Origin of the sequence: Flavisolibacter nicotianae, from assembly GCF_003628535.1 — a bacterium.
Taxonomy (GTDB): Bacteria; Bacteroidota; Bacteroidia; order Chitinophagales; family Chitinophagaceae; genus Flavisolibacter; species Flavisolibacter nicotianae.
Genome location: NZ_RBCI01000008.1, coordinates 1 through 57671, shown reverse-complemented (window position 1 = coordinate 57671; position 57671 = coordinate 1). Strand labels below are relative to the sequence as shown.

The following is a 57671-nucleotide window of genomic DNA, read 5'->3' as shown; positions in this document are numbered from 1 at the left end:
CCACCCAAAAAGTGGTGGGGCTTTTATCGTACAAGGATATTCTGCAGGCGTACAAACACCAGTTTGCCGAACACGAAGCCAGCACGCATATTTCGCTGCGCAGAAGAACACTCAAGATTCTTTTACACGGCAAACGGCGCCTGACCATGCTGAAAACAGTTGAGGAACAATAAGGCTATTTTACTAATGAATAGATAATGTGTCGGCAGTCAGCAATTGGCGTCGATTAGGACATTCACGGATGGCTGATTGCCGACTGCCTCCTCGTTCTCAACCGGCCCATCCAGTTTAAAACGGCAACCTATTTTACTTCAATTCTTTTTGCAGCGCTTCGATGGCGCAGGCGAGATAAACCATTGGCGCCTGCCAGTTGATAGCAATTTCGTTGGAAGCATAGGAACAAACACTGTCCACATAAGCCAGCTCCGGTTCGGCAGAAGGATATTGACACTTGTCCTGCATGCCCGGGTTGGGCCCGCCGGACAGCAGGCCCGGAACGGGATCATCGATGCCATCCGCTTCCGACGGACGGTGGTGCGGGTGCATCACCCGCTTGCTGCCAATGCCGGTAACGAACGAATAGCCCGTTGCGTTTCTTCCCAGGATGTAATCCAGATTAGTCAGTGCGCCATCCAGGTAGTTTTTGTTTTTGGTGAGCAGGTAAGCCCGGAGCAAGAGAATGCCCTGGTTGGCCGCCACGGAGTTTCCGCCCCAGCTAAAATCTTTTACGTTTTGTCCCATCACGGTGGCAAAGGCATTGGCGCCAACATTCGACAGGTACGTGGTAGCTATTTTGAGCACCGTGTCTTTCATTGCTGCAATCGTTGCTTTTGCTGCCGGAAGGTTATTTTCCATGCGGATCATTGTGTAATAACCCAGCATGGCCACGTTGCCCCAGGAAGGCAACTGCGCCGGGTCTTTCATTCGTTCCTGCACAACCGACAGGTAGATTGTCTCTTTTGTGGTGGCAAACAATTCGGCAGCCGCCCACAGCCATTCGTCCTTAAAATTTCTGTCGCCGTATTCACCGGTGGTGATGTCGGGATCGTATTTCGGATTGATCTCCCGCTGGCTGTAGATTACCGCAGGATTCTTCTCCGCCCACTGCCAGGCCTTCACGGCTGCGGCGCGGCAACTGTCGGCCAGTCCCGGAAACTGTTTTGAAAATTTCTGCAAGATCCGTGCGGCTTGTGCGGTCACGGCCGCAAAGTCAAGCGTGGCCGCCGTGCCTTTTTGCACCACGTAGCGGGGCAGTTTGGTCACTCCCGGCATCACCATACCATCAAAGGCGGCATTTGTCAGTTTGTGATACACACCACCATCAGCCGGGTCCTGCATGGTGAGCATCCAGCGAAGGTTATAAAGCGCTTCATTTAAAATATCGGGGACGTCATTACCGCCTTCCGGGATAACCACATTCAGCTTGCTGAAGTACTGCGGAAAATCTTCGTAAGCCGAAAGCAACGTACCCATCGTGATACCCGAGTTGACGATGTACTTGTTGTAATCCCCGGCATCGTACCAACCACCGGGAGAAGAAAGCACCGTACCGGCGGGACGCTGTTCAGTGGCCGCCGACGGATGCACCAAAACAGCGGTATCGGGATGGCCGGCAGGACGGTTCCATTTGCCCGCAAATTTCTTCTCGAGCGGCATGTCGGAACGGATAAAGTAAAATGCTTTCAACACGGTCTTTGCCGCATTGTCGTGAACGTTGTCGCCGATGGTAAATGCATAGGATGTTGCCACTCCCGGTACCGAAACCACGTATCGGCCTTTTTTGGTGAACGCACTGAAGTCTGCAGTCCGTGTGATGGTGGACGAATACCGCGATGGTTTCTCGTCTGAAAGCTTACCGGTAAACAATTTCACCCGGCCATCAGGCGAGGTTATGAAAAAGGTCTTCGCATCTGTTTTTCCGGTCACAACCGCAATCTTCGGCGCTGCAGGATAAAATCCCACCTGGTTTAATTGAATACGCTCTTGTACGGTCTGTGCATGTCCTGTCACTGAAACAAGCCATGCGCAAAGGGACAGAACGTTTTTAGACAATCGCTTTCCCTTTTTTTCTTTTAACCGGCATGTATTATCTGCTAATCTGCCTGACAACGGAAGCATACCGTTACCTGTTGCCAGCCATCTTACATTCCCAAGAAATATTTTTCTGTCCATTTGTATCTGATAATTGAAAAGATGATTGGTTTTAGACGTCACTGTATATTCGAATTATTTGTCAATGACCATGTACACGACCGAACGGGCGGGAAGGGCAACTTTGATACCGCCGCTGGTTGATGCGGAATAGGGTTTGATGGTCGTGTATTCCGTTGCAGGACCGCCCGATGGTTCACTGGGACCCATATTGTTCACATAAACCTTTCGCGAAAACTCGCCATTGTCGGTGCCGCCGGCCAGGGTGTACCAGTAAAACCGGCTGCCCGGCTTAGCGTTGTCCAATCCTACCTGCACAAGTTTTGCAGTCTTGTCTTTGTTTACCAGGATCACGCCTTTTTCACCCGAAGTAAACGACGACGCATAAGCCAAAAGGCCGGTACCGCCATACAGAAAACTGGAGGAAAGCATCCGGTCGCCCATCATTTTTTGAAAATAATACATGTAATAAAAGGCCGGCCGTGGATTCCATTTGCTTACACCGGGTTCATCGCCGATGTTGAACAGGCCGTGATCATTTCCGTTGGCCCATCCGTTGGCCAGGTCCCAGCGGCTTGTCATGCCGTATTTGTTTTTGATAGCTTCGCCCAATAGGATCGTTGCATGCATGCCGTTGATGAAAGACACCTGTTGCAGCGAACCTTCCGACGTAATATTCCATTCATCCAACGCAACCGGTTTTATCGTTACTCCCGCCGCTGTCATGTTTTGCTTTACATACGTCATCATGGCCGTGGTGTTATCGCTTGCCGTTGCCAGGATCGCGTCGGCCGACGCATTGGTTTTGTACGGCGTATAGTAACTGTGAATGACATAGTAATCCGGCTTGTTGGCAACAGCTCCAAAGACTCCGCTGTTCCAGCCTTTGTCGGCGGACGTTTGCCAGTTTTCGGGCTGCTTCTCTAAAATGTAAGCGCCGATGTAGATGGTTTTGCCAATCTCCTGCGCGGCTTTGCGCATCGAGTCGATAAACACGCCGACGTGCTGTCCATACAAAGCGCCGGTTACCATTTCCGGTTGCCCGTCCCTGTTTGCAACAGTATTGATGCGGTACCCGGCTTCCCAGGTACCGTTGCTCTCATTGCCGATCTCCCAGTATTTGGTGCGGCCATTGTCGTAGCGCACCCAATCTGCCGCCAGGTGCGCCGCCTGCGCAACCGGGTTAGGACCGGTACCATAACGGGCATAACCGTAATTAACAGTGATCAGTCCTTCGCTACCGGTTTGCTGCCGCAAGCGATAATAATTATCGACAGAAAACGTCCACGGGTCCGTGTTTTTTCCATACCAGTAATACGGCGTAAACGGTTTCCCCTCGGCATCCAGCAGGGATGCCGGCACATCTGCCGGCAGTTTGTTGTTTTCCGCATTCCAGAAGAACACATCACTGATGCTTCCGCCCGGAAAGCGAAGAACGGTTGGCTTCAGCGTGCTGAGGTGGTTAGACAGCGCAGGCTCCGTAACAATCTGTGTCATCCAGGTATTGGTATTTTGGCCAAAGGTGAACGAAGACACTTTCGTGATGATTTTCGACGCATCGATTGTCACCAATGCGGCCGGGGATTCCGTCGGAACTGCTGCCTCGGTGTAAGCGGTAGGCACGGTGAAGTTTTTGGGCGTCCATGTATCAAGAAAAAAACCGATGGTGTTTTCAACAGCAGGCTCCGTCGGCGTCACCACAGCGCCGCCGCCTGTGTTGCCGCCGTTCGCGTTGCCGCTGCCACTGTTGCTGGTTTTTTTACATGAAAATGAAAAGACAAGAACCAGCAATACGCTCAAAAAATGCAGCTTTTTCATTCGGTTGGATTATTTCATTTTTATCGTCAATGTCTTTCCGCTATATGTAACGGAATCAACGGCACCGTGCGGCACATCTATGCCCGCCTTGTTGTCTTTGGTAACCCACACAATGTTGAACCGGCGTTGCTGCAGCATGCCGTTGAACGAACCTTTGCGTTCACCGATCGTCAATGTTTTGCCAGCCTCGTTGTATTTCATCGGGATGACGGCAAAGGCACCTTTCTCGTAATTGTAATTCGTGCCTTCGTCTTCATAAAGATTGAACGAGCCATCTGCACCGGAGTACACGTACAGCGTGATTTCCTCAGCCGGCTTTTCCGACGTGTATTGCAGCTCCGGGCCGAACGGCAGGATGGAGCCGGCTTTTACATACACCGGCATGCGTTCGTAGGTCGCATCGGCGTTGATGCGGTTGCCGCCGCTTACAAAGGTTCCGTTGTAGAGATCAAACCACCCGGCGCCTTTTGGCAGGTACACCTCGCGACTCAGTTGCTTATAATTGATCACCGGATTGATCAACAGCGAAGGACCAAACAGGTATTGATCGTTGATGTTGTTCACCGCTGTGTCTTTGGGGAAATCCATCACCAGTCCCCGCATGAGGGTGCCGTCGTTGTGATAAGCGGCACCGGCCAGCGAATAGATGTAGGGCAGCAGGCGGTAACGAAGCTTGTTGTAGTACAACATGCTTTGATAAGCCGGGTGTGTTTCGGGAGCGATGTTAAAAATTTCGCGGTAGGGAAACTGGCCGTGTGCACGGAAAAGCGGTACAAAGGTGCCAAACTGGAACCAGCGGGTGTTCAGTTCCCGCCATTCTTCGAGGTCTTCTTCGTTGGGTCTTTCATATCTTCTTTCCACGGCAAAACCACCGATGTCCATCGTCCAGTAGGGACTCCCCGACATGGAAAAGTTGGTGCCGGCAGCGATCTGGTCTTTCATGTCGTGCCAGCGGGAAGCGATGTCGCCGCTCCACGTGGCAGCTGCGTAGCGCTGCTGCCCTGCAAAGGCCGAACGGGTGAGGATGAACACACGGGTGTTCGGATTGGTCCCCCTTTGTCCTTCGTAAATGCCTTTGGCATTTTGCATCGGGTAGGCATTGAGGTAAGCCGCAGCCGGACCGTTGTACAGTCCCACCATTTGCTCCTTGCGCTTTTGCGGCGACACGTTGGAAAGAATATCCGGCTCGCTGGCATCCATCCACCACGCATCCACGCCTTTGGTGTACAGCTTTTTGTTGAGCAGGTCCCAAAAGCCTTTTTGCGCGGCGGGGTTGAACGGATCATAAAACGTGGAAATATAGCCTTGTGCGATCCAGTCGCGCTGCCTGTCGGCGATGTTGCGCTTGTACAACCAGCCCTTGTTGTTGAAGTCTGTATAATTGGGGATGCCCTCGTAAAACTTGGGCCACACCGAAATCATGAAATGTGCGTGGTACTGGTTGTGCAGGGCCTGGATCATGCTCTCCGCGTTGGGGAAACGCTCTTCGTCAAATTCCTGACTCCCCCACTCGGCCTGTTTCCAGTAGCTCCAGTCTTCCACGATGTTGTCGAGGGGAATTCTGCGCTTGCGGAACTCTTCCACCACATCCATGATTTCCTTTTGCGTTTTGTACCGTTCGCGGCTCTGCCAGAAGCCAAAGGTCCATTTGGGTAACAGTGTTGCCTTGCCCGTTAGTTTGCGGTAACCGGCGATCACGTCATCCATGTTTTGGCCGTAAATAAAATAGTAATCGAGTGCCTTGCCGGCTTCGGAAGCAAAGCTGTAGCTGTTCCGCTCCTCTTCGGTTTGCGGCGGCAGGAATTTCGCGGTGAGGTAAGACTCCCCGCCACTGGGAATCCATTCCAGTTTAAAACTGTGCTTCTCTCCTTTTGCCAGCGCCACTTCCGTTACGACGGAACCGGGGTTCCAGGATTGCCGCCAGCGGTCGAACAGCAGCTTGCCGTCGATCCAAAGCTTTGCATACCCACCGTAGGTAAACCGGAATTTGTGCACACCGTTCCACTCGGAAGCGATGCTTCCTTCCCAGGTCACCACGCCGTTTTCCGGCTTGAAGGCTGCGGGTAAAATGAGTTTGGAATCACCCAGGAATTCCATGTTGATGCCGGATTCGGCTTTTTGCAAAACGGCGTCGGCGGGCTTGCTTTTGTCGTTGCTGTAGGTGGCGGTGAGCCAGCCCTGGTCCCCGTCTTTTGAATAAAGTTTCAGCGCATTCAATTGCTGGTAGGGACGCACATCGCCAAACTGCGTGACGGAAGCATTGTCCCACAAAATGCCGTAGTTCTTTTTAGAGAGCAGGAAGGGCACAGCCACTTCGGTGTTGTTCTGCCACAACAATACCTGGCTCCCCTTGTAGTTCATCACGGCATCCTGGTGCTGGCCCAGGCCATACAGGGCATCATCAGACGACGTTGCGAAATCCTGCCGCACACTGTACAAACGTTTTCCTTCAAAAACCTGCGGCTGCAATTGGCGGCCCACTTCTTTTTCTGCCAGGATCTTTTTTCCCGCTGCATCAAAGAACTGCACGGCGCCGGTTTGCAGGCTGACGACGGCCGTCAGTCTTGCGGTTTTCAGGCTCACCGTTGCTTTTGTGTTGGTTACCGTCCACTTTGCCGCTGGTGTTTGCTTCAGCACAACAAGACTTGTATCAGGCTGCATTTTTTTATCGGCAACAGCGATCACCCGGATGATATTGTCAGCTATCACTTTCAACTGCACGTCTGTAGCCCCGCCGCTAAACGGCGCATCGGGATGCACAATAAGGCCGTCACTTGTCCTGGTAAAATCACCTGCAAAAACAGAAAATGAAAACAGCAGGAAGCCAACAGCCGCACACCCCGCTTTTACCAACGAAGGATGGATACATTTCATGTGAACTTTATTTTTCGAAGAGTAAGTCAGAATTGGATACGAAGGCAAACTGCTTGCTGTTCGGCGACCACGACGGCGTGTTGATGGTGCCCTGTCCGCCGTACAAATACACCAGCACCCTGGGCTCACCGCCACCCACCGGCATGTTGCGGATGTACACATGTTTGTAGAACGGGTGATCGTCGGGTTTGACATCGTTTCCAAAGCTTAAGAAGACCATTGTTTTACCATCCGGCGAAATGTGCGGGAACCAGTTGTTCAACGTATCGTTGGTGAGCTGCGTTTGCTCGCTGCCATCGGGCTTCATGCGCCAGATCTGCATTTTGCCGCTGCGGGTGGAGTTGAAATAAATGTACCTGCCGTCGGGGCTGTACTCCGGACCGTCGTCCAGACCTTTTGCGGTGGTCAGGCGCACTTCATCGCCACCGGCGGAGGGGATTTTATAGATATCAAATTCATTGTCGCGCTGGCCGGTAAATGTGAGCCATTTGCCGTCCGGCGACCAACCGTGCAAATAGGAAAGACCGATGGGGGTGATCTGTTTGGGCGTACCACCGGTAATGGGCACGGTGTACACGACCGAACCATATTTTTTATCCGGGCTGGTCGAACTCAGTCCCAGCATTTTCCCGTCGAAGGAGATCACGTGATCGTTGTTGTTGTTGCGGACCTCGCCGGTATTGAGTTGCGAAACGCTCTTTTGCTTCAGGTAGAACTGGTAAATCAGGCCGTCTTTGTTGTAAAGAAGCGACTTGCCGTCTTTCATCCAGTTGGGCGCCTGCAACGATCCGGGTTCGCTGTAAATGATTTTCCGCTTGCCGCTTGCTATGTCAAACAACTCCATGTTGCTGCCAATGTATTCACGGTAAGGTACCAGGGTTTCTTTTGCTGGAACGGTGATCCGTACATTGTCAAAGCTGCCTTTTTCCACTACGTCTTTGTTGTGGGCACAAACAAACAAACCCACATATACGTCATCACCCAGGTCAATGTCGGAAATGTCCTGCGAGACGAACAGTTCGCCGGAATGCGCCACCGACATGATAAAGCGATTGCCCCTGCGTTCGAGCTGGATCACATCGGGAGCCTTGGTGTCAAACTTTTTTTCTTCCATAGTGCCACCGGCCACTTTCCGGTATTGCAGCGAGGTTAAGCCATCGCCATGCACCGTCGCATTGACAGAAGAAGAACTTGTGTCGAGTGATTTCCGGACCATCCACCCCAGTTTACGGTGCGGATCCACGCCTTTGTCCATCAGCTTTGCTCTTGCCTGTAAAATGAAATTGCCTTTGAGTTTGCGCCAGGCAAAATGGAATTCATCGCTAGCGCCCCAGATGTTGGCACCAGAACCGGTGATCACATAGGTTCCGCCGTTGGCGTCATACGCGACCGTTCCTTTGTGCAGCACAGGCCCGATATCGTTGTGCGATTCAAAAATGCCGGTGTCCTGTGCGCTTGCTTTTGTGCCGAGGAAACCAAGACAGAGAAAAGCAGCAATGACCGAAGGAATGTTTGCTTTCATATAGCGCTTTTGTTGTTGGCTGTTGTTCCGCTTTCCCCTGCTGCCAACGAAAAATCGGGCAGGGCCGAAATGCGGCGAATGATCTCCATACAGGCGCGGCTGTTGTGATAGGGACATTTCCACAAACCGACTTTGTCTTCTCCGGCCATTGGCGAATAATCTTCCTTCACGCCCCACACCCACTCGCCATTCGTGTTGTCCTTTATGTATGCTTTTACAAAATACCAACTGCGAAGCGATCTTTCCAACCAATTTTTCTCCCCGGTGATCTGCCAGGTGTTGAAAAAGCCGACCATCGCTTCGGCCTGCGGCCACCAGTGCTTTTCCCTGAACAGGTGTTGTTCATCCGTGTCATACTCATACCATAATCCGCCGTCTTCATCCTGGCCTTTCGCTGCAGCATCTGCTATCAGTGTCGAACGCCTTTTTACACTATCCAGCAGTGCATCATCATGAATACGTTCCGCTGCTTCCTGAATCAGCCAGGCCGCTTCAATGTCGTGGCCATAGGAAACGATGCTGGATTTACCATTCCATTCATCATCAAAGAATAAAATCAGGTGAGCCGTTTCAGCAGAGATAATGTGTTGCAGAAAAAGTTCAACCAGTTCCCTAATTTTTTCTTTCAAGCCTTCATCGGGCCAGGCGCGGTACAGGTTGGCAAAGCCTTCCAGCACGTGCAAATGCGTGTTCATGGACTTGCGTTCGTTGGCATCCCTGGCGCTCAGGCGCAAATCGCTGCTCTCTTTCCAGTCTCTTGTCAGCGCCTCGATGTAGCCGCCATGTTGCTTGTCATAGCTGTGCGCAACAATGTCCTGATACAACTGGATGGCAACCCCCTTCGCATTTTCGTCTCCCGTGGCCAAGTAGTATTCACTCAGCCCGTAGATGGCAAATGAAAGCGCATAGATCTGTTTTTTGGTGTCGAGCGGCCGGCCTTCGTGGTCAACCGTCCAGTACACACCGCCGTATGTTTTATCGATAAAAAATTCAGTGATGTAATGAAACGCTCTTTCTGCTACCGACCGGTATTTTTTTTTATTTGTAAGGTTGTAGGCAGCGGAAAAGCTCCACAGGATGCGGCTGTTGAGTACCGATCCTTTGGGTGCTTTCGTATGAACCGTTTCGTCATGATCGATCCGGCCGACAAAGCCGCCCTGCACATCGTCCACCGCGTACTTCATCCAGTACGCGAGGATGTTTTCCAGCTCCCTTTCCGTTTCGCTTTTGTATCGTTCCAGTTCTGTTTTCATACGTAAAAAAAAAGAGGGGCGGCTGCGATCAGCCACCCCGTTTTGTGAGAAACTGCTATGCGCTCACATGAGTATTTTTTGCTCCTTCCCGGAGGGCAAGGTTTTCTTTTTCCTTGTTTTTTCGGATGATGGAAATCAGTGCGTCAACTGATGTTGCTGATGTCATCCCATCGGCGGCCGTGTTCAGGCAGTAATCCAGCAAACGATCAATGGTGGACGTGGCCACATGCATGCGTGTGTCGGACGAAGCATAGTAAATGAACACCGTGCCGTCATCATCCAGGATCCAGCCGTTGCTGAAAAGCACATTGGAAACATCGCCGACCCGCTCCTCTCCTTCCGGCGCCATGAAATAACCGGCCGGCTTGCAGATCACTTTTGTCAGGTCGTGCAGATCGGTCATGAACAGGTATAACGTATAGCGCAGACCGGCCGCCGTGTTGCGAACGCCGTGCGCCAGGTGCAGCCAGCCTTTTCCGGTCTTGATGGGCGCAGGACCCAGGCCGTTCTTGGCTTCGTAAATAGTGTGATACGCCTTGGGATCGATCACCACTTCCTCTTCCACCACGGCGCACTCGATGCAGGCACTCAGGCCGAAACCAATGCCACCGCCTTTGCCGGTATTGATAAAGCCATCCTGTGGCCGGGTGTAAAACGCATACTTGCCGCTCACAAATTCCGGGTGCAGCACCACGTTGCGTTGCTGCGGTGATTTTGTTTTCAGATCCGCCAGGCGCTCCCATTGCACCAGGTCTTTGGTGCGGACGATGCCGCACTGCGCTATCGCCGCAGACTCGTCTCCCGCCGGTGCATCGGGATCTTTTCGTTCGGTGCAGAACAGGCCGTAGATCCAGCCGTCTTCGTGCTGCACCAGGCGCATGTCGTACACGTTGGTATCGGGTTCGCCGGTTTGCGGCAGTTGTACGGGATAATCCCAAAAGCGGAAGTTGTCGATGCCGTTGGGACTCTCGGCCACGGCAAAAAACGATTTGCGGTCGGCGCCTTCCACCCTTGCCACGAGGTAATATTTACCGTTCAACTTTATCGCGCCGGCATTGAAGGCAGCGTTGATGCCAAAGCGCTCCATCAGGTACGGATTCGTTTTTTTATCGATATCGTATCGCCAGAAAACCGGCGCATGCTGGGCGGTTAAAACAGGATGCCGGTAGCGGTCATACACACCGTTGCCGGGCATCTCCTTTCCGTTTTGCCGGGTGACCAGTTGTTCATAGGCCGTCTGCAATTCGGTCAGCCGTTTTTCAAATGCTGTATTCATGTTCCTTTTTTTTGTTGCCTTGCGGCTGGTTGGTTAGCATGTCTTCATCCTCGTCCAGTTTGTTCCACCAGGTCTTTTTCAGAACGAGGATAATGACCGTCAGTATAGCAATCGTGATGAGTAACGGAAGTTTCATCCACAGCACCACGTACATGGGCAGGATGGTGAGGCAGCACTGCGCAACGATGCCCAGCACCACGTTGAACAGATCAAGCCGGAAGCGTTTGTTGGGTTGAAAGGAAGGATCGTCCTTTACCACGTCGTTATGCACCGGCTTCCAGAAACCCCAGGGACGGACGGTACTGTAAAATTTCTTCAACACGTCCCGGTCAGTGGGTGGGGCGGAGTATGTGCCCGCAATGCAGCCAACCAGCGAGATCAGGAACAGCAGGGGCCAGTTGTACAGCGGTAGTCCTGTAAACACAAAGGGAAATACAAGTGCCGCCAGGATACCGGCCATCATGCCCCAGAAAAATCCGTTGGCGTTGAAGCGCCACCAGTACCACTTGAGCATGTTTGCTGCAATGTAACCGCCGTACAGGGCGCCGACAATCCATTGCAAAATGCTGTTGACATCCCGGGCAAAAAAGCCCAGCACCACCCCCACGGCCACCACCACGATCCCCACGAGATAATTCATGGAGATGATCCGTTTGTTGGAAGCGTTCGGATTCACATATTTGAGATAGATATCGTTGACGATATAAGCCTGCGCTGCATTGAGTGTACCGGAAAACGTGCCCATGAAGGCACCAAGCAAACCGGTAAGCACAAGACCTAATATACCCGCCGGCAAAAAGTTATTGATGGCGCCGGGAAGAATGCGTTCGAAATCGGTGCCGCCGGCACCATTAGAAAGATCAAGCTGGTTGTAATACAACAGGGCCAGCACGGTCAACCCAATGATCATGGAATACCGGATCGGCAGCAGGATGATAGACACAAAACCCGTCATCTTCGACGCCTCTTTCGGCGACCGGGTCGACAAAATTTTCTGCATGTCGTAATTGGGTGCCGGGCCGGCCAGGCTTGCCAGCGCACCTTTAAACAACATCATCATAAAGAAAAAGCCAAAGGGACTGAAACCATCTTCCGTGATCTTTTGGTTGACATCGGCAATGATGTTTGACCAATCCAGGTTGAGCTGCCAGCCAAAGAAGGGATCGGACCAGTGGTGCGGTGTATGCAAGGTTTGCCCTTGCAGATGCGACCAGGCAATGAAGCCGATGGCCAGGCAGCCAACGGTCATGATCAGGTATTTGATAAAATCACCGATCACGATGCTGTGCATCCCACCAAGGATGGAATAAAACATGGCGAAAAGCGTAAACACGATCCCGTAGAAATGGGCCACGTACTGCGGTGCCACGTGAAAAGGAACATAAGGCGAAACAACACTCCACGGAACAAAGATCTCGATGAATTTTCCCAGTCCTACAAAGCCGTAAGCCAGGAAGCCGAGGCAGCCGATGAGGGCAAAGGCCACCACCACATTGTGCGACGCTTTGACACCTTTTCCCTTCAGGCCAAAGCGGGTGGCCAGCCATTCGGCACCCGTATCTGCATTGGAGCGGCGCAGCCATTTGGAGAGGTACATCATGTTGAACACCTGGTTGAACACAGGCCAGAGCCAGGGTATCCAGATGCTCTTGAAACCGTAGACAAAGCACAGCGCCACCATCCACATCGTGCCGCTGATGTCGAACATGTCGGACGCATCGCTGAGCCCCAGCAGGTACCAGGGCAGTCGCTTGCCGCCCAACAGGTAGCTTTCCTTGTTCTGCCTTGCCTTCTTGCGGTAGTACCACCCGATCATTACCATCATCAAGAGGTAAACAACGATGCAGGCAATGTCTATGAATTGTAATCGCATTTTCTTGAGTAAAAATTCAAAAGGCAAAAGATAAAACGCCGCAGCAAATCAGCCAGATTTTCACTTTTTAGTTTTGCCTTTTGACTTCATAAATATTCTTCAAATCGTTTTCGAACAACGTGTACGGATCATTGTAAAATTTTAAAAAATCCGGCACGCTGCTGTGACCAGGAAAGGGTGCATAGTAGTGTGTCGGGCTGTGCTGATCGTTGCGCCAAACCAACACATACGAAAGACGCATACCTTCCGACTTCATCACTTTCAGCAACACATCATTCCACCAATTCGAATTGGGCAGAGACTCCAGTCCTGTTTCGGTAAACGCCGCGAGCTTGCCTTTCTTCACCGCATAGTCCGAAACGATTTTCAACTTCCGGATCGCGGCATCGAGGTTGTACTTTCCGTCGCGGCCCATGTCGCCGTAGTTGTCGATGCCCACCATATCCACCCACGCGTCGCCGGGATAGCGTTGCAGGTATTCCTCCTCGCTGTTGAAACGGTTGTCGGGGGAAAACGCGTAGATAAAATTGTGCACGCCAACACTGTCTCGTAAATACGAAACGGTAAAGCGCCACAGCGAGACAAATTCTTCTTTGGTGCAATGCGGTGCGCCCCACCAAAACCAGCCACCATCAAATTCATGAAAGGGACGAAAGACCATCGGCACCAGCTTTCCGTCCTTTCCTATTGTGCTCTTGGCCCAGTCGCCAATGCCGCGTAAGATTTCTTTATAGGTGTTGTTGGCCTGTCCGCCGGGAATGATGTATTTCACGGCCGGCAGCGAAACGGAATCTTTCCAGTAAAACCCGCCCGGAGAAACGGGGTTGTTGAAATGCCAGGCAACCGTTGTCACGCCACCGCGGTTGTAGGTTTCTTCTACGGTTTTGCGGACCCGTTCTTTTTCCTTTTGCACAGTCGCCGCCGGCTGGCCGGAAAAGCCACTCAGGTCCACGCCAATCACGGCGGGGTGCGAGCCGGTCACCGACTTTACATCCGAACGATTTTCTTCTCCTGCCCATCCATGCCCGTACTCGGTGGCATGCTGGTGGCCGAAAAGGGTATGTTCTTTGGATAGCGCCAGCAGGTTTTGAAACAGGGCCCTTGTTTCGGGTGTTGCTTTTTCATCAACAAGACTTTCTGCACTCGTCCCTGACGAAGAACCTGTAACCGCCAATTTGTGATTGCATCCAAGGGCTATCGAACCGATTAAAACAAAAAGCGAAATAGGAAAGCGCATGGTTTTCAATAGTTATTTTTATTATGGCTGTTGACGACCGGTCAACAAATTATTTTGCAGAGAGCCAACAGAGGGATTCTTCATTACTCCTTATTGCTCCTTTGCTTTGCGCGAATATCATTTATACATGTTCTCGTTCGTCACTTCATTTTGAAACAAGGTTTTAGGTTCGGCAAAAAACGCTTGAAAATCCGGTGCGCTTTTTTCGCCTTTGTACGGCACGTAAAACTCGGCCCTTCCGTTAGGTTTGAAACCGGCATTTCGCCAAGCCAGTGCAAAGGAGATGCGATGGTTTTGCAAACTCTTCCAGAGCACGCCTGTCCACCAGGTGCTGTCGGGGATGGTGCCGTAGCCAAACTCGGTCAGTGCCGGGAGCTTATTTTTTTCAGCCGCGATGCTTTCGAGGCTGGTCAGCATGGCGTCGATGTCTTTGACAAAATTTGCGTTGGCCTTCTCTCCGTTTTCCCGCTGGTAGATGTCAAAGCCGATCACATCCACCCACTCATCGCCGGGGTAACGTTCCAGGTATTCTTCCCTTGAAGCAAAGCGATCGGTGTTGAATGCATAGAGCAGGTGGTGAATGTTTTTCGTGTCGCGGAGATAGCCAACGGTGAATTGATAAAGCTGTTTCAGTTCGCCCGGTGTACAATGTGCTTTCCCCCACCAAAACCAGTTCCCGTTTAGCTCGTGAAAGGGCCGGAAGATAATGGGAATGGCTTCGCCCTTTTTGCCTTTGAGGCTTTGCAAAAAGGTGGCGATTTTGTCAAGCCATGTTTGGTACAGGGCGTGCTTTTCACCGCCGGGAAGAACAGCGGCAACTGTGCCGGGAGCAGGATCCCAGGCGGTCTTGCCGGTCAGTGGGTTGTTCAGGTGCCAGCTCAGCGTGACGACACCACCGCGATCGTAGGCACTTTGGATAAAGCCACGCATCTTGTCAAAGGGCACGCTGTCCAAATTCACGGGATGATCCACTTCCAGGCGCCCCAGCTCAAAACCATACACGGCCGGGTAATCGCCGGTGACGTCTTTTACATCGCTGCGGCCAGGTTCATACTTCCAGCCCACGCCATAAGCCAGGTCGTCCTGGTGACCGAACAGGATGCCTTTTGCCAACAGGCGTTTTAGATTTTTATAGAGCGCAACCGTTTCATTGGTTGCTTTTTGATCGATCGGCAAATTGGAGGAAGATGATCTTGCACCGATTCGATTGGCATACGACGTGATCACCTTCCAGGTAGACGAATCGCTATCAAATACCGTGTTCAACCCCTGTTCTTCCATCGGCGGATCGCCCATGTAGTCATCGCCTTTCTTCCAGAAAATTTGCCCTTTGTGCGGCCGTGCCGAACCGCCGAAGGCCCAGAATCCGGCACCCCCGATCGCACCACTTGTAGCCGCGCTTTTTTGCAGGTAAGAAAAAATCGTATCGTAAAAACGGTCGCGGTAGGTTGTGGCCGTAGAAGGATCAAACGAATGTCCGTCACGCGGCAGGCCAAATTCCTCGAGCACCATCGGCTTTTGCAGGTTTTGCGCAACGGCAGCGTGTTGTTCGATATAGTCTTTTGTTTTTTCGATCACGTTGCCGAAGCCTTTGGCAATAGCCGTGTCACGAAACCAGCTCCAGTTCTTGGGCCAGATGTGAATGGTGAGGTAGTCAACGTTTTTGTCGGCATGAACCGTTTTAAAAAGGTCCATGTTCTCGGTGCCCATATAGCCTTCGTGACCGATGGTAACAAGGTGGTTCTTGTCCTTTGCTTTAATCATCGCCGCCACGCTGCTGATCCATTTTTGATAGTCTTCATTGGCAGACGGACGCATGGGTCGCGGCTCGTTGGCCAGTTCCCAGGCCATGATGGCGGGATCGCTGCTGTATTTCTTTTTGGTGAGCGAATTTGTCCGATCCAGGAGAAGGGTCACCTGCTTGTTGTAGGCTTCCTTGCACGGTTCGCAGGTGTAAAACTTAGCGACGATGTCACGCTGTTCGTCCCATGTCAGTTTTCGTGTTTTCTGATCGCCGGGTACCTGGTTGTTCCAGATCAGGTATTGTTGAAAGCCACCGCTCCACTCCCAGTTGTTGCTGAGAAACAAAACGGCTTTCATGTTGCGCCGGCCCATTTCGGCCAGCAAAAGATCAAGGCCTTTCAACACCTGTTCGTTAAACCTGCCTTGTTCGGGTTGAAGGGGCGGTCCAATGCGTTCCACGCCGTTGATCAACCCGCTGCCTTCCGCACCCACCACCACGCGGAGGTTTTCCACGCCTTTGCGTTTCAGAAAGTCCAGTTCTTTTTGCAGGCGCAGCTTTCCCCGTTGCGGATCTTTTTCCAGCCCGAGCAAACCACCGTACCAATAGTTTGTACCGATGTAATAGTACGGCTTACCCTTGTACACGAAATGCGAACTTTCAGTTTTTACAAAGCCCTGTTGCGCCGCCAGGCTGTTTGCCAGCAGCGAGCTGCAAAGGATCAAAAGTGTAGCCAGGTATCTCGCTGAACCGGTCATTGATTAAACTGGGTTTGTTGTAAGGAAAGGAACAAGGTAAAAAGAACTGGTTCATTTCAGCGGGTGAAATGAACCAGTTTCCGTTGCGGAAGAGCAGATGAGTAAACAAAACGCTGTCGTTGCTGATCTGCCTCCCGTTTGTGACTTTTTTAATTCAAGCCAACGGCGTCAACAAAAACGGTAAATCCACCGGTTCCGTTCCACTCTTTCAGGATGACATCCGTGATATTCCCCGTAGTTGTCAAACTGGAAAGGGGAATTTCATAGTCGGTCCACTTGCCTTCTACCACGGTAATCGTGTATTTGTCGGCACCATTGATGCCCAGGTTCACTTTTTTACCACCGCTGCCAGCTGCGCCGAAAATGGAAAGCTTGAAGGTGGTATAAGCACCGGTATTTACGTTGGCACCGCCCAGTTGAAAGGGAGAGCCCCAGCCGCCGACATAGTTAATCTTGATCGACTTGGCGCCTTCCCGTACCGGGGCGGTGTTGTTATAGTCTTTGGTGCCGCCCCAACCGTCGCCGACCCAGCCATTCCAATTGGCTGTTACAGCGTCTTTATAAAGGGGCAACGCAATCGTTGGTGGTGGCGCATCGCCGGTAATTTCCAGCGCATCGGCCGATTGAACGGTCAGTGTGGAATTGTGCACACCCAAAACGATTTTCCCTCTCAGCACACCCATCGGAACGGTGACCACTAATTGCGTCTTTGATTGGCTGACAAACGTTTTCACGGCCGGCGCATTGGCAAACATCACTGAGTCAACGAGGTCAAGGTCGGTACCGGTGATGGTGACGTTGGTACCCGGATCAACTGGACTGGGCGAAAATGCCGTGATGGTCGGCAGCAAAACGACCAGGTCGGAAGACGACTGCGTTTGTACACCGGATGCCGCCACCAGGCTGACCTTCCCGCTTTTTGCCCCGGCTGGAACTTTTACCACGAGCTGCGTCGCGGACTTGCTGACAAAATCAGTAACCGGTGCTGTAACGCCGTTGAACAATACCTGCTGGGCCAGATCCAGGTTGGTACCGGTGATAGTCAGATTTTCGGAATTTTTCACTGGTGTTGGAGAAAGGCCCGTTGCCATGGGTAAAGTTACTTTCAGTGTATCGGCTGTTTGAAATTCGGCCGAATCCGTGCCGGTGTAGGCAATCACCAGCGGTCCTGTTTGTGCATCGGCCGGAACCGCCACCACCAGTTGGTTGAGCGACTTGCTCACAAAACTGGTGACCGTTTTGTTCCGGGAAAACGTGATGCTTTTCACCCAGTTGAGGTAATTACCAGTCAGGGTAATGTTTTCGCCGGGACGTGCCTGCGGCGTCATGGAGGCCACGGTGACACTTGTCTTGACGTTCAGGTTGAATTGCGTTTTGGAAACCACATCGCCCTGCGCTGTTTTCAGGGTCACGTAGCCTTTTTCGGCGCCCTGCGGCACCAGCAGCAAGATCAGTTCGGATGATTGTTGCTTAAATGCCACTTGTTTTACCGCGGCATTGGTGCCGGTGAAATCCACTTCTGTGACCTTGTCTAAATTCTGGCCGAAGAAACGCAGGGTATCACCGTGGCGGGCACCTGTAGGCCCAAAGCTGAGCAATTTCACAGTGCCGTCGTTTTCGTTGTCATTCTCTTTTTTGCAGGATGCCAGCACCCCTATCGTCAGGAGAAGGCAAAGCATGGTAAGCAGTCTGGAATTCGTTAGCTGGATCATTAGAATCAGTTATGTCTTAAAGGATAGTTTATTTGTCAACTTTTGGAACGACCCGGAGGTTGTCGAAAGCAATGTCTGCATCCAGCGAGCCCGGGCCATGGAACCACACCTTCACGCCATAGCCTTGCGGACGCAGGCCCCAATTGGTCGTGTAATGCGCCACCACTTCATTGAAGGGAACGGTAACGGTTTGCCATTTGCCTTTTGTATCGAACGGCGGCTCCCAGAAATACGGCTCCGTGTTCCAGTCGGGATCCGGGCCATTGATCTGGCCGATCATGATTTTGATACGATTCCCATTATAGGGCTTCAGCGTGTTGATCTCAAACTTCAGGTTGTACTTGGAAGGATTAATCACCGCATCATCGGGCAGGTTATGACTCGATGCCAGTGCATCTTCCTTGCCGCCGGCAAACTCCGTCCAGGCCCAGGAACCGATGTTTTTTGTAATGCGCAGGAAGTTGCCGCTGATGGCCAGCGGATCGTTGCCGGAAACCACCATGTCCTGTCCCCACCAGCCCGACCAGGGATCGCTGGTGATCAGCAGGTTCCGGTTGTCGCGGAACCAGAAGTCGGATTTGGTTTCGCCGAAATTGGTCTTCACCGTAATGGGTCCGGGCAGTGCGCCGTTTGGCACCTTCACCTGGATCTCCTGGTCTTTCACGGACACCAGTTCTCCGGCTACGCCACCGGTGAAGGTTACTGTAAGCGGTTCGTAAAAAAAATCGCCCCGGATGGTGGCCACATCACCTGCATTGACATATTCCGACACCATTCCGCTCATCACTGGTTTTCCGATTTGAACGGTAAAATTGTACAAAAGGGTATTGCCGTTTTTGAAGACAAGTTTAATCTGGTTAGAAACCGTTTTTGGAATTTGGCTGGGCACGGAAACCAAGAGTGTTGTTTTGGTAATATACGTAGGCGTCAACCGTGCCGGCTGGTCGTTGAACCAGACTTCAACGGCATCCTGCAGGTTATCGCCCATGATGGCAATGAGCTGACCCTGGCCTGCACCGACCAGCAGGGAATCGGAAGCTTCCGGTCTTGTGACCCGTACATAATCGATGCGGGGGGCACCGGTCGATTCTTCTTTTTTGCAGGAAGCCAGCAAGCTTACCGCACCCGCAGCCAGCAGTACGACCAGGATGATTTTATGGAGGAATTTCATTTGTGTTTCAATTTCTTTTGAGAAAATTTTGATTGCGCTTTGTTTATGGATAGTCAACCGGAGCTTTTTGCAGGTTCGGCGCCTGTGCTAATTCTACGTTCGGTATCGGCAGCAGGAAGTTGCCGTCGCTGGCGCTGATGGTCCGTTCGCTGAACCAGGATGTTTTTGTAAACGTCCACTGGGTCGGGTTCGGCATCTGGTCTGGTTTTGTCACAAACAAACCCCTGTCCTGCGAATTGAGAATCGAGAAGGCTTTCGAGGGATTCCAGTAGTGCAGGCTCACCAGGTCGTACCAGGCCATGCCTTCCATTGCAAACTCCTTGAAGCGCTCCGATTGCACCACGTCCAGCGTCAGCGGCCCGTTGGCATTGGCCCCCGAAACCGTCCACGGCGCCAGTCCTGCTCTTGTACGGACGGCGTTGAAATAATTCACCGCCGCCGCATCGGTGGTGGACGTGTTGTTGCCGATCGCTGCTTCGGCGTAGATCAGGTACATCTCGGCCAAACGCATCATGTAGGTGTTGTTCGGGTAGTGTTGCTGTGATGCCTGGCCAGCCAGGTCAATGGGCGAACCGATCACATATTTTTTGATGCTGAGAAAGTTTTGATCAGCACTGGCTGCCGGTGCCGGGAAGACCAGTTTTTGTTTATCCGAAACTTTGGTGATCTCGGGATAGTAGAAACCGGGCAGCATAAAGGTGGCGTGCAGGCGCTGGTCCAGCGTGCGGCCTTTTAAGGAGCCATCCGGTTGTTCGGCAAAACCTTCGTATTGCTTGATCATCCACCAGGTAGCCCCTTTGTCGCCTCCCCAGCCTCCAAAGGAAATATCGGGGTTGTAGGCCAGGTATTCGGGCATGCTGTTTTGTGTGCCCCATACATTGGGCCCAGAGAACACCCACTGTAATTCAAACAGCGATTCGGTGTTGTTGTCGTAAGGAAATTTAAACAGGTTCTCGTAGTTGCTTAACAGCTTTTTGCCGCTGTTCTGGATCACCCGTTGCGCATAGTATTTTGCACTGTCAAGGAACTCCTGCTTGCGGGTGCCCCCGCTTGCCTCCACGCCGGCCCTGGTAAGGTAAAAACGTGCCAGCATCCCTTCGGCCGACCATTTGGTCAAGCGTCCTTCCTGCGAAGCAACTTCCGGCAAATCGGCTGCCGCGGCGCGCATCTCACGGGTGATAAAGCGCCATACGCTGGGCACTGTATTGCGGGTGATGGACGAATCGAAAAGGTGATCAAAATTGTTTTCGATTACCGGTACGGGTCCCCAGTTCATCACCAGGAAGCGGTACGCCAGGGCACGCATAAAACGGGCTTCGGCAATGGCCGTTCTGCGCACGCCTTCTGACACGGCCGGGCCACCGTATTTTTTCATGTTGTAGAGAAAGAGGTTCGACTGGCCTACCACATTGAAGAAAGCACGCCAGGAGGCACCGTTCTCGCCGTTATCGCCGGTCGTATTGAACATCACGTTGCCACGGTCGTTCCAGGCGGAGAAAGCCGTACCGCCACGGAAGTCGCCGAGGTTGTACATGGCTTTGTCGTTGTAGTCGAACCACACTTCGCTGTAGAGCAACGCCGTGGCAGACATCACCTGGTCGTCGGTTTTGTAAAAGTTGGCATCCACCACGGAACTTAATGGTGGTTTTTCCAAAAAGCTTTTTTTACAGCTTGTCAGCGCTGCAAAGGCAAGCAATGCACCCATGAGAGATTTTATGCAGTTCATCGTCTTCATATAAATAGTTTAAAAATTCACACTAATCGTTGCGGTATACATTGGCGTTAACGGGTAGCGACCAAAGTCAATACCGATGGCCTGGTTTTGCGCACTGGCACCCTGGCCGACATAGGCTCCTACTTCCGGATCGTATCCTTTATAGTGCGTCAGCGTGTACAGGTTTTGTGCGCCAACAGTTGCTTTTAGGCCTTTGATCACTTTGGTATAGCCCAGGTATTTCGCTGGCAGGTTATACGAGAGCGACACGTTCTTCAAGCGGAGGAAAGAACCGTCTTCTACAAAGCGGCTGGTGATGCGTCCGTAGTTGTTGTCGTTGGCGATCTGGTTGTTTGACATGCGGGGAATCCGGGTGCCGGCGTTGGCCAGAACGGGTTTTCCGTTGCCATCGGTGGTCACCTTCGCATAGTGCGTTGCCTCGATCAGGAGGTTGCGGCTTAAGTTGATGTTGTTTGGATTGCTGGCTTCGGCCGCGATGTAGTTGTAGATATCATTACCGTACGTACCGGTGATCAGGATGCTCAGGTCAATGCCCTTGTACGAAAAACTATTGGTCATGCCACCAGTCAGTTTGGGCCAGGGGTTGCCAATGTTGGTCATGTCGGCAACCGTGATCTTCCCGTCGCCGTTGATGTCTTTGTATTTCACATCACCCACCCAAATACCGGTGCTTGCATCGGTCGGCCGGCGGTTGCCGCTGTTATCGACCGGTACGGCGCTTTTGTTGATTTCGTCGACTGACTGAAAGATACCTTCTTCGACATATCCCCTGAACAGCCAGGGCTGATAGCCAATGGCCGCACGCTGTGTCCAGTTGTTCATCCACCAGGATGTTCGGTCGATGAACGCATTTTCCGAGTTCAGAGAGGTGATCTCTGTTTTGAAATGCGACAGGTTCAGGTTTGTCTCCCAGCGGAAATCTTTTTTGTTGATGTTGGTCGTATTGAACGTGAGGTTCCATCCCTTCGTTTGCAGCGAACCGGTGTTCACCAGCGGTGCACCAACTGAGCCGGGGCTTCCGTTTGTACCCATGTACCAGGGCAGGCTGGCGGCCATAATCAGGTTGTTGGTATTTTTCACATAGTAATCGGCTTCCACGGTGAACCGGTTGTTCAGCACACCCAGGTTCAAACCAAGGTTATTGGTCTTTGTTTCTTCCCATTTCAGTTTGGCGTTGGTGAACGTGGACGGGCGAAGACCCGTACCCCACGGCGTTGCGCCGGTAGCCAGCGGTGCATAGATACCGGAACCTGTTCCCTGGTTACCGGTCAAACCAGTTTCAAAACGCAATTTCAGTTCGCTGATAAACGGGACCTGGAAAAACTTCTCACGGCTTACCCGCCATGCAGCCGACACCGAAGGGAAATTACCCCACCTGTTTTCGGAACCGAAATAAGGCGAGCCATCCCGCCGGAACGTACCGGTCAGCAGGTAGCGGTTGTCGTAGTTGTAGTTGATACGGCCGAGGTAGGATTCCATCGACCAGGGGTAGGTGCCACCACCGTTTGTAGCCGAGATGGGGTTACCGGCATTTACATCAAAAATGTCGTTGGTCAGGAAACCTGTTCTGCCGGCGGAAAGCGCCTGCCACTCCGACTCCTGGGCTTCATGGCTACCCATGACCGTAATATTGTGCTTGCCGATTTGTTTCGTGTATTCAAGCAGTTGGTTCCAGTTCCAGTACCAGCTCGAATACGTTCCTGTTTGCAGCGACGATGTCGTGTTGTAGTGCCACTGGTCGATCTGGTAAGTCGGTGTATAGTAAGTCGAAATGCCGTTGCCGATGTTGCCATTAAAGGAACTGCGGAAAACAAGTTCTTTGGTCAAATTCACCCCGATGTTCAATCCGCCCAGGAACTGGCGCTTCATGTTTTTGTTTGTAATGAGGTTGGCCAGGGCCACCGGGTTAATGGGTGCATACTGGTTGGCACCGTTCACCGGGTCGCTGCCGCCCCAGGATCCGTTCAGGTTCCGCACCGGGATCTGCGGTGTCAACCGCAGGGCATTTGCGATCAGCGGGCTTTGTGCGTCGCCATAGTTGGTAGCGGTAAGGTTTTCATTCGTTTGGTTGAAGCTCAAATTGGCACCGATCGTAAACCATTCCCTTGGTTTGTTATCAAGGTTCAGACGGAAACTATAGCGGTTGAAACCGGATCCAACAGCCACGCCATCCTGGTTCAGGTATTCTCCCGACATATAATACGTCGTGTTGTTGCTGCCACCACTCAGGCTCAACTGGTGCTTGTTCATGGCAGCGTTGTTGAACAACTCCCGCTGCCAGTCGGTTCCCACACCCAGGAGCGAAGGATCTAGGAACTCACCGGGAGTGGTACCGCCGGCAATGGCATGGTACTCCTTCACCATCTGCGCATACTCACGCAGGTTCATGACGTGCAGGCTGGTTGGCGGCGTTTGCAGGTTGTATTGATAGGCATAGTTGATCTTGAAATCACCTGCCCGGCCACGCTTCGTTGTAACCAGCACAACACCGTTGGTACCACGGGCGCCGTAAATTGCTGTGGCCGATGGTCCCTGCAGGATCTGCATGTCTTCGATATCGGCCGGGTTGAGGCCAGCCAGGGGGTTGGACGTGCTGGACGAACCAAACGACACATCCTGATCCTGCTGAATCTGCACACCATCAATCACGTAAAGAGGTTGCGTCCGGTTGAGCGAGCTTACCCCGCGAATGGTCACGGAGATACCGCCACCGGGCTGCCCAGAGTTTTGCGTCACATACACACCGGCAGCGCGGCCCTGGAGGGCTTGCTCTACAGTGGTGTTGACGGTCTTTTCAATTTCTTTGGCCGATACCGATGTTTGCGCCGTGGTAAGGTTGGCCCTTCGTGCACGGCCGTATCCCACCACTACCACATCGGCCATGGCACCCGTGGTGGCAGTCAGCGAAACATTCACGACATCGCCGGTTCCAATCGAAACTGTTCGCGGCTGCATGCCTACGAACGACACCACCAGGGTTTTTCCGTTGGGCGGTACCGTCAGCGAGAACTTCCCGGCGGCATCTGTAGTCGTTGCTGTTTTGGTTCCCTGCACAGCAACCGTGGCGCCTGTCAGCGGTGCCTGTTTATCGTCGGTAACCGTTCCGGTAATTCTTCGTTGAGCAAAAGCGAGAGTGGAAACGAGTGCAAAAAGCAGTAATAAATGCACCCGCAAGCGTAGGCATTTTCTCATATAGCTTACATAATTTGTTCCAAAGCTATTTTGTCGCAGTCTAAAAAAGAGATACTTTTTTATCCAAGGGGTGTATTTTTTTCAACAGTTATGGATAAACGGTAAAAAACAGGTATTGAAAATGAACAAAAACCGGGATTCAGCCGGGGAAAAAATTTATGCAACCGATTGTGGTATTATCTTAACTTCATCCAGGCAGAATTTGCCGACAACCCGACTTGCTTATGAAGGACAAACTTCTCCGGGAAATCACGCCGCTGACTCAAAGTGATTGCTTCACCGTCTTTTCGCGGGTGAAAAACGAATTTGACTTTCCCCTGCACCAACACGAAGAATTTGAACTCAACTTCATCCAAAACGCCAGGGGCGCCAAGCGGGTCATTGGCGGACACATTGAAGTGATCGGCGACGTTGAGCTGGTACTCGTTGGGCCCAACCTGCGCCACGGGTGGTTTACCCACCAGTGCAGGAGCCGGGAGATTCACGAAGTGACCATCCAGTTTCACCGCGACCTGCTGGACGAGAAGTTTTTGCAGCGCAACCAGGCAAGCTTTATCCGCAACATGTTCCAGCAGTCGCTGCGGGGCATTTTATTTACCAGGGAGACGGCGGCAGCAATGGCACCGCGCCTGGACACGCTTCACCAGAAAACAGGCTTCGAATCGGTGCTCGAGCTCCTCTCCATCCTGCACGCCCTTTCCACGTCGAAGGACATGCGTATTTTATCCGACATCTCCTTCCAGGCAGCCGACACCGTCAATTACAACAGCCGCCGCATCGAGGCCGTTATGGCTCACCTCAATAAAAATTTTGAACGGGAGATCTCCCTGTCGGAAGTGGCAAAACTGGTTGCCATGTCGGAAGTGGCCTTTAGCCGGTTTTTTAAGATGCGAACCGGGAAAACCTTTGTGGATACACTGAACGAGATTCGTCTTGGGCACGCCTCCCGCCTGCTGATCGACACCACCCAAAGCGTCAGCGAAATTGCCTACCGCTGCGGGTTCAACAACATGTCCAACTTCAACCGGATCTTTAAAAAGAAAAAACAGTGCACACCCAAAGAGTTCCGCGAAGAATACACCACGTCCGGCGTGCGGCTTTTTGTGTAAGAAAACCATTTCCCTTGTTCCCCACCTTGCCGCAGATTGGATTTACGCAAGGGGGCGCTATTCGCGTTTATTTTTCCGGCTTGCTGGGGAGGGGTAGAAAAATAAATACGGCTGGTAATGTCGCGTATGTATTAGCAGGAATACTACTGTTAGGCCTAATTTTATGAAACCAAGGTTACGAATTTTTTTGTCGAGCTATTGTTGTCTTTTGGGATAGGCACAAAACAGATTGGCCTTAAAGCGGAAGAATGCTGACACGAATATGTTAATTAGTCACAGTACGACTTCAAAGTTTAATGTGATGAATGTATGGAGCAACCACCTGGCGCCACTATTACTATCCAGCGTCGCTAAAACTTATCAATCCTGTTTTATGAAACAGCGCTCAAAAATATTTCTACAGGCTGTCATTGTGCTCGTTGGCATAGGTGCGCTTGCATTCCTGCTCTGGGAGCCTCACCTTGAAGGCAGGAATGCTCACGCTACGCTATTTGAAATCTATTTCAAAGACCCCTTTCTGGCGTATGCCTATATTGGGTCCATTCCATTTTTCGTGGCGCTCTACCAGGCATTCAGGGTGGTGGGATATGCCGGCCAAAACAAGGCGTTTTCCCCGAAGGCCATGAAAGCTTTGCGGATGATAAAGTATTGCGCAATCACCCTCATTGGGTTTGTTGCGATCGGAGAAATCTTTATCATGCTGAGCGATAGTGATGACCGTTCAGGCGGGTTTTTCATGGGCATCCTCATCACTTTGGGCTCAATCGTCATCGCTGTTGCCGCCACTGTAGTTGAAAGGAATTTGCGAAATGGCAGGAATATAAAACCTGAAAACGATCAACCCGCCAAAAGGGGCAGTTAAGAAATCAGTTGACTTTACACCACGGAAATCGGAGTGATTCATCGCTTCGGGAACAGATTAATTCGAACCTGTGACGTCGCAATTTCATGAACTGCGTAGAGCAATGCCGGTAATATAATCTTGCCGCGAAGAGCAGGGAAGTGTTTCTATGAAATTTGCTTGTAGAACCGGACAGCAGCGCTTCTATCCAACGCCGGTACTTAAAATAGCCACTGCTCCGGGACCTGTTTGTTGGGCGTCTATCCTGAACAACCAAGTTACAACGCAGCGTTTCTGTTCAAACACAATATTCAATAGCAACCGGCAGTTATTTATACACAATCATCCATCGCATCAATTGGCAAAAAAATGAAAGAACAATCAGGCGTTGATCACGCAACAAACAGGTTGACCACTCTATTATTTATCATTTATTTGTGTGCCATCTACTGGATTTTACTATTAAAGCTCGGTGTACATTTTTCCTATATGCGAAACAGGCAGGCAAACTTCATCCCGTTCAATGAACACGTCATTTTAACCAGTGAAAATATTTTGAACGTTGTGATTTTTATTCCGCTTGGTGTATATGCAGGAATTTTATTTGAAAGATGGTCGTTCGGTAAAAAACTTTTCCTCTTTTTCTTCCTTAGTTTACTGGTTGAAGGACTTCAATATATTTTTCGTCTTGGGGCTTTTGATGTTACAGATATGATAACCAATACTTCAGGCGGAGTTATTGGATTCATAATCGCTAAATCAATTGAAAAAGCATTCAATAGCAGTGTAAAGGCACAAAAATTCATTAACAAACTTGCAGCAGCAGGAACGTTTTTACTGATTTTATTGTTATTCCTGCTCAAAATGAACATGCTGCCGGTAAGGTATCAATAAGCCATTTCTGCTATTTCAATGAACGTTCCATTTCTTGTGCCGGTAAACGAATACGCACCAGCAGCATGGCAACAGCAGGTTTGGCGGAATGCACGTTCACAATGCCAACTCTTGCCAGTTCCACCCTCCACTGCCAGTTTTCTCCTCGGTATTTTGGCTTACTTCAGCGACGGCATTTCATCCAGCGTAAGCACATAACTGCTGGCAAATAGTTTCTTCCACAGGTCGAGCGAATTGTGGATATCCTTGCGGGTATAGTCGCCGTACCAGGGCATGAACCAGGACCAGGCCGCGCCATCAGCCACCAGGTTGTCCACGTCGGGAATGGAGCCGCATTCGGAAAGCGTGATCATTTTCTTGGTCCCGTACAGCGCATTGAGCGTATTGAATTCGTTGATCTGCGAGCTGTGGTCGCCCTGCTTGTAAATATCCCTTCCCACAATGTCAACGTAAGCATCACCGGGATACCAGTCGTTGTCGTTGGGTTCCCTCGTCCATACCCAGACCAGATTTTTCAGCCCGTGAAAATTCACCATGCGGTCGTACATCACCTGGTAAAGCTTTTTGCAAGGCGCCGCCCCTTTGGCCCCCCACCAAAACCAGCCGCCGGCGGCTTCGTGCAGGGGACGCCAGATAACCGGCACGTTTTGCTCCTGCAGCTTTTTCAGCAGGCCGGCCACAAAATCAATGTCACTGATCATAGCCTTGTATTCATCGGAAGCCGGGTCGTTGATCTTTGACACGTCAAAACTGGTTTTGCTTGTATAAAACTCCTCGGTTTTCCGGGATGGGTCACGCCAGTGCCAACAGAGGACCGGAATACCGTTGCGGTCCCAGTACGTTTTGGCGTCTTTGATGGGCTGCTCGTTATCGTACCAGGTATAATTCCGGTTGCAATGCATGAAGTCCAGCCCAACGATGGCCGGCTCTTTGCCAGTATTGGTCTTCAGCCAGGATGTTTCGTCAAAACTGTTCAGCGTCATCACACCCGAAAGAATTTTCTTGCCGTAGTTGTCTTTCAAAAACTGGTACAGCGCTGTCGCCTCTTTCGTCGCACCGGGTGTTACAAGACCTGCATTGATGGCAAACCGTGGCGCTTCGGGTGGGGCCGGTGCCGGTGGTGGTGGTGGCGTGATCTGTCCTTCACCTTTTTTACAACTGAAAATGAAGAGGACTGCAAACAGGCAAAACAAAGCTTTGAGTGACGCACGGAACATGGATAGCAATTTTATCGGTGATGAATAGCCGGCACCGCCTTTTACAGCGCGGTCACTTTACAAACACGCAAACCCTCTCCTACAGCCAGCAGCGGGCAAAGCTATCCCGAATGCCTACAACAATTGGATACTTTCTTAACCATTCCATGCTGTTTTTCTGTTGTTTTCTCCGAACAAAAAGAAAACAAAAGAGGCAGGATCGTCATCCCGCCTCTTTTGCCAAGCTGATACTTTCTTATCCATTTTGAACACAGCCGCGCAGTTCTATTTCTTCACCGCGCTGGTGTCGACCTCCCAGTTATCGGTGCGGAAAATATTAACCGGCAGTCCTTCCTTGCTGAACAGGTTGGGCATGGCCGCATTGCTGAAACCAAAGCGAACGGCCACCGGCTTCTTTACCTCTTTGCTTGAAACGACCACCGAATTGCTGCTGATCTTTGCTTTTGCCGGGTGAAACACCTTGTCCTCACCGGCAACATAGAACTCCGTGGGCTCACCACCTTTTGTCACCAGTCCTGCACCGGCGTTGGCAAAGCGAATGCGGATCTTGTCGCCTTCCACCTGCATGCTTTCATACTGCGGGTAGTGAATGGGCAAACCGCTCAAACCATACGTGCGGCTCAGGGCAAGGTTGGCCAGCCGCTCTCCCACTTCTTTTTTCATTTTGGGATGAATGTCGTGGACGTTATCCACCAGGTCGTGAATGACCACCATGCCGGTATTGGGATAGCCCGCAATTTTTGTCTGCTGTTCCCGCAACAACGCGGCGACGTTCTGGTTACCATAATCGGCAAACGGTGCAATCTGCACAAAGTAAAACGGGAAGTCTTTGTTCCAGCCCTTGCGCCAGGCTTGAATCATGCTGGTGAGCAGCGGATAATAAGTGCTGGCGGTTCCCGTATTGCTTTCGCCCTGGTACCAAAGGCTGCCGGCGATAGCGAAGTTCTGCAAGGGATAGATCATGGCATTAAACGTGGCCGCGGGCCGGATGGGCCAGCCATTCGAAGGCGTCAGTTTGCCGGCTGCCTGCCGCAGTTCCGCGTTGGCCTGCACTACCGAATCCGGTGTCCATGCTTCTGCCGGTGTACCACCCCAGTTTGCATTGATCAGGCCCACAGGAACGTTCAGCTTCCCGGTTACCTCCTTGCCGAAAAAATAACCGACGGCACTGAACTTTTTCATTTCGTCCGGTGTGCAAACCATCCATCTTGCCTTTACATCATCCTGCGGGTAGAGCGACGTAGTGCGGGGAATGTAAAAGAAACGGATCTTTTGATTGGTGGCTTCCGCAACGTCTTTTTCGTAGGGAAGGCCCCAGCCGACGTTCATCTCCATGTTGCTTTGGCCGCTGCACAGCCACACTTCACCAATGAGCACATCATCCAGTTGAATGGTATTCGTGCCTTTTACAACGATGGCATAGGGCCCGCCGGCTTTCGGTGTTTGAATGTGTAGTTGCCAGGTAGCGGCAGACGTGCCCTTCGTCGTGTAGGTTGCCGTGTCCCAGCCCGGCCTGACTGTTACCGTTTCTCCCGGTTCGCACCAGCCCCAGAAGGTAACGGTGCTGTTTTGTTGCAAGACCATGTGACTGCCCAGGATAGCCGGCAGGCGTACATCCGCAAAGGCAGTAAAACCCAGGAAAACAAAAACGGCGGTAAAGATTTTTTGCAGCATAAGTGTCCTGTTTATGTGAAGTGAAAGTTAGCCAGCGCAGCTTGTTTGCACTGACGCTTGTTTAACGAATGCTTGTATGATTTTAATCCACTTTTTTTTGAACCACGGAGACAGGGTGAACACGGAAGAACACAGAGAAGCGCTTCGTGTAACACTGTACCCCTGTGCCTCCGTGGTTCAAAAAAATTATTCAGTTGATGTCTCCTCCAAACCTCTCCGGATACCCAGCTCCAGTCCCCGCAGTTCAGCCAGTCCTCTCAAACGACCAATCGCACTGTAACCCGGGTAGGTTTTCTTTTTCAGGTCGTCCAGCATCTGGTGGCCATGATCGGGACGCATGGGAATGGAAACGGCCCGCCGCTGCATTACCTGCACGATCTCTTTCACAACGGCATACATGTCGGTATCGCCGGCCAGGTGGTCGGCCTCGTAAAAATTGCCGTCGCCATCCCGCTTGGTGTTGCGCAGGTGAAGAAAATAAATATGGTCGCCAAAGCGCCGTACCATGCCTACCAGGTCATTGTCTTCCCGTGCGCCGTAAGAGCCGGTACAAAAGCAAAGCCCGTTGGCCGGCGATGGAGCCGCGGCCAGCAAGTCCGCTGCATCCTGCTCCGTGCTTACAATCCGCGGCAGGCCCAGGATGGGATAAGGCGGATCGTCGGGATGGATCGCCATCTGCAATCCTGTCTCTTCTGCCACCGGCACCACCTGCTGTAAAAAATAAAACAGGTGTTGTTTCAGTTTGGCCGCATCAATCCCTTCGTAGGTTTTCAGGGCCGTTAATATCTGTTCTTCGGTAAAGCGTTCCTCGCTGCCGGGCAACCCCAGTAAGGCATTGCGGTAAAGTGTTTCCTTTTCTTCGGCGGTCATGGTGGCAAAGCGATCTTTTGCTTTTTGAATTTGCTCTTCCGTATAATCGTTGTCAGCGCCAGGACGCTTCAGCAGGAAAAGGTCAAAGGCAACAAAAGCGGCTTTTTCGAAGTACAACGCCTTGCTTCCGTCGGCCATTACATAATTTACATCTGTGCGCATCCAGTCGAGGATGGGCATGAAGTTATACGTCACCACTTTCAGGCCGCAGGCGGCCACATTGCGCAGGCTTTGCTTATAGTTTTCGATGTGCTGCCGGTAGCTGCCCGTTTGTTTTTTAATGTCTTCGCTCACCGGCAGGCTTTCAATCACGGTCCACGTCATGCCCGCTTCTTCCACCTGCGCTTTGCGTTTGCGGATCTCTTCGATCGTCCACACCTCCCCTACCGGTACATGGTGCAGCGCCGTGACCACACCGGTGCAGCCGGCCTGTCGGATATCCCATAAACTCACCGGGTCGTTCGGCCCGTACCAGCGCATTGTTTGTTCCATTTGCATAATTGACTGATTTTAAAAAAACCTGTCCCAGAAGGACAGGTTTTGATGATATGATCGTTCTGTTGACTTCATCGATTACCAGTAAACACTGTACAGGGCAAGAAGGATTCCGCACACAAGCAACGCACCCACTGCAAAACTGGGCGACAAGCGGAACATCTTGCGGTCGACGATCATGCCGTGCGGCGTGACGCCTTTGCGGTTCTCGATATTGCTAATGATGATCATGCCGATCACTGCAATCACGAACACAAAACCCATCCGGTCGATGAACGGGATCTCGTAAACGGTATTGCCATTTGCCTGCGTTACCGGCACGGAGAAGCCCAGTGGATTCAGAAACTGCAGGTTCATTATCAGCGGTAAAAACTTAAAGATGACTGACAGGATAAAACCGCCGACGGTGGCGAAAATGGCCGCGTTCGACGTGGTCTTTTTCCAGAAAAAGCCAAGGATGAACATGGCAAAAATGCCGGGACTGACAAAGCCGGTGTATTCCTGGATAAATTCAAAGCCCCCTTTTTTATCAATGCCCAAAAACGGTGCGATCAGCACGGCAACCAGCATGGCAGCAATAACCGCTACGCGACCGATGGAGACCATCTTGTTTTCAGTCGCTTCGGGGTTGATCTTTTTCTTGTAAATATCGAGGGTAAAAATGGTAGCAATACTGTTGCACTTGCCGGCCAGTGAAGCCACGATCGCCGCTGTGAGGGCCGCGAAGGCAAGTCCTTTCAGTCCCGGGGGCAGCAAGTTTAGCAGGATAGGATAGGCCTTGTCCTGCACCAGTTCATTGCCGATGCCAATGGCCGATTGCATGTTGACATCGCCAACCGATACGTTTTCCTTGTGCAGCAGGTAAGCCGCAATACCCGGCAACACCACGATCACCGGCATCAGGAGTTTCAGAAAAGCAGCAAAGAGGATGCCGCCACGGGCTGTTTTCAGATCGGCGCCCAGGGCCCGCTGCGTGATGTACTGGTTACAGCCCCAGTAGTTCAGGTTCACGATCCACATGCCCCCGATCAGGACCGAAAGGCCCGGCAGCGAAATGTAGTTGGGATTGTCTTTTTTGAAGATCATGTGAAAATGTTCGCCGGCATTTTTGGTCAGTTGCTTGTAGCCTTCCAGCATGCCGCTACCGCCGTAGTGCTTGGCCACAAGATCCAGCGCCAGGTAGGTTGTCACCAACCCGCCAAGGATCAGGAAGAACACCTGGATCACGTCGGTATAACCAATCACCTTCATTCCACCTAGTGTGATGATGATGGCAAAAACGGCGAGGAACAACATGCAGGCCGTTAAGCTAATACCGGAAATACTGCTGATGGCCAGCGCACCCAGGAAAAGAATCGATGTCAGGTTCACCACCACGTAAAGCAACAACCAGAACACCGCCATGATCATGGCTACCGTGCCGTTGTAGCGTTCACTCAGGAACTGCGGCATGGTGTAGATCTTGTTGCGCAGGTAGATGGGGATAAAAAAAATGGCCACGATCATCAGGGTAGCCGCTGCCATCCATTCGTAGGTGGAGATGGCCAATCCCATCTTGAAACCGTTTCCGCTCATCCCGATCATTTGCTCGGCAGAAATGTTGGAGGCGATCAGCGAGGCACCGATGGCCCACCACGTGAGCGAACCTTCGGCCAGGAAATAATCGTGCGAGGCAGAGACTGACGCTTTTTTCTTTTTCTGGTACACATAATATCCATAACCGGCTACCACGATAAAATAAACGATAAAAACGAGGTAGTCGTTCAGGTGCAATCGGGACATAAATTTTCTTTAGGAATGAACAAGCAGGTTTGGTGTAAATGTAATAGGGAATGGTCAATGGTCAATGGTGAATTTTATGACGCTGTTTTCTAACGCACGGCTGCAGGCAAAAGCAGACTGCCTCTATTCACGATTGACCACTGACCATCCACGATATTAGATATAACGGTTGATGATGTTCTCCAACCACTCCTGCTTTCCGCTACGCACCTGGGGCTCGCCGTGCTCGATGGCATACTGGCGCAGGTCTTCCAGGGTCAGCTTTCCTTGTTCAAAGGCCTTGCCTTCGCCACTGTCGAAAGAAGCATAACGCTCCTGGCGGAACTTTTTATACTCGGATTTGTTCAGCACCTTGTCGGCAACAATCAGTGCCCTGGCAAAGGTGTCAATGCCACCAATGTGCGCATAGAACAGGTCTTCGGGGTCGGTGGAGTTGCGACGGATCTTCGCATCGAAGTTCACGCCGCCGCCCTGCAGGCCACCGGCCTCCAGGATCACCAGCATGGCCTCTGCCAGCTCGTTGATGTTGTTCGGGAACTGGTCGGTATCCCAGCCGTTCTGGTAGTCACCGCGGTTGGCATCGATGGAACCCAACACGCCGCTGTCGGCAGCCGCCTGCAATTCATGCGTGAAGGTGTGGCCCGCCAAGGTGGCGTGGTTTACCTCGATATTGATTTTGAAATCATTCAGCAGATCAAACTGGCGCAAAAAGCCTACGACGGTTTCCACATCATAATCGTATTGATGCTTGGAAGGCTCGGCCGGCTTTGGCTCGATAAAGAAAGTGCCCTTGAAGCCTTGCTTGCGGGCATAGTCTTTTGCAGCGTGCAGGAAACGGGCCATGTGCTCTTTCTCCCGCTTCATGTCGGTGTTGAGCAGCGACATGTAACCTTCACGTCCGCCCCAGAACACGTAGTTTTCACCTCCCAGTGCAATAGTGGCGTCAAGGGCTGCTTTCACCTGTGCGGCACCGTGAGTAAGCACATGAAAATCCGGATTGGTGGCCGCACCGTTCATGTAGCGCTTGTGCGAAAACAGGTTGGCCGTGCCCCACAGCAGTTTAATGCCGGTTTCACTTTGCTTTTGTTTCAGGTACTCGGTCATGGCCTGCAGGCGACGGTCGTTTTCCAGCACATCGTCCGTGTATTCCACCACGTCCACGTCGTGAAAACAATAATACGGCAGGCCCAGTTTGGAGATGAATTCAAACGCTGCATCAGCCTTTGCACGGGCTCTTTCCAATGCATCGCCGCTTTCATCCCAGGGGAAAATGTGCGTTGCCCCACCAAAGGGATCGCTGCCTGTTCCGGTGAAAGAGTGCCAGTAGGCACAGGCGAATTTGAAGTGCTCTTTCATGGTTTTTCCGGCCACGACTTTGTTCTCATCGTACCAGCGATATGCAAACGGGTTGTCGCTCTCCGGCCCCTCAAATTTGATTTGCGGGATATTCTTGAAGAATGTTTTTGTTGCTACTGCTTCCATTGTGATTGTTTTAAGCTTTGTTATCGATTAACGATTTGTGTCAAATCGGTTGTCTTTTGCAATTGTGCTTCCAGCAAGGCTTTCCATTCCCCGTACAAGGAATCGTAAGTGGCCGTTTGCGAGGGCTCCACCAGTCGCAGAGGCTTTCGTCCGGCAAAGGCCTCCTGCGGGTTGCCGAAGATCTTTGCTCCCACGCCAGCACCCAGGGCTGCACCCACGCTGCCATCGGTTTGGTAAAGTTCCACCGGCACACCGGTGGCGTTCACAAATGATTGGGTAAACACATCGCTCAGGAACATATTGGCCCGTCCGGCACGGATGATGCCTGGCTCCATGCCGTTTTCCCGCATGATGTCCAGCCCGTAGCGGAACGAAAAGGCAATACCTTCCTGCGCCGCACGAACCAGGTGTGCCGCCGTATGCAGGTTGAAATCGATGTGGTGAAAATGGGCACCGACGATCCGGTTGTTCAGCATTCGCTCGGCACCATTGCCAAACGGAAGCGCCATCAGCCCGTCGGCTCCTGCTGCGATCCTTGCAGCTTCGGTATTCAGGCTTTCATAGCTGTGCTGTGCCCCCACCATGTTGCGGACCCACCGGTTGAATATGCCTGTGCCGTTGATGCAAAGCAAAATACCGATGCGGGGTTGCGCCACTTCATAGTTGACATGTGCAAATGAATTGATGCGAGACTGCAGGTCATAACCCAGGTTATCACTCACGCCATAAATAACACCGGAAGTTCCGGCTGTTGCGGCCACTTCGCCGGGGTTTAAAACGTTTAATGAAAATGCATTGTTCGGCTGATCGCCGGCTTTGTATGTAACCGGTATTCCCTGTGTAAGCGACAACCGCGTTGCCACGTCTTCTTTCACGCCACCGTGCGGTGCAAAAAGCGGCTGTAGCGAAGGGATCAGTGACTCGTCAAAACCAAAATAGCGCATCACATCTTTTGAAACAGCATTTTCCTGAAAGTCCCAAAAAATGCCTTCCGACAGCGCTGATGTGGTCGTGGTGGTTTCGCCGGTAAGCCGCATGGCGATAAAATCGCCGGGCAGCAAAATTTTGTCGATGCGGCTGTACACCTGCGGCTCGTTTTCTTTTACCCAGGCCAGTTTGGCGGCCGTAAAATTTCCCGGTGAATTGAGCAGGTGCGATAGGCAACGATCCTCACCGATGGCATCAAAGGCCGCTTCGCCAATTGATACGGCACGGCCATCGCACCAGATGATGGAATTGCGCAGCACGGCCTGCTCTTTGTCCACGAGCACCAGCCCGTGCATCTGGTAAGCAATGCCGATGGCCCGGATGTCTTTTGGATTGTAAGCGCCGGTGCTGTTGCATTTTAAAATGGCCTGCACCGTGTGTTCCCACCACAGATCGGGGCTTTGCTCAGCCCAGCCGGGCTGGGGCGCAAGGATGTCGGCTTCCGTCTCGGGAAATTGTGCCGAGGCCAGGGAGGTTCCTATTCCGGCGTCTACCACCGAAACCTTTATGGACGATGTACCAATGTCGATTCCAAGTAACAACATAGTTGAAAAGTTCTAAACTACGAATTGCCCCTGTATTTCCGGGAAAAATACAGGCCGATTTCCAGGCAACCGCCAGTGAAAAAAAGAGGAAGGATGAGGAATCACCCCTCCGTAATCATTGCTATTTATTTATCTAATAACAAAAACAATTGCTTCTGTTAAAAGCGTCACGGCTCCCGCAACGCCGACAGACACCCGGCATAGACCGGCTTCTGGTTTTAGTTCTTGTCGTACAGCAGCGCGTAACCTGTTGCTCCCCAGACCGTCATCCCTGCAGCCTTCAGCGGTAAAGAATTCTCCACGACGGGTGATTTCGACGAAAGGACAGCCTCCTGTACCATCTGTTTTCTTACAGGCAAAAACTGCCAGAACCCGCAAAGCCAGGAAAAGCCGGAAGACGATGGTTAGTTTTTGCACAAGCATTTGGCGATTGGTTTTTTCTCAACAGGCCCATTGCTGCATGGAGTCCCGTAAACGGCATGACGGCATTCGTGATCGCCTATTCAAATTCATGTCGACACCCGTTTTTCGATTGTCAGCAGCTTGCCGTTCCTGAAACCAGCCTTGTGGCAAGACGGAAAAAAGAGTGAAAACCCGGCAGCCTACAAATGCGAAAGATCCCTTCAGCAAGCACGAAAACAATGCGATTTCAGGGACTAATGTAGGAAGAAAAAAAATTCATGCAACCGATTACATAAATCTTTTCAAAAAAAATTTACTTTAGCTAAGTAATTAAATATGTAAACGATTGTATGCGGGAAGCCAAAGAAGTCACTATTTACGACATCGCCAAAAAGCTGAACATCTCCCCTGCCACCGTCAGCCGGGGACTGGCGGGGCACCCCGGCATCAGCAAAAAAACAAAGAAAAAAATCATTGACACCGTGGAGGAAATGGGCTACCGCTCCAACCATTTTGCCCGCAACCTCCGCCAGAAACAAACGCATACGATCGGCGTCATGGTGCACGAGTTGAACAGCAATTTTATTACTTCAGTGCTGGCCGGCATTGAAAAGGTCACCACCGAGGCCGGCTATGATCTCATCATTGCGCACTCGTCGGAAAGCGCTAAAAAAGAAGCCGCCAATGCCCGCAACCTGTTTCAAAAGCGGGTGGACGGCCTGATCGCTTCGTTGTCATTTGATACCACGGACCTGGACCATTTTCAACCCTTTCTGAACAAGGATGTGCCGGTGGTTTTCTTTGACCGCGTGGAGCAGGATGGTAACCGCACCGTCGTGGTGATCGACAACGCCAAGTGCGGCTATATGGCAACAGAACACCTGCTTTCACAGGAATGCAAGCGCATTGCCCATGTCACGTCGAGCCTTAACCGGAATGTGTATGCGCAGCGCTACAAAGGCTACCGCGATGCGTTGTATGACAAGGGTCTTCCGTTTGACGAAAAGCTTTTACTCGTTGGCGACCTGAGCGAACAGGCAGGGATCGACGCCGCCAACCAGATCATGAAGATGAAGCCGCGGCCCGACGGCATTTTTTGCACCAATGACTTTGTGGCCGCCGTGTGCATGCGCACCCTGAAAGAAAAAGGGATCCGCATTCCGGAAGACATTGCTGTTGTCGGCTTCAACAACGACGCCATTGGACACCTGATCGAGCCAACGCTGACCACCATCAATTACCCGGGTATTGACATGGGTGAGATTGCTGCCCGCAACCTGATCAATCACCTGAAAGGCATCAGCAACCTGCAGCAAACCAATACGGTTATCGTTCGCTCCGAGCTGATTATCCGGAATTCATCAGTGCGAAAGAAAAAATAAAAAAGTTTCGAACGGCTCAGGCAACAGCAAGAGCCTTTCTTCATTTACAACAGACACAACTACGTGACGAAAGAAAAAATCGCAATTGTAACGGGTGGCGGCTCCGGCATCGGGCTGGCCATCGTTGAAAAATTTATCGCCACAGGTATCCGCACCATCGTTGTTGGCCGGGACGAGCAAAAACTGAAAGCTGCAAAAGAAAAATTCGGTACGCTGTGCGAAACCAGCTCCTGCGACCTGAGCAACCTCGCTACCATTCCCGCACTGGTTAATGAGCTGGTGCAAAAACACGGTCACATTGATATTCTGGTGAACAACGCAGGCATCAATCTGAAAAAAGAATTCACCGACGTAACCGATGAAGATTTTCAACGCATCCTGCAAACCAACCTCACGGCTGTCTTTGCGCTGTCGAGAGAAGTGGTGAAGTGCATGCTGGAAAAAGGGATCAAGGGAAGCATCATCAACATTAGTTCTATGGCCTCGCAATACGGCATACCCAAAGTGATTGCGTATACAGCGTCCAAAGCGGCCATCGAAGGCATGACCAAAGCCATGGCCACCGAGCTGTCACCCAAAGGCATTCGCATCAACTGCATTGCCCCGGGATTTATTGCAACCGACATGTCGGCCAAAGCCCTCAACAACGATCCCGAACGCAAGGCCAAGGCGTTGGGGCGAACGCCGATGGGCTACCTGGGCGATCCTGCCGACATTGGTGATGCAGCGTTGTTCCTTGCCTCAGACGCAGCCAAATACATTACCGGCGTGGTGCTGCCGGTGGATGGCGGAAACTCGATTGGCTTTTAATACATAAAACGCTACGAAAAACTTGCTGATGAAAAAACTGATTGGCCTGCTGTTGTCGGTTGCTGTTCTCCAGTCTGTACCACATGCTCAAAACATTATTTCAGACAAAGCGGAAGCAGGCGCTTTCCCGATCGTTTCGGCCGCGCAAAAAGCAACCATTGTTTTTGATGAAGCCGATGACACGCTGGTGCAGAAAGCAGCGCAGTTGCTGGCCAATGACATCGAAATGGTGAGCGGCAAAAAACTGCAAACCACCTCCACTGCCGCCACAAAGAACATTATCCTGGTTGGCAGCATGGGCAAGTCCCGGTTCATCCAACAACTCGTTGCGGCAAAAAAGTTGGTCCTTGATTCGCTGCAAAACAAATGGGAAGCCTACCAGATAAAGGTGGTAAAGAATCCTTTCAAAGGAATTGAACAGGCACTGGTCATTACTGGCAGTGACCGCAGGGGCACGGCCTATGGCGTCTTTGAATTGTCGAAACAAATTGGGGTATCGCCCTGGTGGTGGTGGGCCGATGTGCCGGTGAAAAAGAAGGCTGCGATTTACGTGAAGCAAAATGCATTTCTCTCCGATGCACCCAAGGTCAAATATCGCGGCATTTTCATCAACGACGAAGCGCCGGCATTGAGCAACTGGAGCAAGGAAAAGTTTGGCGGCTTCAATCACCTGTTTTACGAAAAAGTTTTTGAACTCATTCTTCGCCTGAAAGGCAACTACCTCTGGCCCGCCATGTGGGGCAATGCCTTTTACGATGATGATCCACAGAACCGGCAAACCGCCGATACCTATGGAATTGTCATTGGCACCTCACATCACGAACCGCTGATGCGGGCCCACGACGAATGGCGTCGCTACGGCAAAGGCAAATGGAATTACGATAGCAACGACGTACGGCTGCAACAATTCTGGCGGGAAGGTGTGCAGCGGGCCACCAATGAAAAGGTCGTCACCATCGGCATGCGCGGAGATGGCGACGAACCCATGAGCCGCGAAACTGCAACGGCGTTGCTGGAACGCATTGTGAAAGACCAGCGGAAGATCATTGAAGAGGTGACCGGCAAACCCGCTTCCCATACACCACAGCTCTGGGCCCTGTACAAAGAAGTGCAGGACTACTACGACAAAGGCATGCGGGTGCCGGACGATGTGACACTTTTGCTTTGCGACGACAACTGGGGCAACATCCGCAAGCTGCCGAAGCTGACAGACAAACCCCGCAGCGGTGGTTATGGCATTTACTACCATTTTGATTATGTCGGTGGTCCAAGAAATTACAAATGGATCAACACCAACAACCTGGCACGGGTGTGGGAGCAAATGCACCTGGCCTACGAATACGGCGTAAAGAATATCTGGATCGTGAACGTTGGCGACATCAAACCCATGGAACTGCCCACGTCCTTTTTCCTGGATTACGCCTGGAATCCTGACCGGTGGAACGAAGACAACATTCGTTCGTATTACACCTCTTGGGCGGCACAGCAATTTGGCGAAAAGCAAGCCAAAGAAATTGGCGACATCCTGCGCCGCTATTCGCAATACAGCGCCAGGCGCAAACCGGAACTGCTCGATGCAAATACGTATGATCTGACCAGTTACAATGAATGGTTTGAAGTGGAAAAGCAATGGGAAGATTTAGAGGCAGACGCGGAAAAAATCAACAAGCAGTTACCTGCAATCAACAAAGGGGCTTTTTTTCAGCTGGTGCTCCACCCGGTGAAAGCGTTTGCCAACCTGTACCAGTTGTACTTTGCCGTCGCGCTGAACAGGGCCAATGCAAAAGACAGCAACCTGAGTGCAAACGCCTATGCAGATGTAGCAAAGCAACTCTACCAAAAAGACTCGTTGATTACCTTACAATACCATCAACTGGCTAATGGTAAGTGGAACCACATGATGGCACAAACACACATTGGTTATACCTACTGGCAACAGCCCAATGTGAACGTCCTGCCCGCTGTGACGTATGTTTCAGATGGTAAGCTGACAGATACTGCAATGAACCCAGGATATAAAATTCCCTCTGCCAAAAGCCTGATTCCCAAAAACAGCAAGGGCAATCTTTTTTATGAGCAAGACGGCTATGTTTCCCTAGAAGCAGAACACTGGACAAGGACAGTCAACACCAACAATGTCAAATGGAAAGTGATCCCGGACATCGGACGAACCGGCTCCGGCATCACTACGTTTCCAGTGACGGCGTCAACTTCGCTAAGTACAACGAGCCCGCATGTGGAGTACGATTTTTATACCCTTAGAAGCGGCGCGGTGAAACTGGATTTGTACTTCTCTCCTACGCTGAATTTCCACAACAACGAAGGATTGCAATACGCCGTGTCCATCGATGACGAAAAGCCACAGGTCTTTTCGCTGAACAAGGACGACAACAATGTGCGGGCCTGGGAAAGCTGGGTCGCCAACAACAGTATCAGCAAAAACTCAGCGCATTCGCTGTCCAAAGCCGGTAAGCACACGCTCAAATACTGGATGATCTCGCCGGCGGTGGTGTTGCAAAAACTCGTGGTGGATCTGGGAGGGGCAACACCATCTTATCTCGGACCACCGGAAACCAAACGGTAAGCAGAAACTTTAAACGCATACACTTTTCAAACGATCACTTCTTATGACACCTTTCAAATCACCACTCTTTTTTGCAGCAGGCTTATTCGCCACAGCGCTCCTGGGCTGCAGCAATTCACAAAATGCAAACAGCACGGAAGAAAAACAAACAGCTAAAGCCGACACCAGCGGCAAGCACTACCTGTCGCAACCGCTGGTAACGCACATCTACACCGCCGATCCCTCGGCGCATGTCTTCAACGGCCGCATCTACATCTATCCTTCACATGACACCGCCACCGGCACAAAGGAAGATGACCTGGGCAGCCATTTCGATATGCGGGATTACCACATTCTTTCCATGGACAGCGTTGGCGGACCCGTTACCGATCACGGCGTGGCACTCGACATCAAAGACATTCCCTGGGCCGGCCGCCAACTGTGGGCACCGGACGCCGCTTTTGCCAACGGCACCTACTACCTGTATTTCCCCGTGAAAGACAAGCAGGATGTTTTCCGCATTGGCGTGGCCACCAGCAGCAAACCCGAAGGACCGTTTAAACCCGAAGCGCAACCTATCCAGGGCAGCTACAGCATCGACCCTTGCGTTTTCAAGGATGACAACGGATCACATTACATGTATTTCGGCGGGATCTGGGGTGGTCAACTGCAGCGCTGGAACAACAACCGGTACGACTCCACAAAAGGCAACCGCAAGCCCGATGAAGCCGCCATCCTGCCCCGCGTGGCCAAGCTGGGTGCAGACATGAAGAGCTTTGCCGAACCCGTCAAGGAAGTGCAGATCCTGGGCAAAGACGGCAAGCCGTTTTACGAGAAGGACAACGACAAACGTTATTTTGAAGGGCCCTGGATGTTTAAAAAAGACGGCAAATACTACTTCACATATTCCACAGGCGACACACACAACCTGGTGTATGCCACCGGCACGTCGCCGTATGGCCCATTCACCTACCAGGGTGTGATCCTGAATCCTGTTGAAGGCTGGACCACGCACCATTCCATCATTGAAAAAGACGGCAAGTGGTGGCTGTTTTACCACGACACGCAACTGAGCGGAAAAACGCACCTGCGCAATGTAAAAGTGACCGAACTGAAATTCAACCCGGATGGCACCATCCAAACGATCACGCCTGTGAAATAACAGGCAACCAAAGACACCGGAGGTTTTAAAAACCTCCGGTGTCTAAAACACCAACCTAGCCAAAACGATCAACCGAAAATTTTTCAAGACTCCTTTCCATGATGCGTTTCTTTTTCAGTGTCCTCTCCCTTTGCGTACTCTCCACCGCCGATGCACAGGTGCGCCTTCCGCGATTACTACGGGACAGCATGGTGTTGCAACGTGACACAAAAGTGAAAGTCTGGGGCTGGGCTGCACCGGGAGAAAAAGTGCAGGTCACCTTCAACAAAAAAACGTACAAAACCACAACGGCTGCTGATGGAAAATGGTCTTTGTTTATACAGCCCACCAAAGCCGGCGGGCCGTATACCCTGAACATTGATGGGAGTAATCACATCACGTTAAAAGACGTGCTGGCTGGTGATGTGTGGGTCTGCGCCGGCCAGTCGAACATGGTGCACCAAATGAGTTTGCACAGCGTACGCTACGCCGATGAAATTGCAAAAGCAAACTACCCGCAGATCCGGCAGTTTTGGGTGCCCAACATCACGGCCTTGCAAGGCCCGCAGGAAGATTTGCCAAGCGGAAGCTGGAAAGCCGCCAACCCGAAGGATGTGCTGGACTTTTCAGCCGTGGCCTACTTCTTTGCCAAATCGCTTTACGAAAAATACGGTGTGCCCATAGGCATCATCAACGCCAGCTGGGGCGGCGTGCCTATCGAGGCCATGATGAGCGAAGCAAGCCTCAAAGAATTCCCGAACATTTTAAGCACCGTCGAAAAAAACAAAGACACGGCCTATGTCAACGGCACCAACCGGAAAACTGCTCTGGCAGCCCGTCCGCCCCGTGGAGAAGACAAAGGCATGACCAGCGCTAAACCCTGGCACGATCCAACCTATGAACCCAAAGGCTGGCGACCGATTAACATTCCGGGTTACTGGGAAGACCAGGGCATCAAGGATTTGGATGGCGTTGTTTGGTACCGCAGGGAAATTGATGTTCCGGCATCAATGACGAATACACAAGCAAAAGTTTTCCTGGGAAGAATCGTCGATGCCGATGCCTTGTACATCAACGGCAAGCAGGTGGGCAACACCGGTTACATGTATCCCCAGCGCCGCTACACAGTTCCTGCGGGACTACTGAAGCCGGGAAAAAATCTGTTCGTCGTCCGTGTCACCAACAACGGAGGAAAGGGCGGTTTTGTACCCGACAAGCCTTACCAATTATTTGCCGGCAATGACACGGTTGATCTGAAAGGCGAATGGCATTACAAAGTGGGACAGGTCTTCACACCACAACGCAGTTTTGTCCCCGGCATTGCTTTGCAAAATCAACCGGCGTCTTTGTACAATGCGATGGTTGCACCACTCACCAGCTACACCGTCAAAGGCTTCAACTGGTACCAGGGCGAATCCAATGCCGGCCGGCCGGAGGAATACGCCAGGCTGCAACCCGCCATGATCCAGGACTGGCTGCAGAAATGGAATGCTCCCACTGCTCCTTTCTTCTTTGTACAGTTGCCCGGATTCATGGAGATGAGTTATCTGCCCACCGAAAGTAGTTGGGCAGCTTTCAGGGAAGCACAAACGAAATCCCTTTCGCTTCCCAACACCGGCATGGCCGTGGCCATTGACCTGGGTGAATGGAATGACATTCATCCCGACCGGAAAAAAGAAGTGGGCGAACGCCTGGCGCTGCAGGCCATGAAAGTGGCGTACGGTGAAAAGGCGTTGGTTGCTGGCGGTCCGCTGTATCAATCGGCACAAAAAGATGGGGCCAGGATCATACTTTCCTTTACCAATGTAGGCAGTGGCCTCATCACCAACGACGGCGAAGAACTGAGTGAATTTGCCATAGCCGGTGCCGACAAAAAATTTGTGTGGGCCAAAGCCAAAATCGAAGGCGACAAGATCATCGTGTGGAACGACGAGGTGCAAAACCCCGTGCACGTCCGCTATGCCTGGGCCGACAACCCAGTGAACCCCAATTTGTACAACAAGGAAGGCCTGCCGGCATCGCCGTTTGGGGCCACTGTCAATCCCTAAAAAACAATTTGCACACATGAAAAAAACAATTCTGGCGCTTTCTCTCTTTGCACTTGTTCAGGGAAAAGTCAACGCACAAACAGCTACTACCTGGAATGGAAAAAGTTGTGCGGTTGTGCTGACCTATGACGACGGGTTGAACGTTGATTTAACCAATGCCATTCCCGCACTTGATTCGGCTGGCCTGAAAGGCACGTTTTACATCTCCGATTATGCCAACCAGCTAAACAAGCAAATTGCCGGCTGGCGCAAAGCGGCTGCCAAAGGACACGAACTCGCCAATCACACCATCTGGCATGCCTGTGAAGGCGGCCGCCCCGGACGGGAGTTTGTGAAAGGCGATTATGACCTGCGGTACTACACTGTTCGAAGGGCCACCGATGAAGCAAGAGGAATGAACAACATTCTCAAAGCCATTGACGGCAAAGACAAACGAACCTTTGCGTTTCCCTGTGGCGACACCAAAATTCACGATACTGTTTACATCGAAGGCCTGAAAGACGATTTTGTTGCGGCGAGAGGTGTTCACGGCGACATGCCGACTATCGATAAGGCAAACCTCTACGATCTGCCCTGCTACATGATCAACGGCCAGTCCGGCGCGGAAATGATTACCCTGGTGAAACAGGCCATGCAAACCCATACCCTGCTGGTTTTTCTTTTCCACGGTGTGGGTGGCGAGCACGGGCTCAATGTTTCGCTGCCGGCACACCGCCAGTTGCTGCAATTTTTGAAAGCAAACCAAAAGCAAATCTGGGTGGCCCCCATGCTTGACGTAGCCGAATACATCAAAACCCACCAGTCAAAAAAATCATCATGAAAAAACTGGCGATCACTTTTTTCTGTTTGGCCGCCTTGCAGGGGCAGGCGCAATTTCGTTTGAGCCGCGCCGACAGCCTGCGCATGGACAGCATCAACAAGCTCACGCAACAGGATTACAAAAACATGTTGCAGCAGTTGGGCATCACTGCCACAAGGCCCGGTCCCTCCGGTAATCCGCAGGCGCCCAACGCAGCCAACAGCGATGAAACAAAGGCTACTCCCTACACTACCCTGCCCGATCCGCTAACGTTGAAGAACGGACAGAAAGTAGCCAATGCAAAATCCTGGTGGGAAAAGCGTAGGCCCGAGATCGTGGAAGAGTTTGACCGGGAAATTTACGGCCGGGTGCCGGCCAATGTTCCCGGCGTAAAATGGGAAATGGCCTCGGTTTCCAATGACACTGTTGGCAGCATAAAAGCGGTGACCAAACGATTGATCGGTCACGTGGATAATTCATCTCACCCGGCGATCAAAGTCGACATTCAACTCACCCTCACCACGCCGGCCGAAGCCCGGGGCCCGGTGCCGGTGATGATGGAATTCGGCTTCCAGTTCCCGGCCGGTTTTCGCCTGCCGGCCAGCATGCAAACGCCGGGACCTACCTGGCAGGAACAGGTGCTGGCAAAAGGCTGGGGCTATGCCATTCTTGTTCCAACGAGTTACCAGGCCGATAACGGTGCAGGGCTTACGCAGGGCATCATTGGCCTGGTGAACAGGGGCCAGCCCCGCAAACCCGATGACTGGGGCACGTTGAAAGCCTGGGCCTGGGGCGCCAGCCGTGCGCTGGATTATTTTGAAACTGACAAAGCGGTTGACGCCAAACGGGTGGGCATTGAAGGCCTCTCCCGCTACGGCAAGGCTGCACTGGTGGCCATGGCATACGAGCCGCGTTTTGCCATTGGCTTTATTGGATCGTCGGGAGCCGGTGGCGCCAAGATCCTGCGCCGTGTGTTTGGCGAACAGGTGGAGAACCTGGCCTCTTCCGGCGAATACCATTGGTTTGCCGGCAACTTTATCAAGTACGCAGGCCCGCTGACACCGAATGATTTACCTGTTGATGCCCACGAACTGATTGCGCTATGTGCGCCGCGACCCGTGTTCATCAGCGTGGGTTCGCCAACCGTGGAAGGCCAGTGGATCGATGCAAAGGGCATGTTCATCGCCGGCGTGCACGCAGGACCGGTGTACCGCCTGCTGGGTAAAAAAGACCTGGGCGTCACCGAAATGCCGCCGCAGGAAGTTGCTTTGCTCAACGGCGACATTGCCTGGCGACAGCACAGCGGCGGCCATACCACGGGTCCCAACTGGCCCACCTTTCTGCAGTTTGCAGAGCGGTATTGGAAAAGATAATTGCGCAGCTCTTTTACATAAATGAGAATGATGTAACCGGCAGCAGAAATTCTATTTAGCTTCTCTTGCGTCGCACACTTCAGGGTTCTGAACACTACTGTGTTTTTTGAACCACGGAGACACAAAGACACGAAGGTGCACAGAGAGCTCTGTGGTTCTCTGTGTCCACCGTGTCACTGTGGTTTTAAAAAGTTCCTTAGCGAATGGAACGATGAACGGAGCGTCGCAACGGAAGCTCCATCGAGGAACAAAAGCCGGTGACAAAAAATAAAACCTGAAACAACCATGATCAAAAAACTTTTCAGCGCAGCGGGCCTCCTGCTGCTTCTCTCCTGCAGCCAAAGCAGGCAGCTGCAATCGACGTCCGGCAACACGGCCTCTTCCGAAAAAGGACTGAAAGATTATTACGCCGACTACTTTACGATGGGTGTAGCTGTTTCACCGCGGGCCCTGAAAACCGATGAAGCAGCCCTGGTGCTGCAGCAGTTCAACAGCCTGACGCCGGAGAACGCCATGAAGATGGGCCCTATCCATCCAAAGGAGACCGAGTACAACTGGGCAGGCGCCGACAGTATTGTGCAGTTTGCGCAGCGAAACAAATTAAAGGTCCGTGGGCATACCCTCTGCTGGCACAACCAGACACCTTCGTGGCTGTTTGTGGATGACAAAGGAAACACTGTGAGCAAAGAGGTGTTGCTGCAGCGATTGAAAGACCACATCTTCACCGTGGTCAACCGCTACAAGGGCAGCGTGTATGCCTGGGACGTGGTGAACGAAGCCATCTCCGACAAACCGGATGAATACCTGCGTCCTTCGCAGTGGTTAAAAATTTGCGGTGAAGAATACATTGCCAAAGCCTTTCAATGGGCACACGAAGCCGACCCGAACGCCGTTCTTTTTTACAATGATTACAACGAGATCAGTCCTGTCAAACGCGAAAAGATTTACCGCCTGGTGAAGAGCCTGAAAGACGCCGGCGTGCCCATTCACGGTATAGGATTGCAGGGTCATTGGGCGGTGAACGAACCATCAAGAGAACAACTGGAAAGTACACTTCAGCGCTTTGCCGGCCTGGGGCTGAAGTTGCAGATCACCGAACTGGATATCTCCGTTTATCCCAAAGAGCACGACGCACGGGAACGCAGACCCGAAGATGCCAATACCGCTTTCACTGCTGAACGTGAACAGCAGCAATTGGAGAAATACAAAATGGCCTTTGAACTTTTCCGCAAATACAAAAAAGTAATTTCCGGCGTTACGTTCTGGAACATCTCCGAGCGGTACAGCTGGCTGGATAATTTCCCGGTGAAAAACCGGAAGGACTACCCGCTTTTATTCGACAAAGACCTCAAGCCCAAAAAAGCCTACTGGGAGGTGGTGAAATGGTAAGGGATCAACTGAGAAGAATGGTCAAAATAAAAGTATTCAACAAGGATTAGTGATGGACGTGTCAGCCGTGGCTGCTTTTCCGGCAATCGTGCAGACAGGCCCGTATTTTTTTAGCAGAACGCATACAAAAAAGAAAAATCCATCGTGGGAAAACACGTTGAACACGAACTTACTATTCGCCGAAACCAGCCACCAGAAAGGATTTTAACGATCGAAATCAGGGTTGAGCATCGTAAAACAGAATTGACATTGGTGTGCAGCGGCGGTTTTGGTATTTTATTTTTGTTTCATCAGTCAAAGCGACTGACCCGACAAAAGAAATTTTCAACTTTTTCGTATAGCAAGCAATCGTTAGCGTCCGCTGTTTCTACAGTGGACTTTTTTTTGCCCTTCCGCTAACAGCGGCCTGTTGCTGGTACAACAAGGGCTCACACTGTGACGTGTAAGCCCTTACCAAAAAATCTTACCCGATCAGGAAACCGATTACAATGCTTTCAGCACTTCTTCACCAATCGCTTCAGTGCCCAGGACCTTTTCTGCCGGCGTTTGTGCATCGGCGATATCACGGGTGCGGAAGCCCTGTTTCAGGACAGCATCAACCGCGTTGATCACCGCTTCCGATTCGGCTTTCATCCCAAAGGAAATATCGAGCAACAAAGCCGCAGAAAGAATGGACGCCAGCGGGTTGGCGACACCTTTCCCGGTAATGTCGTGTGCAGAACCGTGAATGGGTTCGTACACACCGGTACCATCACCAATGGAAGCCGAAGCCAGCATGCCCATGGAGCCCGCAATTTGCGAGGCCTCATCCGTGAGAATATCACCAAACAGGTTGGCCGTCACGACCACGTCAAAACGGCGCGGATCCTTAATGAGCAACATGGCGGTGGCATCTACAAACTGATGTTCCACTTCCACATCAGGATACTCCTGTGCCACCTTCTGGATCACCTCACGCCACAAGCGGCTTGTTTCAATCACGTTGGCCTTGTCAACAGAGCACAATTTCTTTCGGCGTGTACGGGCCGCTTCAAAGGCTTTGCGGGCAATGCGCTCCACTTCGTAGCGGCTGTACTCGGCGACATCATAAGCGGTGTCACCATTGTTCTTGCGGCCTTTTTCACCGAAATAAATATCGCCGGTCAGTTCGCGGAAAAACAGGATATCGGCACCGCGGAGTATCTCGGGCTTAATGCTCGACGCATCCAGCAATTCGTCAAATAATTTGATGGGGCGAAGGTTGGCATAAAGGCCCAGCTCCTTTCGCATCTTCAGCAAGCCTTGTTCGGGACGAACTTTGGCAGAAGGATCGTTGTCGTACTTCGGATGCCCCACAGCGCCAAACAAAACGGCATCGGAAGCTTTCATTTTTTGTAGTGATTCATCCGGCAAAGGATTACCGGTTGCTTCAATGGCCACGTGGCCAATCTGGGCTTCATCATAGGTAAACTCGTGCCCAAACTTCTCTGCGATCTTGTCCAGAACTTTTTTACCCACGGCTGTTACTTCCTGTCCGATTCCGTCACCGGGTACAATTAAAATGTGCTTTTTTGCCATTGCTGTTGGTTTGTATTTTTTAAGAAAAGGACACGCCATGGCGTGTCCCTACGAATATTTCTATGGTAATAACTGCATCAAATCAGGTTCAGCATTTTTTGTGTGGCCTTGATCGCAGACACTGTCTGATCGCTGTCGAGACCACGGGTCTTGAACTCTCGATCATTAACACACCATGTGATGATCGTTTCGCAGAGCGCATCGGTTTTACCACCGGGCGGAATGCGAACCGCATAATCGGTCAGCTGCGGCAACACAACTCCTTTCTGCACATACACCTTTTTCAGTGCATTCATAAACGCATCATACTGGCCGTCGCCCTGCGCATGCTCTTCAAAACTTTCGCCTTCGATGGTCACCTGGATGGTGGCAGAAGGACGCAGGTCTTTTGAATGCGTCAGCACATAATTCTCCACCTGCACTTTTTCTTTGATAGCATCGCTGTCCAACACATCGGAAATGATGTAGGGCAGATCGGATTGCGTGACCACTTCTTTTTTATCGCCCAACTCGATGATGCGCTGCGTCACCTTCTTCAGGTCCTCCTCCGAAAGCTGAATGCCCAGCTGGTGAAGATTGTTCTCGATGTTGGCCTTGCCGCTGGTTTTGCCCAGGGCGTATTTGCGTTGCCGACCAAAACGCTCTGGCATCAGCTCGTTGTAATACAGTTTGTTCTTTTTATCACCGTCGGCATGGATGCCGGCGGTTTGGGTAAACACGTTCTCTCCCACCACCGGTTTGTTGGCCGGGATACGGAAGCCCGAAAACGTTTCCACCAGCTTGCTCACGGTATACAATGACTTCTCCACAACCGAGGTGCGGACGTCTTTGACATAATCATTCAACACGGCAATAGCGCTGGCCAGTGGTGCATTACCGGCCCGCTCGCCCATGCCGTTAATAGTAAGGTGCAAGCCGTGCACGCCAGCCCTAACGGCTTCCAGCACATTGGCGGTGCCCAGGTCGTAGTCGTTGTGTGCATGAAAATCAAAATGCAAAGCCGGATAACGATGGATCAGCTCACGCAAATAGTTGTAGGTTTCGGTTGGAATCAAGACTCCCAGTGTATCGGGGAGCAATACCCGTTTGATGGGCTGATGCTGGAGAAAGTCGAGGTACTGGAGCACATACTCTTTTGAGTTGCGCATGCCGTTGCTCCAGTCTTCCAGGTACACATTGGTCTCAATACCTTTTTCTTTTGCATACGCAATCACAGCGGCGATATCGGCGAAGTGTTCTTCTGGTGTTTTTTTGAGTTGGTGGGTCAGGTGATTGAGCGAACCTTTGGTAAGCAGGTTCATCACCTTTGCACCGGCCTCGATCATCCAGTCAACGGAGGTTGTACCGTCAACAAAGGTGAGCACTTCAACCCGGTCGAGGTAGCCGTTGGCGGCGGCCCACTGCGTAATTTTTTTAACGGCCTTGAATTCGCCTTCCGATACACGGGCAGAAGCAATTTCAATGCGGTCGACCTTCACTTCCGTCAACAACAATTGCGCAATGGTCAGTTTTTCGGAAGCAGAGAACGAAACACCGCTAGTCTGTTCACCATCACGAAGTGTGGTGTCCATGATTTCGATGTGCCGCTTTGCCAGTTGCGTCGCTGTCTTCACTTCCGGTGAGGGACTTTCCATCAGGCTTGTTGCTGTTTGCATACGATTGTGTTGGCAGACCCAACAGTTTTTGCAAACCTGTTGGGCCTTCTTTAAAGATCTTATTTAATAAAGGCTCGTGTCGGCAAACGTCTTGATACCGTCTTTGATGTCCTGCAGGAAATCAATGTCATCGAACCCGTTCAGCATGTTGTGCTTTTTATAGCCGTTGATGTCAAAACTCTCTTGTTCACCGGTTGCCAGGATGGTGATGGTTTGCTCCGGCAGGTTCACTTCCAGTTCCGTCTTTGGATCTTTTTCGATGGCCGTATAGATCTTGTCCAGGAATTCCGGACTGACGGTTACCGGTAGGATACCAATGTTCAGGGAGTTATTTTTAAAAATGTCGGCAAAAAAGCTGGACACCACGCAACGGAATCCGTAATCGTAAATAGCCCAGGCGGCGTGTTCGCGGCTGCTGCCACTGCCAAAGTTTTTCCCGGCTACCAGGATTTTCCCGGAGTAGATCGGGTTGTTCAACACAAAGTCCTGCTTGGGTGTGTTGTCGCTGTTGTAGCGCCAGTCGCGGAACAGGTTGTCGCCAAAACCTTCCCTTTTTGTTGCTTTTAAAAAGCGGGCAGGGATGATCTGGTCGGTATCGACATTTTCAATCGGCATGGGAACAGCCGAAGAACGGAGGACGGTGAATTTATCGTAAGCCATGTTGTGAGTGTGCTGCAAGCTTCAAGCTACAAGCCGCAAGCATTATTTTTGGTCCAAACAATATCTTTTATCACTACCAGCTTGTAGCTTGAAGCTGATAGCTTTTGGCTTCTCTTAAATCAATTCTCTGGGATCGGTCACCTTACCGGTAACGGCAGCCGCGGCGGCTACCAACGGGCTGGCCAGCAGTGTTCTGGCGCCGGGCCCCTGACGGCCTTCGAAGTTGCGGTTGCTGGTGCTGACGGCGTATTTGCCGGCCGGGATTTTATCGTCGTTCATGGCCAGGCAAGCCGAACAGCCGGGCTGACGCAACTGAAAGCCGGCCTCGGTCAGGATATCGTAAATACCTTCCTCCCTGATCTGTGCTTCTACCACATGCGAACCCGGAACGATCCAGGCGGTAACGCCATCGGCCTTTTTGCGGCCCTTGACAATGGAGGCAAAGGCCCTGAAATCTTCAATGCGGCCATTGGTGCACGAGCCGATGAAAACATAGTCTACCTTCTTGCCGATCATCTCTTCGCCTTCATGGAAGCCCATGTAGTTGAGCGATTTTTCGTAAGAGGCTTTGCCGTCTTTCACCTCGCTGCTGGTCGGAATTTTTTTCGTGATGCCAATGCCCATGCCCGGGTTGGTACCATAGGTAATCATCGGCTCAATGTCGGCTGCGTTGTAACTGTATTCCAGGTCAAACACAACGCCTTCGTCCGTTTTCAATGTTTTCCAGTAGGCCAGCGCCTTTTCCCAGGCCTCACCTTTGGGTGCTTTTTCACGGCCCTTGATGAAAGCGAAGGTGGTTTCGTCCGGGGCGATCATGCCGCCACGGGCTCCCATCTCGATGCTCATGTTGCAAACCGTCATGCGGCCTTCCATGGTCATGTTGCGGAACACATCGCCGGCATACTCCACAAAATAACCGGTGGCACCGCTGGCAGAGATTTGTGAAATGATATAGAGGATCACGTCTTTGGGTGTGACGCCTTTGTTCAGCTGGCCATTCACGTTGATGCGCATCTTTTTGGCCTTGGGCTGCATGATGCACTGCGAGGAAAGCACCATCTCCACTTCTGACGTGCCAATGCCAAAGGCAATGGCGCCAAAAGCTCCGTGGGTCGAGGTATGGCTGTCGCCGCATACGATGGTCATGCCGGGAAGGGTAATGCCGTTTTCAGGGCCAACCACGTGCACGATCCCGTTTTTCTGGTGGCCAAGGCCCCAGTGCGAAATCCCCCACTTGGCGCTATTCTGCTCAAGCGCTTTCAGCTGGTTGGCCGAAAGCGGGTCCTGCACCGGCAGGTGCTGGTTGATGGTTGGCGTGTTGTGATCGGCCGTAGCGAAGGTGCGCTCAGGGAATAAGACGTTCAGCCCGCGGTTTTCAAGGCCTAAGAAGGCAACCGGGCTGGTAACCTCGTGAATAAAATGGCGGTCGATGAACAGGACATCGGGACCGTCTTCAATCTTGCGGACGACATGGGCATCCCATACTTTATCGAACAAGGCTTTCGGAGCGTTGGACATATGTGGTCGTTTAAAATTCAGATTTGGTTTTACGCCGAATGGTGTAAAAGCTAAAAATATCCCCGAAACAGAAAATGGCCAGAACATTTTAGGGCTAACGATATGATGGCTAACGGCGGTTTGCGGAAGGAAAAGTAGCTGAAAGGAGGTTTAAACGCCGTTCCCGGTGCGTTACCGCAGAAGACGTCTGCGAAAAAATTGCAGTAAAAGGCGCACGGGGAAAGAGAGAACGAAACGGGACTGGAAACCTTTCGCTGCCGAAAGCAGCACGCGGCTATTTCACCAGTTTCTTATCGGTTATCCGCTGGTAAAGCCCTTGCACATAAGGAACGTATTCGATAAAGGTTTCGGGTTTTACCACGTAATCCGCCGCGCCTCTTGTCAGGCATTTGGCGATGATCGTTGGCGTGGACGACGTGGACGTGATGACGACCGGAATGGCAGCGTAAACCGGGCTTGCTTTCATTTCATCAATGATGTCGTAACCGTTCTTGCCCGGCATGTTCAAATCCGATAAGATGAGATCCGGCTGGCTATCCATATTTGCTTCCAGCCATTCAAACAACTCATCGCCACTCTTTACCATGGTGATGATCTCGAACAGGCCGGTTGAATCAAAACCTTCTTTCATGAAAAACTGCTCGTCTTCGTCGTTCTCTACTACAATGATCTTGTATGTTTTCATTTGCGGGGCAAGCTTGTTGTTTCGTCTTCGTTGAGTGTAAAATAAAACGTTGTTCCCTTGCCCGGTTCCGACTCGGGCCAGATCCGGCCGCGATGGCGGTCCACGATCTTTTTACAAATGGCGAGGCCAATGCCGGTGCCGGGATAGTCTTTGGCGGTGTGCAGGCGCCTGAATATTTCAAACACCTTTTCCATATCGCCGCTGGCAATGCCGATCCCGTTATCGGCAACCGAAAACTTCACCTGTCCGTTTTCCCGGCTGCACCGGATAACGACCTGCGGGTTGTTGTCTTTTGTAAACTTCAGCGCATTGCTCACGAGGTTCTGGATCAACTGAACGATCTGTACCCGGTCGCCTTCGATCTGCTCCACATCGCTTTCGATACGAACCTCCGCACGACTGGCATCGATGGCGGTCTTTAAATTCTGCATGACTTCATTCACCAGGTCCCCGACCACGATCTTTTCCACCACCACGTCGTTTTTGTTCAACTGCGAATAATGCAGGAGGTTATGGATCAGTTCCCGCATGCGGTTGGCGGCGTTGATGGATTTATTGATGTAGGTCTTCAGGTCATCATGCTGTCCCTGGTTGAGTTTCAATTCGATCAACTGCAAAAAGCTTTTGATGGTGCGGATCGGCTCCTGCAGGTCGTGCGAAACAATGGAGGTAAACTGTTCCAGTTCCTGGTTGGCATATTGCAACTCCGTATTGGCTTCCTTCAGTTCACTCGCCAGTTGACGGTAGCGTTCAAAACTCAGTTTGAGGGCCCGTTCGGCTTCCTTGCGTTCGCTCAGATCCCTCGTCACTTTGGAAAAGCCAATGTGGTTTCCCTTGTTACTGTACACGGCCGTGATGACGACGCTGGCCCAAAAGCGGGTCCCGTCTTTGCGCAGCCGCCATCCTTCCTCCTCGTATTTTCCCTGTGCCCGTGCCACCTTCAATTCCATGGCAGGCTTGCCGCTGATCAGGTCTTCTTCGGGGTAGAAAATCGAAAAATACTTGCCGATGATTTCTTCGGCTGTATAGCCATTGATGCGGCGGGCACCTTCGTTCCAGCTTACGATGCGGCCTTTTTCATCGAGCATGAAAATGCCGTAATCGTTTAACTGTTCTACCAGTGCACGGTATCGCTCCTCGCTTTGCCGGAGCACCTCTTCGTTGTCTCTGCGCTCCGTGAGGTCGCGGGTAACTTTGGAAAAACCGATCAACTGGTTTTGTTCGTTGAATAAAGCCGTGAGCAGGATATTGGCCCAAAAAAGCGAGCCGTTTTTGCGAATGCGCCAGCCCTCCTCCTCGTACTTGCCCGTGGCAACGGCGATCTCCAGTTCCCGCCGGGGTTTTTCGGTTTCGAGGTCGTCGGTTGTGTAAAAAATAGAAAAATGTTTCCCGATCACTTCGTCCGCCCTGTATCCTTTCAGACGACGGGCACCATCATTCCAACTCATGATATGACCAGTGGGATCGAGCATGAAGATGGCATAATCCCTAACGGCCTCCACCATCAGGCGAAAGCGTTCTTCGCTTTTACGCAGGTTCAGTTCATGAGTCTTTTTTTCAGAAATATTCCGCAGCAGGCAGCTAAAGCCGGCCAGTTCGTTTCGCTGACGAATGGGCGAAAGCGTCAGCTCGGACCAGAACTGGCTGCCATCTTTGCGGCGCCTCCAGCCTTCTACTATAAACCGGCCGTGTTTCTGTGCAAGGTCCAATTCGTATTCGGCTTTGACAATATCCTCGTCGTCGGGGTAGAGTTTGCGAAACGGCAGGTTGACCAGTTCCTCTATCGAATAGCCTGTCAGTTGGATTGCAGCAGGATTGGCGTATAGAATAAACCCGTCCCTGTCGAGCGTAAGAATGGCTTCGCCGAGCGTTTCGAATAGTAATTGATAGTTTGGAATCATGGTTAGGGTCAGAAGGACAAAAATTCAGTAGCGAAGGTAGCGAGAAGGAGGCAATTTGTTGAAGCTTTGTCCTTTTTCGGAGAAGTGTTTTCATACAAAACAGCAGGCTAACAGAAGTCGTCCCGACACGGGGAACAATGACCGGGTTTGAAGCGGTGGACAGTGGGGTTTAGCGGTGTCTGAAATCGGCTGCCAGCCGGTTCATCTGTTCCGTTGTCAGGGCCTTTCCATCGTGCACAACAAAACGGTATTGAAAGGCCACCGAAGCACCGGGTTTTAATGCGTAATTCAATTCTTCTTTTCCATTGCTGAACACTTTCCGTCCCAACGGATTGGCGGCAAACAGGCCGTAGCCGCGGGCATGCCAGTAGGTGGGATAACCGACATTGGCCGGATGATCGATGATGCCGATCGTAATGTCATGTCCGTCTTTCCGGCCGGTGAGCATCACCCAGGGTCCCTGGCTGCTCCAGACGGAATCGCCTTTCAAACCATTGCTGGCATAATACATCCCGGTAACACCACTGCCCGAAGGCGGCACTTTGGTGACATTTCCTTTTTCATCCACGAAACTGGAGGCTTCCCGGGAAGGCAGTTCCAGCTCCCGTGCCACGCGGATGGCCACCATGCCGTCTTTGACGTCTTTGAACAAAACGGTTGTATCGGTTGCGGTGAGTTTACTCTGGCGATCGATGATAAAATCCTTCCCCTGTACGGAGAAGGTAAAGGTGGTGATCTCGTTCAGCAAGACCTTTTCATTGGGACCAACCCAGGCACTGGCCGTGACGAGGCTAGCAGTGTTGCCTGCCGTTTTTTTATCAAGCACGCTTACATGCCGGATGGTGCCATACTGTGCCCGTTTTTCAACAGGTATCGCGGTTGAATTGTTCCAGAAATCGAGACCATTCACCGATTCGTAGTTCAGCCAGATGCCGGTGTGGTGCGGATGGTCGGTGCGTTCGCCGGGAACCGGCTTGAAGGGATAGCCACGGGTTACCGTTATACCATCCACTGTGTTCACCGGGAATAGAATGGGTTTGCGGCTCGAATCGAAGTAGCAATAGGCCGTCAGCAGCTTGTTGTTGTACAAAACGTCGACCTGTTTTTGTTCCGGCCTTTCGATGATCTGAAAGCCTTTGCCTTGTGCCAGGACGGCAAGCGAAAAACAAAAAGCGGCTACGGTGGAAACTACTTTTTTCATAGTCATAGCTATTTCGCCCTTTCAGGGCTCCTGGTTCAACTCGTTTTCTTTGCGCCCGGCCCTTGCAGGCCGGGCTGATGATACCGCTCCTTCGGAGCTGTTATCAGGGCAACTTTTGTATCTTACACGGTTATTTTTCAAACTCCAAACTCCAAACTCCAAACTCCAAACTCCAAACTCCAAACTCCAAACTCCAAACTCCAAACTCCAAACTCCAAACTCCAAACTCCAAACTCCAAACTCCAAACTCCAAACTAATATTTGAACACTTTTCCACCGACCATGACTTCTTGTGTTTTTTCATCGAAGGTGGCCTTCAATCCCGTGTGGGCGGCGGCGGTGGTCATGATGTTGGCGATGGAGTGCGAGTAGCCGGCC

The 57671-nt window shown here is 51.7% G+C and carries 39 protein-coding genes (1 of these 39 running past the window's edge); 12 read left to right on the top strand and 27 right to left on the bottom strand.

The genetic code is table 11. The annotated features are described in order from the left end of the window. A protein-coding gene (locus tag D6024_RS18590) for a chloride channel protein (protein ID WP_121356260.1) crosses the window boundary here: on the top strand, window positions 1-173 show its 3' portion. It extends 1720 nt beyond the left edge of the window; 173 of the gene's 1893 nt are visible here — the last part of the coding sequence; its start codon lies beyond the left edge, outside the window; the stop codon is at window positions 171-173. A gap of 133 nt (window positions 174-306) precedes the next feature. On the opposite strand, the gene D6024_RS18585 is transcribed toward D6024_RS18590, so the two are convergent. The 13 genes from D6024_RS18585 to D6024_RS18525 form a co-directional block, all read right to left on the bottom strand. Continuing rightward, window positions 307-2118, bottom strand: coding sequence for a glycoside hydrolase family 9 protein (locus D6024_RS18585; RefSeq protein WP_121356259.1), 1812 nt, complete (start codon window positions 2116-2118; stop codon window positions 307-309). Window positions 2119-2226: 108 nt separating this feature from the next. Next, window positions 2227-3969, bottom strand: coding sequence for an alpha-L-arabinofuranosidase (locus D6024_RS18580; protein ID WP_121356258.1), 1743 nt, complete (start codon window positions 3967-3969; stop codon window positions 2227-2229). 9 nt (window positions 3970-3978) lie between these two features. Next, window positions 3979-6843 carry a TIM-barrel domain-containing protein gene (locus tag D6024_RS18575; RefSeq protein WP_121356257.1) on the bottom strand — a complete coding sequence of 955 codons (2865 nt, stop codon included), beginning with the start codon at window positions 6841-6843 and terminating at the stop codon, window positions 3979-3981. Window positions 6844-6850: 7 nt separating this feature from the next. Next, complete coding sequence (locus D6024_RS18570) at window positions 6851-8365, bottom strand: TolB family protein (protein WP_121356256.1); 1515 nt, start codon at window positions 8363-8365, stop codon at window positions 6851-6853. Then, window positions 8362-9618 (bottom strand): AGE family epimerase/isomerase, encoded by a 1257-nt coding sequence (locus D6024_RS18565; RefSeq protein ID WP_121356430.1) that lies wholly within the window; start codon window positions 9616-9618, stop codon window positions 8362-8364. Before D6024_RS18565 ends, D6024_RS18570 begins: the two co-directional genes overlap by 4 nt. 55 nt (window positions 9619-9673) lie before the next feature. Then, on the bottom strand, window positions 9674-10894 hold the full coding sequence (locus D6024_RS18560) for a glycoside hydrolase family 130 protein (RefSeq protein WP_121356255.1): 1221 nt from the start codon (window positions 10892-10894) through the stop codon (window positions 9674-9676). Then, window positions 10878-12767 carry a sodium:solute symporter family protein gene (locus tag D6024_RS18555; protein WP_121356429.1) on the bottom strand — a complete coding sequence of 630 codons (1890 nt, stop codon included), beginning with the start codon at window positions 12765-12767 and terminating at the stop codon, window positions 10878-10880. Before D6024_RS18555 ends, D6024_RS18560 begins: the two co-directional genes overlap by 17 nt. 67 nt (window positions 12768-12834) lie before the next feature. Further along, window positions 12835-14004, bottom strand: a complete 1170-nt coding sequence (locus D6024_RS18550; RefSeq protein WP_121356428.1) for a glycoside hydrolase family 26 protein — start codon at window positions 14002-14004, stop codon at window positions 12835-12837. A 117-nt stretch (window positions 14005-14121) separates the two neighbouring features. After that, window positions 14122-16503 (bottom strand): glycosyl hydrolase, encoded by a 2382-nt coding sequence (locus D6024_RS27055; RefSeq protein WP_205573319.1) that lies wholly within the window; start codon window positions 16501-16503, stop codon window positions 14122-14124. 149 nt (window positions 16504-16652) lie between these two features. Further along, a complete protein-coding gene (locus tag D6024_RS18540) occupies window positions 16653-18215 on the bottom strand; it encodes an IPT/TIG domain-containing protein (RefSeq protein WP_121356254.1) in 1563 nt (520 codons plus the stop codon). A 28-nt stretch (window positions 18216-18243) separates the two neighbouring features. Then, a complete protein-coding gene (locus D6024_RS18535; RefSeq protein ID WP_162944870.1) occupies window positions 18244-19386 on the bottom strand; it encodes a glycan-binding surface protein in 1143 nt (380 codons plus the stop codon). Window positions 19387-19429: 43 nt separating this feature from the next. Next, window positions 19430-21121: a RagB/SusD family nutrient uptake outer membrane protein gene (locus D6024_RS18530; protein ID WP_121356252.1), complete on the bottom strand. Its 1692-nt coding sequence runs from the start codon at window positions 21119-21121 to the stop codon at window positions 19430-19432. A 9-nt stretch (window positions 21122-21130) separates the two neighbouring features. Beyond that, window positions 21131-24313, bottom strand: coding sequence for a SusC/RagA family TonB-linked outer membrane protein (locus tag D6024_RS18525; RefSeq protein ID WP_121356251.1), 3183 nt, complete (start codon window positions 24311-24313; stop codon window positions 21131-21133). A 224-nt stretch (window positions 24314-24537) separates the two neighbouring features. Here D6024_RS18525 and D6024_RS18520 point away from each other — a divergent pair, with 224 nt between their 5' ends. From D6024_RS18520 to D6024_RS18510, 3 genes are all read left to right on the top strand, one after another. Continuing rightward, window positions 24538-25422 (top strand): helix-turn-helix domain-containing protein, encoded by an 885-nt coding sequence (locus tag D6024_RS18520; protein WP_121356250.1) that lies wholly within the window; start codon window positions 24538-24540, stop codon window positions 25420-25422. A 373-nt stretch (window positions 25423-25795) separates the two neighbouring features. Further along, the gene (locus D6024_RS18515; protein ID WP_121356427.1) at window positions 25796-26284 is read left to right on the top strand and encodes a DUF2975 domain-containing protein; all 489 of its coding nucleotides are present in this window, start codon (window positions 25796-25798) and stop codon (window positions 26282-26284) included. A gap of 348 nt (window positions 26285-26632) precedes the next feature. Next, window positions 26633-27157 carry a VanZ family protein gene (locus D6024_RS18510; RefSeq protein ID WP_121356249.1) on the top strand — a complete coding sequence of 175 codons (525 nt, stop codon included), beginning with the start codon at window positions 26633-26635 and terminating at the stop codon, window positions 27155-27157. A 158-nt stretch (window positions 27158-27315) separates the two neighbouring features. On the opposite strand, the gene D6024_RS18505 is transcribed toward D6024_RS18510, so the two are convergent. The 7 genes from D6024_RS18505 to D6024_RS18475 form a co-directional block, all read right to left on the bottom strand. After that, entirely contained in the window at window positions 27316-28374 is a 1059-nt protein-coding gene (locus D6024_RS18505; RefSeq protein WP_121356248.1) for a glycosyl hydrolase, read from the bottom strand. Window positions 28375-28638: 264 nt separating this feature from the next. Beyond that, window positions 28639-30048, bottom strand: a complete 1410-nt coding sequence (locus D6024_RS18500) for a sialate O-acetylesterase (protein WP_121356247.1) — start codon at window positions 30046-30048, stop codon at window positions 28639-28641. A gap of 186 nt (window positions 30049-30234) precedes the next feature. Next, window positions 30235-31410: a mannonate dehydratase gene (gene uxuA / locus D6024_RS18495; RefSeq protein WP_121356426.1), complete on the bottom strand. Its 1176-nt coding sequence runs from the start codon at window positions 31408-31410 to the stop codon at window positions 30235-30237. Window positions 31411-31491: 81 nt separating this feature from the next. Continuing rightward, window positions 31492-33195, bottom strand: coding sequence for a sodium/sugar symporter (locus tag D6024_RS18490; RefSeq protein WP_121356246.1), 1704 nt, complete (start codon window positions 33193-33195; stop codon window positions 31492-31494). 156 nt (window positions 33196-33351) lie between these two features. Then, window positions 33352-34677: a xylose isomerase gene (xylA, locus tag D6024_RS18485; RefSeq protein WP_121356245.1), complete on the bottom strand. Its 1326-nt coding sequence runs from the start codon at window positions 34675-34677 to the stop codon at window positions 33352-33354. 20 nt (window positions 34678-34697) lie between these two features. After that, a complete protein-coding gene (locus tag D6024_RS18480) occupies window positions 34698-36209 on the bottom strand; it encodes a xylulokinase (protein WP_121356244.1) in 1512 nt (503 codons plus the stop codon). Window positions 36210-36338: 129 nt separating this feature from the next. Beyond that, window positions 36339-36632, bottom strand: coding sequence for a hypothetical protein (locus D6024_RS18475; protein ID WP_121356243.1), 294 nt, complete (start codon window positions 36630-36632; stop codon window positions 36339-36341). Between the two features lie 329 nt (window positions 36633-36961). Here D6024_RS18475 and D6024_RS18470 point away from each other — a divergent pair, with 329 nt between their 5' ends. From D6024_RS18470 to D6024_RS18435, 8 genes are all read left to right on the top strand, one after another. Continuing rightward, the gene (locus D6024_RS18470) at window positions 36962-37993 is read left to right on the top strand and encodes a LacI family DNA-binding transcriptional regulator (RefSeq protein WP_121356242.1); all 1032 of its coding nucleotides are present in this window, start codon (window positions 36962-36964) and stop codon (window positions 37991-37993) included. A gap of 63 nt (window positions 37994-38056) precedes the next feature. After that, window positions 38057-38803, top strand: coding sequence for an SDR family NAD(P)-dependent oxidoreductase (locus D6024_RS18465; protein ID WP_121356241.1), 747 nt, complete (start codon window positions 38057-38059; stop codon window positions 38801-38803). Between the two features lie 28 nt (window positions 38804-38831). Then, window positions 38832-41387: a glycosyl hydrolase 115 family protein gene (locus D6024_RS18460; RefSeq protein WP_121356240.1), complete on the top strand. Its 2556-nt coding sequence runs from the start codon at window positions 38832-38834 to the stop codon at window positions 41385-41387. A 43-nt stretch (window positions 41388-41430) separates the two neighbouring features. Then, window positions 41431-42528, top strand: coding sequence for a glycoside hydrolase family 43 protein (locus tag D6024_RS18455; RefSeq protein ID WP_121356239.1), 1098 nt, complete (start codon window positions 41431-41433; stop codon window positions 42526-42528). Window positions 42529-42626: 98 nt separating this feature from the next. Continuing rightward, window positions 42627-44555, top strand: coding sequence for a sialate O-acetylesterase (locus D6024_RS18450; protein WP_121356238.1), 1929 nt, complete (start codon window positions 42627-42629; stop codon window positions 44553-44555). Window positions 44556-44571: 16 nt separating this feature from the next. Then, window positions 44572-45375 (top strand): polysaccharide deacetylase family protein, encoded by an 804-nt coding sequence (locus D6024_RS18445; RefSeq protein WP_121356237.1) that lies wholly within the window; start codon window positions 44572-44574, stop codon window positions 45373-45375. After that, window positions 45372-46727: an alpha/beta hydrolase family protein gene (locus D6024_RS18440; RefSeq protein ID WP_121356236.1), complete on the top strand. Its 1356-nt coding sequence runs from the start codon at window positions 45372-45374 to the stop codon at window positions 46725-46727. The genes D6024_RS18445 and D6024_RS18440 overlap by 4 nt, the downstream gene beginning before the upstream one ends. A 285-nt stretch (window positions 46728-47012) precedes the next feature. Then, on the top strand, window positions 47013-48116 hold the full coding sequence (locus tag D6024_RS18435; RefSeq protein ID WP_121356235.1) for an endo-1,4-beta-xylanase: 1104 nt from the start codon (window positions 47013-47015) through the stop codon (window positions 48114-48116). 483 nt (window positions 48117-48599) lie between these two features. Here the strand turns inward: D6024_RS18435 and leuB are convergent, their stop codons facing one another. The 7 genes from leuB to D6024_RS18400 all read right to left on the bottom strand — a co-directional run bounded on the left by leuB (window position 48600) and on the right by D6024_RS18400 (window position 57293). Further along, window positions 48600-49673 (bottom strand): 3-isopropylmalate dehydrogenase, encoded by a 1074-nt coding sequence (gene leuB / locus D6024_RS18430; protein WP_121356234.1) that lies wholly within the window; start codon window positions 49671-49673, stop codon window positions 48600-48602. 77 nt (window positions 49674-49750) lie between these two features. Further along, window positions 49751-51328 (bottom strand): alpha-isopropylmalate synthase regulatory domain-containing protein, encoded by a 1578-nt coding sequence (locus D6024_RS18425; protein WP_240410084.1) that lies wholly within the window; start codon window positions 51326-51328, stop codon window positions 49751-49753. A gap of 63 nt (window positions 51329-51391) precedes the next feature. Beyond that, window positions 51392-51988 carry a 3-isopropylmalate dehydratase small subunit gene (gene leuD / locus D6024_RS18420; RefSeq protein WP_121356424.1) on the bottom strand — a complete coding sequence of 199 codons (597 nt, stop codon included), beginning with the start codon at window positions 51986-51988 and terminating at the stop codon, window positions 51392-51394. 114 nt (window positions 51989-52102) lie between these two features. Then, entirely contained in the window at window positions 52103-53506 is a 1404-nt protein-coding gene (leuC, locus tag D6024_RS18415; protein WP_121356233.1) for a 3-isopropylmalate dehydratase large subunit, read from the bottom strand. Window positions 53507-53780: 274 nt separating this feature from the next. Continuing rightward, the gene (locus tag D6024_RS18410) at window positions 53781-54191 is read right to left on the bottom strand and encodes a response regulator (RefSeq protein WP_121356232.1); all 411 of its coding nucleotides are present in this window, start codon (window positions 54189-54191) and stop codon (window positions 53781-53783) included. Beyond that, entirely contained in the window at window positions 54188-56092 is a 1905-nt protein-coding gene (locus D6024_RS18405) for a PAS domain S-box protein (RefSeq protein WP_121356231.1), read from the bottom strand. The genes D6024_RS18410 and D6024_RS18405 overlap by 4 nt, the downstream gene beginning before the upstream one ends. 169 nt (window positions 56093-56261) lie before the next feature. Next, window positions 56262-57293, bottom strand: a complete 1032-nt coding sequence (locus D6024_RS18400; RefSeq protein ID WP_121356230.1) for a DUF6807 domain-containing protein — start codon at window positions 57291-57293, stop codon at window positions 56262-56264. Window positions 57294-57671: the final 378 nt, after the last annotated feature.

Excerpts from the sequence above, each read along its gene's own strand:
- D6024_RS18585 (WP_121356259.1), bottom strand. The coding sequence starts at position 2,118 with ATGCTTCCGTTGTCAGGCAGATTAGCAGATAATACATGCCGGTTAAAA.
- D6024_RS18580 (WP_121356258.1), bottom strand. The coding sequence starts at position 3,969 with ATGAAAAAGCTGCATTTTTTGAGCGTATTGCTGGTTCTTGTCTTTTCA.
- D6024_RS18575 (WP_121356257.1), bottom strand. The coding sequence starts at position 6,843 with ATGAAATGTATCCATCCTTCGTTGGTAAAAGCGGGGTGTGCGGCTGTT.
- D6024_RS18570 (WP_121356256.1), bottom strand. The coding sequence starts at position 8,365 with ATGAAAGCAAACATTCCTTCGGTCATTGCTGCTTTTCTCTGTCTTGGT.
- D6024_RS18565 (WP_121356430.1), bottom strand. The coding sequence starts at position 9,618 with ATGAAAACAGAACTGGAACGATACAAAAGCGAAACGGAAAGGGAGCTG.
- D6024_RS18560 (WP_121356255.1), bottom strand. The coding sequence starts at position 10,894 with ATGAATACAGCATTTGAAAAACGGCTGACCGAATTGCAGACGGCCTAT.
- D6024_RS18555 (WP_121356429.1), bottom strand. The coding sequence starts at position 12,767 with ATGCGATTACAATTCATAGACATTGCCTGCATCGTTGTTTACCTCTTG.
- D6024_RS18550 (WP_121356428.1), bottom strand. The coding sequence starts at position 14,004 with ATGCGCTTTCCTATTTCGCTTTTTGTTTTAATCGGTTCGATAGCCCTT.
- D6024_RS27055 (WP_205573319.1), bottom strand. The coding sequence starts at position 16,503 with ATGACCGGTTCAGCGAGATACCTGGCTACACTTTTGATCCTTTGCAGC.
- D6024_RS18540 (WP_121356254.1), bottom strand. The coding sequence starts at position 18,215 with ATGATCCAGCTAACGAATTCCAGACTGCTTACCATGCTTTGCCTTCTC.
- D6024_RS18535 (WP_162944870.1), bottom strand. The coding sequence starts at position 19,386 with ATGAAATTCCTCCATAAAATCATCCTGGTCGTACTGCTGGCTGCGGGT.
- D6024_RS18530 (WP_121356252.1), bottom strand. The coding sequence starts at position 21,121 with ATGAAGACGATGAACTGCATAAAATCTCTCATGGGTGCATTGCTTGCC.
- D6024_RS18525 (WP_121356251.1), bottom strand. The coding sequence starts at position 24,313 with ATGAGAAAATGCCTACGCTTGCGGGTGCATTTATTACTGCTTTTTGCA.
- D6024_RS18520 (WP_121356250.1), top strand. The coding sequence starts at position 24,538 with ATGAAGGACAAACTTCTCCGGGAAATCACGCCGCTGACTCAAAGTGAT.
- D6024_RS18515 (WP_121356427.1), top strand. The coding sequence starts at position 25,796 with ATGAAACAGCGCTCAAAAATATTTCTACAGGCTGTCATTGTGCTCGTT.
- D6024_RS18510 (WP_121356249.1), top strand. The coding sequence starts at position 26,633 with ATGAAAGAACAATCAGGCGTTGATCACGCAACAAACAGGTTGACCACT.
- D6024_RS18505 (WP_121356248.1), bottom strand. The coding sequence starts at position 28,374 with ATGTTCCGTGCGTCACTCAAAGCTTTGTTTTGCCTGTTTGCAGTCCTC.
- D6024_RS18500 (WP_121356247.1), bottom strand. The coding sequence starts at position 30,048 with ATGCTGCAAAAAATCTTTACCGCCGTTTTTGTTTTCCTGGGTTTTACT.
- uxuA (WP_121356426.1), bottom strand. The coding sequence starts at position 31,410 with ATGGAACAAACAATGCGCTGGTACGGGCCGAACGACCCGGTGAGTTTA.
- D6024_RS18490 (WP_121356246.1), bottom strand. The coding sequence starts at position 33,195 with ATGTCCCGATTGCACCTGAACGACTACCTCGTTTTTATCGTTTATTTT.
- xylA (WP_121356245.1), bottom strand. The coding sequence starts at position 34,677 with ATGGAAGCAGTAGCAACAAAAACATTCTTCAAGAATATCCCGCAAATC.
- D6024_RS18480 (WP_121356244.1), bottom strand. The coding sequence starts at position 36,209 with ATGTTGTTACTTGGAATCGACATTGGTACATCGTCCATAAAGGTTTCG.
- D6024_RS18475 (WP_121356243.1), bottom strand. The coding sequence starts at position 36,632 with ATGCTTGTGCAAAAACTAACCATCGTCTTCCGGCTTTTCCTGGCTTTG.
- D6024_RS18470 (WP_121356242.1), top strand. The coding sequence starts at position 36,962 with ATGCGGGAAGCCAAAGAAGTCACTATTTACGACATCGCCAAAAAGCTG.
- D6024_RS18460 (WP_121356240.1), top strand. The coding sequence starts at position 38,832 with ATGAAAAAACTGATTGGCCTGCTGTTGTCGGTTGCTGTTCTCCAGTCT.
- D6024_RS18455 (WP_121356239.1), top strand. The coding sequence starts at position 41,431 with ATGACACCTTTCAAATCACCACTCTTTTTTGCAGCAGGCTTATTCGCC.
- D6024_RS18450 (WP_121356238.1), top strand. The coding sequence starts at position 42,627 with ATGATGCGTTTCTTTTTCAGTGTCCTCTCCCTTTGCGTACTCTCCACC.
- D6024_RS18445 (WP_121356237.1), top strand. The coding sequence starts at position 44,572 with ATGAAAAAAACAATTCTGGCGCTTTCTCTCTTTGCACTTGTTCAGGGA.
- D6024_RS18440 (WP_121356236.1), top strand. The coding sequence starts at position 45,372 with ATGAAAAAACTGGCGATCACTTTTTTCTGTTTGGCCGCCTTGCAGGGG.
- D6024_RS18435 (WP_121356235.1), top strand. The coding sequence starts at position 47,013 with ATGATCAAAAAACTTTTCAGCGCAGCGGGCCTCCTGCTGCTTCTCTCC.
- leuB (WP_121356234.1), bottom strand. The coding sequence starts at position 49,673 with ATGGCAAAAAAGCACATTTTAATTGTACCCGGTGACGGAATCGGACAG.
- D6024_RS18425 (WP_240410084.1), bottom strand. The coding sequence starts at position 51,328 with ATGCAAACAGCAACAAGCCTGATGGAAAGTCCCTCACCGGAAGTGAAG.
- leuD (WP_121356424.1), bottom strand. The coding sequence starts at position 51,988 with ATGGCTTACGATAAATTCACCGTCCTCCGTTCTTCGGCTGTTCCCATG.
- leuC (WP_121356233.1), bottom strand. The coding sequence starts at position 53,506 with ATGTCCAACGCTCCGAAAGCCTTGTTCGATAAAGTATGGGATGCCCAT.
- D6024_RS18410 (WP_121356232.1), bottom strand. The coding sequence starts at position 54,191 with ATGAAAACATACAAGATCATTGTAGTAGAGAACGACGAAGACGAGCAG.
- D6024_RS18405 (WP_121356231.1), bottom strand. The coding sequence starts at position 56,092 with ATGATTCCAAACTATCAATTACTATTCGAAACGCTCGGCGAAGCCATT.
- D6024_RS18400 (WP_121356230.1), bottom strand. The coding sequence starts at position 57,293 with ATGAAAAAAGTAGTTTCCACCGTAGCCGCTTTTTGTTTTTCGCTTGCC.